Annotated in this window: 59 protein-coding genes, 1 tRNA gene and 6 pseudogenes (2 of these 66 only partly in view); 43 read left to right on the top strand and 23 right to left on the bottom strand. The window is 70.5% G+C overall.

Going from position 1 to position 53,387, the window contains the following annotated elements; genetic code table 11:
• The 8 genes and pseudogenes from KSF81_RS04805 to KSF81_RS04770 form a co-directional block, all read right to left on the bottom strand.
• A protein-coding gene (locus KSF81_RS04805; protein ID WP_217378013.1) for a rhodanese-like domain-containing protein crosses the window boundary here: on the bottom strand, positions 1–568 show its 5' portion. 245 nt of this gene lie to the left of the window's left edge; only the first 568 of its 813 coding nucleotides appear in the window; the start codon lies at positions 566–568; its stop codon lies beyond the left edge, outside the window.
• A 274-nt stretch (positions 569–842) separates the two neighbouring features.
• Positions 843–1,673 carry a serine protease gene (locus KSF81_RS04800; RefSeq protein WP_217378012.1) on the bottom strand — a complete coding sequence of 277 codons (831 nt, stop codon included), beginning with the start codon at positions 1,671–1,673 and terminating at the stop codon, positions 843–845.
• Positions 1,674–1,770: 97 nt separating this feature from the next.
• Positions 1,771–2,613: a RadC family protein gene (gene radC, locus KSF81_RS04795; protein WP_217378011.1), complete on the bottom strand. Its 843-nt coding sequence runs from the start codon at positions 2,611–2,613 to the stop codon at positions 1,771–1,773.
• A 120-nt stretch (positions 2,614–2,733) separates the two neighbouring features.
• Entirely contained in the window at positions 2,734–3,540 is an 807-nt protein-coding gene (gene map, locus KSF81_RS04790) for a type I methionyl aminopeptidase (RefSeq protein WP_217378010.1), read from the bottom strand.
• 101 nt (positions 3,541–3,641) lie between these two features.
• Positions 3,642–4,544, bottom strand: a complete 903-nt coding sequence (locus KSF81_RS04785) for a methyltransferase domain-containing protein (RefSeq protein ID WP_217378009.1) — start codon at positions 4,542–4,544, stop codon at positions 3,642–3,644.
• 34 nt (positions 4,545–4,578) lie between these two features.
• Positions 4,579–5,163 carry a hypothetical protein gene (locus KSF81_RS04780; RefSeq protein ID WP_217378008.1) on the bottom strand — a complete coding sequence of 195 codons (585 nt, stop codon included), beginning with the start codon at positions 5,161–5,163 and terminating at the stop codon, positions 4,579–4,581.
• Positions 5,163–5,840, bottom strand: a complete 678-nt coding sequence (locus KSF81_RS04775; protein WP_217378007.1) for a YjbE family putative metal transport protein — start codon at positions 5,838–5,840, stop codon at positions 5,163–5,165. The genes KSF81_RS04780 and KSF81_RS04775 overlap by 1 nt, the downstream gene beginning before the upstream one ends.
• 364 nt (positions 5,841–6,204) lie before the next feature.
• Positions 6,205–6,801, bottom strand: a pseudogene (locus tag KSF81_RS04770) (TerC family protein); the annotation flags it as partial.
• A gap of 178 nt (positions 6,802–6,979) precedes the next feature.
• Here KSF81_RS04770 and purB point away from each other — a divergent pair.
• The 12 genes from purB (at position 6,980) to KSF81_RS04710 (ending at position 16,107) form a co-directional block, all read left to right on the top strand.
• A complete protein-coding gene (gene purB / locus KSF81_RS04765; RefSeq protein ID WP_217378006.1) occupies positions 6,980–8,317 on the top strand; it encodes an adenylosuccinate lyase in 1,338 nt (445 codons plus the stop codon).
• 86 nt (positions 8,318–8,403) lie between these two features.
• Positions 8,404–8,715: a hypothetical protein gene (locus tag KSF81_RS04760; RefSeq protein WP_217378005.1), complete on the top strand. Its 312-nt coding sequence runs from the start codon at positions 8,404–8,406 to the stop codon at positions 8,713–8,715.
• Positions 8,716–8,851: 136 nt separating this feature from the next.
• Positions 8,852–9,583: an NRDE family protein gene (locus KSF81_RS04755; RefSeq protein ID WP_254453365.1), complete on the top strand. Its 732-nt coding sequence runs from the start codon at positions 8,852–8,854 to the stop codon at positions 9,581–9,583.
• A 275-nt stretch (positions 9,584–9,858) separates the two neighbouring features.
• Positions 9,859–10,623 (top strand): phosphoribosylaminoimidazolesuccinocarboxamide synthase, encoded by a 765-nt coding sequence (gene purC / locus KSF81_RS04750; protein ID WP_217378003.1) that lies wholly within the window; start codon positions 9,859–9,861, stop codon positions 10,621–10,623.
• An 88-nt stretch (positions 10,624–10,711) separates the two neighbouring features.
• Positions 10,712–10,897, top strand: coding sequence for a hypothetical protein (locus KSF81_RS04745; RefSeq protein ID WP_217378002.1), 186 nt, complete (start codon positions 10,712–10,714; stop codon positions 10,895–10,897).
• On the top strand, positions 10,894–11,133 hold the full coding sequence (gene purS, locus KSF81_RS04740; RefSeq protein WP_217378001.1) for a phosphoribosylformylglycinamidine synthase subunit PurS: 240 nt from the start codon (positions 10,894–10,896) through the stop codon (positions 11,131–11,133). Before KSF81_RS04745 ends, purS begins: the two co-directional genes overlap by 4 nt.
• Before the next feature lie 27 nt (positions 11,134–11,160).
• Positions 11,161–11,394: a hypothetical protein gene (locus tag KSF81_RS04735; protein WP_217378000.1), complete on the top strand. Its 234-nt coding sequence runs from the start codon at positions 11,161–11,163 to the stop codon at positions 11,392–11,394.
• A 5-nt stretch (positions 11,395–11,399) separates the two neighbouring features.
• Positions 11,400–12,098: a phosphoribosylformylglycinamidine synthase subunit PurQ gene (gene purQ, locus KSF81_RS04730; protein WP_217377999.1), complete on the top strand. Its 699-nt coding sequence runs from the start codon at positions 11,400–11,402 to the stop codon at positions 12,096–12,098.
• A gap of 8 nt (positions 12,099–12,106) precedes the next feature.
• On the top strand, positions 12,107–14,335 hold the full coding sequence (gene purL / locus KSF81_RS04725; protein ID WP_217377998.1) for a phosphoribosylformylglycinamidine synthase subunit PurL: 2,229 nt from the start codon (positions 12,107–12,109) through the stop codon (positions 14,333–14,335).
• Between the two features lie 6 nt (positions 14,336–14,341).
• Positions 14,342–14,575 (top strand): BolA family protein, encoded by a 234-nt coding sequence (locus KSF81_RS04720; protein ID WP_217377997.1) that lies wholly within the window; start codon positions 14,342–14,344, stop codon positions 14,573–14,575.
• Positions 14,576–14,608: 33 nt separating this feature from the next.
• Complete coding sequence (gene grxD / locus KSF81_RS04715; RefSeq protein ID WP_217377996.1) at positions 14,609–14,947, top strand: Grx4 family monothiol glutaredoxin; 339 nt, start codon at positions 14,609–14,611, stop codon at positions 14,945–14,947.
• Between the two features lie 185 nt (positions 14,948–15,132).
• Complete coding sequence (locus tag KSF81_RS04710) at positions 15,133–16,107, top strand: glycosyltransferase family A protein (protein ID WP_217377995.1); 975 nt, start codon at positions 15,133–15,135, stop codon at positions 16,105–16,107.
• Positions 16,108–16,120: 13 nt separating this feature from the next.
• Here KSF81_RS04710 and KSF81_RS04705 read toward each other — a convergent pair whose 3' ends face one another.
• On the bottom strand, positions 16,121–16,522 hold the full coding sequence (locus KSF81_RS04705; RefSeq protein WP_217377994.1) for a hypothetical protein: 402 nt from the start codon (positions 16,520–16,522) through the stop codon (positions 16,121–16,123).
• 137 nt (positions 16,523–16,659) lie between these two features.
• Here KSF81_RS04705 and KSF81_RS04700 point away from each other — a divergent pair, with 137 nt between their 5' ends.
• The 13 genes and pseudogenes from KSF81_RS04700 to KSF81_RS04645 all read left to right on the top strand — a co-directional run bounded on the left by KSF81_RS04700 (position 16,660) and on the right by KSF81_RS04645 (position 25,631).
• Positions 16,660–17,631: a tripartite tricarboxylate transporter substrate binding protein gene (locus KSF81_RS04700; RefSeq protein WP_217377993.1), complete on the top strand. Its 972-nt coding sequence runs from the start codon at positions 16,660–16,662 to the stop codon at positions 17,629–17,631.
• Positions 17,632–17,642: 11 nt separating this feature from the next.
• On the top strand, positions 17,643–18,116 hold the full coding sequence (locus tag KSF81_RS04695; protein ID WP_217377992.1) for a TauD/TfdA family dioxygenase: 474 nt from the start codon (positions 17,643–17,645) through the stop codon (positions 18,114–18,116).
• On the top strand, positions 18,100–18,528 hold the full coding sequence (locus tag KSF81_RS04690) for a TauD/TfdA family dioxygenase (protein ID WP_217377991.1): 429 nt from the start codon (positions 18,100–18,102) through the stop codon (positions 18,526–18,528). The genes KSF81_RS04695 and KSF81_RS04690 overlap by 17 nt, the downstream gene beginning before the upstream one ends.
• Before the next feature lie 54 nt (positions 18,529–18,582).
• Positions 18,583–19,767: pseudogene (gene coaBC / locus KSF81_RS04685) on the top strand (bifunctional phosphopantothenoylcysteine decarboxylase/phosphopantothenate--cysteine ligase CoaBC); the annotation flags it as partial.
• Positions 19,768–19,779: 12 nt separating this feature from the next.
• Positions 19,780–20,227, top strand: a pseudogene (gene dut / locus KSF81_RS29095) (dUTP diphosphatase).
• Positions 20,228–20,232: 5 nt separating this feature from the next.
• Positions 20,233–21,144, top strand: coding sequence for a ThiF family adenylyltransferase (locus KSF81_RS04680; protein ID WP_375293301.1), 912 nt, complete (start codon positions 20,233–20,235; stop codon positions 21,142–21,144).
• Positions 21,086–21,475, top strand: a complete 390-nt coding sequence (locus KSF81_RS04675) for a DsrE family protein (protein WP_217381566.1) — start codon at positions 21,086–21,088, stop codon at positions 21,473–21,475. The genes KSF81_RS04680 and KSF81_RS04675 overlap by 59 nt, the downstream gene beginning before the upstream one ends.
• Positions 21,476–21,822: 347 nt before the next feature.
• Positions 21,823–22,431: an SH3 domain-containing protein gene (locus KSF81_RS31275; protein WP_217377990.1), complete on the top strand. Its 609-nt coding sequence runs from the start codon at positions 21,823–21,825 to the stop codon at positions 22,429–22,431.
• Positions 22,432–22,529: 98 nt separating this feature from the next.
• Positions 22,530–22,823: an SH3-like domain-containing protein gene (locus KSF81_RS31865; protein WP_217377989.1), complete on the top strand. Its 294-nt coding sequence runs from the start codon at positions 22,530–22,532 to the stop codon at positions 22,821–22,823.
• Positions 22,823–23,128 carry an SH3-like domain-containing protein gene (locus tag KSF81_RS31860; RefSeq protein WP_375293300.1) on the top strand — a complete coding sequence of 102 codons (306 nt, stop codon included), beginning with the start codon at positions 22,823–22,825 and terminating at the stop codon, positions 23,126–23,128. Before KSF81_RS31865 ends, KSF81_RS31860 begins: the two co-directional genes overlap by 1 nt.
• The gene (locus tag KSF81_RS04655; protein ID WP_217377988.1) at positions 23,125–23,724 is read left to right on the top strand and encodes a nitrile hydratase subunit alpha; all 600 of its coding nucleotides are present in this window, start codon (positions 23,125–23,127) and stop codon (positions 23,722–23,724) included. The genes KSF81_RS31860 and KSF81_RS04655 overlap by 4 nt, the downstream gene beginning before the upstream one ends.
• Positions 23,725–23,760: 36 nt before the next feature.
• Entirely contained in the window at positions 23,761–24,207 is a 447-nt protein-coding gene (locus KSF81_RS04650) for a nuclear transport factor 2 family protein (protein WP_217377987.1), read from the top strand.
• Positions 24,208–24,281: 74 nt separating this feature from the next.
• Positions 24,282–25,631 (top strand): MFS transporter, encoded by a 1,350-nt coding sequence (locus KSF81_RS04645; protein ID WP_217377986.1) that lies wholly within the window; start codon positions 24,282–24,284, stop codon positions 25,629–25,631.
• A gap of 281 nt (positions 25,632–25,912) precedes the next feature.
• Here the strand turns inward: KSF81_RS04645 and KSF81_RS04640 are convergent, their stop codons facing one another.
• Positions 25,913–26,191: a hypothetical protein gene (locus KSF81_RS04640; RefSeq protein ID WP_217377985.1), complete on the bottom strand. Its 279-nt coding sequence runs from the start codon at positions 26,189–26,191 to the stop codon at positions 25,913–25,915.
• 36 nt (positions 26,192–26,227) lie between these two features.
• Between KSF81_RS04640 and KSF81_RS04635 the strand changes: the two genes are divergently transcribed.
• From KSF81_RS04635 to KSF81_RS31855, 9 genes are all read left to right on the top strand, one after another.
• On the top strand, positions 26,228–27,589 hold the full coding sequence (locus KSF81_RS04635; RefSeq protein WP_217377984.1) for a cell wall metabolism sensor histidine kinase WalK: 1,362 nt from the start codon (positions 26,228–26,230) through the stop codon (positions 27,587–27,589).
• A complete protein-coding gene (locus KSF81_RS04630) occupies positions 27,561–28,295 on the top strand; it encodes a response regulator transcription factor (RefSeq protein ID WP_217377983.1) in 735 nt (244 codons plus the stop codon). Before KSF81_RS04635 ends, KSF81_RS04630 begins: the two co-directional genes overlap by 29 nt.
• Positions 28,296–28,946: 651 nt before the next feature.
• Positions 28,947–30,554 carry a peroxidase family protein gene (locus KSF81_RS04625; protein ID WP_217377982.1) on the top strand — a complete coding sequence of 536 codons (1,608 nt, stop codon included), beginning with the start codon at positions 28,947–28,949 and terminating at the stop codon, positions 30,552–30,554.
• Positions 30,454–32,061: a peroxidase family protein gene (locus KSF81_RS04620; RefSeq protein WP_256444304.1), complete on the top strand. Its 1,608-nt coding sequence runs from the start codon at positions 30,454–30,456 to the stop codon at positions 32,059–32,061. The genes KSF81_RS04625 and KSF81_RS04620 overlap by 101 nt, the downstream gene beginning before the upstream one ends.
• On the top strand, positions 32,033–32,515 hold the full coding sequence (locus KSF81_RS04615) for a hypothetical protein (protein WP_217377980.1): 483 nt from the start codon (positions 32,033–32,035) through the stop codon (positions 32,513–32,515). Before KSF81_RS04620 ends, KSF81_RS04615 begins: the two co-directional genes overlap by 29 nt.
• The gene (locus KSF81_RS04610; RefSeq protein ID WP_217377979.1) at positions 32,413–33,660 is read left to right on the top strand and encodes a calcium-binding protein; all 1,248 of its coding nucleotides are present in this window, start codon (positions 32,413–32,415) and stop codon (positions 33,658–33,660) included. Before KSF81_RS04615 ends, KSF81_RS04610 begins: the two co-directional genes overlap by 103 nt.
• Positions 33,551–33,868 (top strand): hypothetical protein, encoded by a 318-nt coding sequence (locus KSF81_RS31270; RefSeq protein WP_309139702.1) that lies wholly within the window; start codon positions 33,551–33,553, stop codon positions 33,866–33,868. Before KSF81_RS04610 ends, KSF81_RS31270 begins: the two co-directional genes overlap by 110 nt.
• A gap of 302 nt (positions 33,869–34,170) precedes the next feature.
• The gene (locus tag KSF81_RS04605; RefSeq protein ID WP_217377978.1) at positions 34,171–34,452 is read left to right on the top strand and encodes a hypothetical protein; all 282 of its coding nucleotides are present in this window, start codon (positions 34,171–34,173) and stop codon (positions 34,450–34,452) included.
• Between the two features lie 147 nt (positions 34,453–34,599).
• On the top strand, positions 34,600–34,800 hold the full coding sequence (locus KSF81_RS31855; protein ID WP_375293299.1) for a DUF6538 domain-containing protein: 201 nt from the start codon (positions 34,600–34,602) through the stop codon (positions 34,798–34,800).
• 42 nt (positions 34,801–34,842) lie between these two features.
• Here the strand turns inward: KSF81_RS31855 and KSF81_RS04600 are convergent, their stop codons facing one another.
• Both KSF81_RS04600 and KSF81_RS04595 read right to left on the bottom strand, forming a co-directional pair.
• Positions 34,843–35,322, bottom strand: coding sequence for a hypothetical protein (locus tag KSF81_RS04600; protein ID WP_217377977.1), 480 nt, complete (start codon positions 35,320–35,322; stop codon positions 34,843–34,845).
• 102 nt (positions 35,323–35,424) lie between these two features.
• On the bottom strand, positions 35,425–35,736 hold the full coding sequence (locus tag KSF81_RS04595; protein ID WP_217377976.1) for a PepSY domain-containing protein: 312 nt from the start codon (positions 35,734–35,736) through the stop codon (positions 35,425–35,427).
• Positions 35,737–35,866: 130 nt separating this feature from the next.
• Between KSF81_RS04595 and KSF81_RS04590 the strand changes: the two genes are divergently transcribed.
• Genes KSF81_RS04590 through KSF81_RS04580 form a run of 3 tightly spaced genes read left to right on the top strand, consistent with a single transcriptional unit; the run spans position 35,867 to position 38,303 of the window.
• Entirely contained in the window at positions 35,867–36,220 is a 354-nt protein-coding gene (locus KSF81_RS04590; RefSeq protein WP_217377975.1) for a PepSY domain-containing protein, read from the top strand.
• A 2-nt stretch (positions 36,221–36,222) separates the two neighbouring features.
• Positions 36,223–36,897: a response regulator transcription factor gene (locus KSF81_RS04585; RefSeq protein ID WP_217377974.1), complete on the top strand. Its 675-nt coding sequence runs from the start codon at positions 36,223–36,225 to the stop codon at positions 36,895–36,897.
• Complete coding sequence (locus KSF81_RS04580) at positions 36,897–38,303, top strand: sensor histidine kinase (RefSeq protein WP_217377973.1); 1,407 nt, start codon at positions 36,897–36,899, stop codon at positions 38,301–38,303. The genes KSF81_RS04585 and KSF81_RS04580 overlap by 1 nt, the downstream gene beginning before the upstream one ends.
• On the opposite strand, the gene KSF81_RS04575 is transcribed toward KSF81_RS04580, so the two are convergent.
• From KSF81_RS04575 to KSF81_RS04565, 3 genes are all read right to left on the bottom strand, one after another.
• On the bottom strand, positions 38,278–38,874 hold the full coding sequence (locus tag KSF81_RS04575) for a cytochrome b/b6 domain-containing protein (RefSeq protein WP_309139473.1): 597 nt from the start codon (positions 38,872–38,874) through the stop codon (positions 38,278–38,280). The two genes, KSF81_RS04580 and KSF81_RS04575, sit on opposite strands and share 26 nt — an antisense overlap.
• 15 nt (positions 38,875–38,889) lie before the next feature.
• The gene (locus KSF81_RS04570) at positions 38,890–39,165 is read right to left on the bottom strand and encodes a PepSY domain-containing protein (RefSeq protein WP_217377972.1); all 276 of its coding nucleotides are present in this window, start codon (positions 39,163–39,165) and stop codon (positions 38,890–38,892) included.
• A gap of 153 nt (positions 39,166–39,318) precedes the next feature.
• The gene (locus KSF81_RS04565; RefSeq protein ID WP_217377971.1) at positions 39,319–39,720 is read right to left on the bottom strand and encodes a hypothetical protein; all 402 of its coding nucleotides are present in this window, start codon (positions 39,718–39,720) and stop codon (positions 39,319–39,321) included.
• Between the two features lie 131 nt (positions 39,721–39,851).
• On the opposite strand from KSF81_RS04565, the gene KSF81_RS04560 reads away from it, so the two are divergent.
• The 4 genes and pseudogenes from KSF81_RS04560 to KSF81_RS04545 all read left to right on the top strand — a co-directional run.
• Entirely contained in the window at positions 39,852–41,246 is a 1,395-nt protein-coding gene (locus KSF81_RS04560; protein WP_217377970.1) for a TolC family protein, read from the top strand.
• Entirely contained in the window at positions 41,243–42,496 is a 1,254-nt protein-coding gene (locus KSF81_RS04555) for an efflux RND transporter periplasmic adaptor subunit (protein WP_217377969.1), read from the top strand. The genes KSF81_RS04560 and KSF81_RS04555 overlap by 4 nt, the downstream gene beginning before the upstream one ends.
• A gap of 6 nt (positions 42,497–42,502) precedes the next feature.
• Positions 42,503–45,613: an efflux RND transporter permease subunit gene (locus tag KSF81_RS04550; protein WP_217377968.1), complete on the top strand. Its 3,111-nt coding sequence runs from the start codon at positions 42,503–42,505 to the stop codon at positions 45,611–45,613.
• Positions 45,614–45,883: 270 nt separating this feature from the next.
• Positions 45,884–46,321: pseudogene (locus tag KSF81_RS04545) on the top strand (ISNCY family transposase); the annotation flags it as partial.
• Between the two features lie 95 nt (positions 46,322–46,416).
• On the opposite strand, the gene KSF81_RS29085 reads toward KSF81_RS04545, so the two are convergent.
• The 8 genes and pseudogenes from KSF81_RS29085 to KSF81_RS29075 all read right to left on the bottom strand — a co-directional run bounded on the left by KSF81_RS29085 (position 46,417) and on the right by KSF81_RS29075 (position 51,810).
• On the bottom strand, positions 46,417–47,994 hold the full coding sequence (locus KSF81_RS29085) for a glycoside hydrolase family 15 protein (protein WP_375293365.1): 1,578 nt from the start codon (positions 47,992–47,994) through the stop codon (positions 46,417–46,419).
• Positions 47,995–48,009: 15 nt separating this feature from the next.
• Positions 48,010–48,600 (bottom strand): annotated as a pseudogene (locus KSF81_RS29080) (hypothetical protein); the annotation flags it as partial.
• A 28-nt stretch (positions 48,601–48,628) separates the two neighbouring features.
• Positions 48,629–48,817, bottom strand: a pseudogene (locus KSF81_RS31850) (hypothetical protein); the annotation flags it as partial.
• Positions 48,818–49,175: 358 nt separating this feature from the next.
• The gene (locus KSF81_RS04535) at positions 49,176–49,337 is read right to left on the bottom strand and encodes a hypothetical protein (RefSeq protein WP_217377965.1); all 162 of its coding nucleotides are present in this window, start codon (positions 49,335–49,337) and stop codon (positions 49,176–49,178) included.
• Positions 49,338–49,422: 85 nt separating this feature from the next.
• The gene (gene rnk / locus KSF81_RS04530; RefSeq protein ID WP_217377964.1) at positions 49,423–49,872 is read right to left on the bottom strand and encodes a nucleoside diphosphate kinase regulator; all 450 of its coding nucleotides are present in this window, start codon (positions 49,870–49,872) and stop codon (positions 49,423–49,425) included.
• Positions 49,873–50,181: 309 nt separating this feature from the next.
• A complete protein-coding gene (locus KSF81_RS04525; protein ID WP_217377963.1) occupies positions 50,182–51,228 on the bottom strand; it encodes a DUF6538 domain-containing protein in 1,047 nt (348 codons plus the stop codon).
• A gap of 90 nt (positions 51,229–51,318) precedes the next feature.
• Positions 51,319–51,394: transfer RNA gene (locus tag KSF81_RS04520), tRNA-Glu, on the bottom strand.
• Between the two features lie 140 nt (positions 51,395–51,534).
• Positions 51,535–51,810, bottom strand: a complete 276-nt coding sequence (locus tag KSF81_RS29075) for a DUF6476 family protein (protein ID WP_309139472.1) — start codon at positions 51,808–51,810, stop codon at positions 51,535–51,537.
• On the opposite strand from KSF81_RS29075, the gene KSF81_RS04515 reads away from it, so the two are divergent.
• Together KSF81_RS04515 and rpoH are read left to right on the top strand one after the other, a co-directional pair.
• Complete coding sequence (locus KSF81_RS04515; RefSeq protein ID WP_254453364.1) at positions 51,797–52,840, top strand: RluA family pseudouridine synthase; 1,044 nt, start codon at positions 51,797–51,799, stop codon at positions 52,838–52,840. The genes KSF81_RS29075 and KSF81_RS04515 overlap by 14 nt on opposite strands.
• 233 nt (positions 52,841–53,073) lie before the next feature.
• Positions 53,074–53,387: the beginning of an RNA polymerase sigma factor RpoH gene (rpoH, locus tag KSF81_RS04510; protein WP_217381562.1), read on the top strand. It continues 571 nt past the right edge of the window; the window shows 314 of its 885 coding nt (coding positions 1–314); the start codon lies at positions 53,074–53,076; its stop codon lies beyond the right edge, outside the window.

Below are 53,387 nucleotides of genomic sequence, written 5' to 3'. Positions count from 1 at the left end.
GCGCCAGCTCGCCGATGCGATAGACCAGCTCGCCGCCCGGCACATCGATGGCGCCGGGGATGGACATGCGGCGGAACTCGTCCATCGGCCGGCTGTCCAGGATCACCATGTCCTCGCCGGCCGCGGCCATCGCCTGCAACTCGGCGGGGTCGACGGAGGGGGTGTGGTACTGGTGTTCCACCCACTCCCCGAAGGCCTTGGATGGCACATTGACGCCGGAGAACAGCACATAGCCCGCTGCGGCCCAGGCCGGCGTGCCCCCTGCCAGCACCGAGACATCGGTGCAGCCGATGCCTTGCAGATAGGCCGCGAGCTTCTCCGCCAGCCCGCCCTCGCCGCCATCCACGCAGCAGATGCGCACGGATCGGCGCGGCAGGATGGCGCGGGCGCGCAATCCGACGCGGGAGAGGGCGCAGGGATTGGCCCAGAACAGATGGGATTTGCCGAACTCGCCATCCTCCCGCGCATCGAGGATCGCCAGTTCCTGCCCGTCGCCGATCCAGCCCTTGAGTGTCGGCGCATCGATCCGCCGCGGCTGGTGCGCGGTCTCGGGCATGGTGGCATTCATGGCGGGGTTCCTCCTGCGGGCCGGAGCCTAGGCGGGCCGGGTGGGAGCGTCGAGGGGGCGGCCACCCGGTGGTCCGATCCTGACGCCTGGTTTCCGGGCGCCAGGTGAATCGACCCACCAAACCAAAGCTGGTGGTGCAAGACCGACGGTTCCTTCCGTCGGGTTTGCACCACTACAGCGCATTGCAGTCCGGTTGGGACTGCAATGCGCTGTAGCCTATTGTTTTTCGAGCAGATTCACGCCTTCTGGCGTCTCCGCCCTCCGGCGATCTGCTCTACCGCATGCAGCGCAGGAACAGCGTGGAGGGATGCGCCACCTCCCCCACCTCCGCGGCGCTGCGGGGCGGGCCGGCGGTGGCGGCCAGCAGCGGCCGCACCCCGTTGCTCTGCAGGAATTCGATCGCCTCCGTCCCCTTCACCGCGAAATTCACGTTCTGCGGGATGTCGCCGGTGCTCTGGGCCACGCGCTGGGCGTTCAGCTTGGAGACCACCACGCCCACCACATGGCCGCCATGGTCGAGCAGCGGCCCGCCGGAATCCCCGGCTGCACCGGCGCGCTGATCTGGAATTGCCGGGGATTGTCGCGCAGCCCGGCCAGGGCCGAGATCTCGCCCGTGGTCAGGGTGGGCCCGGAGGAAAGCAGCCCGGCCAGGGGGGAAGCCATAGGTCACCACCCCCTCGCCCCGGCGCACCTCCGGCCCGCTGCGGAAGGTGAGCGCCGGCCCAAGGCCGCCCTGCCCGGCATCGCCCCGCACCGCCAGCAGCGCCAGGTCGCGTTCGGCATCCGTGGCGGTGACGGTGGCCACGAGCTCGGTGCCGCCGGCGCTGCGCGCCCGCATCTCGGTGCAGCCATTGGCGACGTGGTGGTTGGTCAGCAGCCGCCCTGGCGCCACCACGAATCCCGTGCCGGAGGCGGTCGCGCGGCGCCCGCCCTCCCCGAAAGGCCCGCCCCCCGGTGGCAGGGGCGGCGGCTTGCTGCCCGGCCCGGATGCCGCCCGGCCGGGTCGGGCCGGCGCCCCGGCCGGCGGCGGCTTGGGTGGCAGGGTGCCAGGCTCCACCCCGAGCGGCGGCGGCTTCGGCTGGGCCAGCACCGGGCCGGGCAGCAAGCCGGCCGCCAGCAACGCGCAACCGAGGGCGAGCGGCGGCAGAGGGGGAGGCGCATGCGCCGAGCCTGCCGCCCGGCGGGGGCCGCGGTCAACAATGTCACAGCAGCCCCTCCCGCCGCAGCGAGACCTGGCGGCCATTGCCGATGATGAGATGGTCGTGCAGCAGGATGCCGAAGACCCCGGCCGCCGCCTTCACCTCCGCCGTCATCTCGATATCGGCGCGCGAGGGCGTCGGGTCGCCGCTCGGGTGGTTGTGCACCAGGATCATGGCGGTGGCCTGCAGTTCCAGGGCGCGCTTCACCACCTCGCGCGGATAGACCGGGGTATGGTTCACCGTGCCGCGGGCCTGGGCCTCATCGGCTATCAGTCGGTTGCGGGTATCGAGGTAGAGCACATGCAGGTGCTCCACCCTTTCCCGCGACAGGCTGGCGGCGAGATAGGCGGAGAGCCGGTCCCAGGAATCCAGCAGGTCCCTGCCATGCAGTTCGGCTCCGGCGAGGCGCAGCGCCGCCGCCTGCACGGTCTTCAGCGCCGCGGCCCCGGCCTCGCCCAGCCCCTCCACCTGCAGCAACTCCGGCAGGGGCGCGGCGATGGCGCCGGCGAAGCCGCCGAACCGGGCCAGCAACGCGCGGGCGATCGGCTTGGTGTCCCGCCGCGGCAGCGCCACGAAGAGCATCATCTCCAGCAATTCATGGTCGAGCAGGGCCGTGGGGCCGGCGGTGAGCAGCCGCTGCCGCATCCGGGCGCGATGGCCGAGATGGCCGGGCGGCGCCTCCGGCACCGGGCCAGGCAGGGGCCTTGCCGTTCCGGCCGGGGGCCAGGCCGCAGTGCCAAGCGGCGATTCGAAGGACAGGCCGGGCTGGAGCAGGCCGGCATCGGAGAGGCCCTTCCTGGGCAAGCCCTTGTCAGGCAGGCCCTTGCGGCCGCTGGCTTCGCCCATGGCAGGTCCCGGTCGGAGGAGGGAACATTCTGGAGCAGCCAGCGCGCAAAACCAAGGGTTGTTCTGGGCCCGGCAAACGCGCCTGGCCCGCGCTGCGTCCCGAAGGGCGCCCGCTTGGTCTTAGCCGTGGTAGGGCGGTCGGTGCAGCCCCGCGGGGGAGAGGGTGAAGACCTCCAGCCCGGTTTCCGTCACGCCCACCATATGCTCGAACTGGGCGGAGAGGCTGCGGTCGCGCGTCACCGCGGTCCAGCCATCGTCGAGGATCTTCACCTCGGGGCGGCCGGCATTCACCATCGGCTCGATGGTGAAGAACATGCCGGGCTTCAGCACCGGGCCCTCGCCGGGGCGGCCGAAATGCAGCACGTTCGGCGGCTCGTGGAAGCGCCGGCCGATGCCGTGGCCGCAGAAGTCCCGCACCACGGAGAAGCGGTGCCGCTCCACGAAGGCCTGGATGGCATGGCCGATATCGCCCAGCGTGGCGCCCGGCTTGGCCGCCGCGACGCCCAGCATCAGCGATTCATAGGTCACGTCCAGCAGCAGCCGCGCCTTGGTGGAGGGCTGGCCCGCCACATACATGCGGCTGGTATCGCCGTGCCAGCCATCCAGGATGACGGTGACGTCGATATTGATGATGTCGCCCTCGGCCAGCACGCGCTCGCCCGGGATGCCGTGGCAGACCACATGGTTGATCGAGGTGCAGATCGACTTCGGATAGCCCCGGTAGCCGAGCGGCGCCGGCACCGCGCCATGCGCCTGGATGTAGTTGTGGCAGAGCCGGTCCAGCTCGGCGGTGGTGACGCCGGGGCGGACATGCGGGGCGATCATGTCCAGCGTCTCGGCCGCCAGGCGGCCGGCGCTGCGCATTCCGGCGAAATCCTCGGCGGAATGAAGGACGATGCGGCGTGAATCGCCGCCCTGCTGCTCCATGGTTCCTGGCTATCTCTGGCGTTCGGCAATGGGCCCAAGATGCGCGCGGGGGGGGCGCCGGTGCAAGCGGGGGGGCAGGGCGCAAGCGTGTTTTTGGCGCTTTACCCGCCGCCCGGCTTCTCTCCCGCGCTCCGCTCCTCGGTGCCGAGAGCATCCGCCAGCCGGGCATTGGCGCTGCCCGGCCGGGCGGGCTTCGATTGGCTCTCATGCGGCGCCCAGCCCGTCATCATCAGCAGCCGCAGCGTCACCGGCACCGCCCCGCCTTCCTCCGCCAACCTTCCCGCCGCCATCGGCAGGAGCGCCCGCGGCGGAATCCGCGCATCCCGCGCCAGCACCGCATTGCCCTCCCCCGCCGCCCGCAGGTCCCGGAACAGCGCCATCGGCGTCCGGTAGGCCAGCGGCAGCGCCTCGCCATCCGCCACCGGCAGGGCGAAGCCGGCCCTTTGCAGCAGCCCAGCCAGGTCGCGCAGTTCTGGGAAGGGCGAGATCCGGGGCGAGAGGCCGCCGCGCAGCTCGGTCTCGGCCGAGGCCAGCGCCTCCCGCAGCTCCTGCAGGGTGCCAAGCCCCGGCAGCGAAGCCAGGAACAGCCCGTCCGGCCTGAGCGCCCGCCTGATCTGCACCAGCGCGCCGGGCAGGTCGTTCACCCAATGCAGCGACAGGCTGGCCACCACAAGATCAAAACTTTCCGGCGCGAAGGGCAGCCATTCCTCGTCCCCCGCCAGGGCCGGCATGCCGGAAAGCGCGGCCATGCGGGCCGAGAGGTCCATGGAGACCACGAAGGGAATGCCGCGCGCCCGCAGCAGCGGCGCCACCACCCCGCGCCCGCCGATATCCAGCGCCCGGGTGAAGCGGCGGGTGAGGTCGTCCAGCCGGTCCAGCAGCCGCTCCGCCGCCACCTCCAGCACCGGGGCCACCTGGCCGACGGTGGCGGCGGCGCGGTCGCGGCGGAGGCGATGCAGGTGGCGGTCGAAGACCCGCATCGGGTCGGAAGGGGGCGTGCTCATGCCGCCCGGCAGGTGGGGTGCCGGCCCGGCGATGTCACGGGCCGCGCAGTGCCGCGACAATGGCCGTGGCGAAGGCCCGCGGGTCGGCGGCCAGCGCATGGCGCTCCGGCATGGTGACGCGCAGCCGCAGCAGCCCGCCGCCGATGCCCCCGGCGCAGAGCAGGCCCTGCACCGGCTCCCGCCCGTAGCTGCCCTCGGTTTCGGCGCAGCGGAGCGCCGGCGGGCCGGCAGCGGGCAGCACCAGCCGGGCGCTTTCCCTGAGCCGCCGATGCGGCTGCGGCCGCAGCGCATCCCGCAGCAACTGCTCGAAAGCCTCGGCGGCGGCGGGGGAGTCCGGCCCCTCCGGCACCGGGCCACCCTCCGGCCGGTAGAGCTCCACCGTGGCGCCGGCGGCGATGCGGCCGCGGGTGGCATAGGCCACTTCCCGCCCTGCCTCGCCCCGCGCCAGGGGCAGTGCCTGGCCGCGCTGGAAACCGGCGGCATCGGGCGGCAGCCGGGCGGCGAGTTCCGCCGGCGCCCGGTTCCGCACAGCCGCCTGCCGCGCCGCCTCGGGCGCCGGCGCCACGCAGGCGGCGAGCGGCAGCAGCGCCAGCACCGCGCGGCGGAGCGCCGGCGGCATCAGCCGGTCCGCACCCCGCCGGCGGGCAGGTAGAGCTGCCCCACCGTGGCATGCTCGGGCGCGACGAAGCGCTCATACAGGTGGTGCGTGTCCTCCCAGATCATCTTGAGGCCGATCCAGACGATGAGCACGACGCCGAGATAGGCGATCCACCGGAAGCGCTCCAGCAGCCGCGAGATCAGCGTCGCGGCGATGCCCATGATGAGGATCGAGATGATGAGGCCGAGGATCAGCATCGGCATGTTGTTGCGCGCGGCGCCCGCCACCGCGAGGACGTTGTCGAGGCTCATCGACACGTCGGCGATGACGATCTGCCGCAGCGCGACCGCCATGGTCTTGACCTGCACGGGTTCCGCGTGCGGGCCTTCCTCCTCAGCCTTGTCCTCGGCCCGCAGCTCCTTGAAGAAGGTCCAGGCGATCCAGATCAGCAGCAGGCCGCCGATCAGCAGCAGCCCGGGGATCGCCAGCAGATAGACCGCGGCCAAGCTGAGGATGATCCGGAGGATTACCGCCAGGATCATGCCGAACATGATGGCGCGGCCGCGCTGCTTCTCCGGCAGCCCCGCCGCGGCGAGCGCGATCAGCACCGCGTTGTCGCCGGACAGGATGAGGTTGACGCCCATGATTTCGGTAAGCGTGACCCAGCTCCAACTGGCCCAAAGGGCGTCAAGGCTCATGTGAGGGCGTCTCCCGGATGGCAAAAGGCGGCCGACCGGGACGGGGTATCCCCCGTCCCGGCCGCCCAGATCGCCAAACCGTAATCTAGCCCGCCCCGCGCGTGAAGCCCGGGCCGGCGGCGGGCTATTCCGCCGCCAGCGGTGGCGCCCTCGGCGCAACAGGCGCCGCCTGGTGTTGCGTCGCCATCTGCGCCCGCAGGGGCCGGTCGCGGATCAGCCCGGTCACTGCCGCCGCGATGGCCGAGAAGACCGCCACCTGCGCCACCGTGGCCGCCGCCCAGATCCAGGCCGGGAAGACATGCGGCAGCGCCAGGTAGCCGAGCGGCAGCATCAGGTAGGCATAGGCGCCGGGCACCTCGCCCGCGACCTGGTAGGTGCCCTCCCAGATCATGTCGGCCGCGACATAGAGGATCACCAGCAGGCCGACCCAGGCGATCCAGCGGTGCCGGTGGAGCAGGTTGGCGATCAGCGTCGCCGCCACGCCCATCAGCACCACCGAGATGCCGAGCCCCACCACCAGCACCAGGGTATGGTCCTTGGCCGCGCCGGCCACCGCCAGGACATTGTCGAGGCTCATGGAAATATCGGCCACCAGGATCTGGGTGATGGCCTGGGGCAGCGTCTTGCCCGGCGCGGTGCCCGTCGCGTGGGCGGCCGCCGCATCCTCGGCCGGGCCTTCCTGGTGCCCGCCGTGCCGAAGCTCGCGGAACATCTTCCAGCAGACCCAGAGCAGCAGCACGCCGCCCGCCAGGGTGATGCCGACGATGGCCAGCAACTGGGTGGTGATGGCGGCGAAGCCGATGCGCATCACGGTGGCGGCGATGATGCCCCAGAAGATCGCCTTGCGTCGCTGCTCGGCCGGCAGGCCGGCGGCCGCCATGCCGACCACGATGGCATTGTCCCCGGCCAGGACGAGGTCGATGAACAGGACCTGGGCAAGCGGGACGAGCCATTCAGGCATGGACGAGGCTTCCTTGGTGGGCGGTCTGGCGGGTCAGATAAAGATCCAGTAATCTTTTCGCAACCCCGCTCCGCTGAAGTTTCCGGCCGCCGCGCCCCGCCCTTGCCAAGGGCCGGCCCGCCGGGCCAAACCCACCCGCGCCGATGCCCTGGCAAACCCCAGCAGATCGAGGCCCCGGATGGTCCCCCGCTACACCCGCCCGCAAATGGCCGCGATCTGGTCGCCCGAGGAGCGCTACCGGATCTGGTTCGAGATCGAGGCGCTGGCCGCCGAGGCCATGGCCGGGATCGGCGTGATCCCGGCGGAAGCCGCCCGCGCCATCCGCGAGAAGGGCGCCCCCCGCGCCGCCGCCATCTCCGCCGCGGATGTCGAGCGGATCGACGAGATCGAACGCGTCACGCGCCATGATGTCATCGCCTTCCTCACCTGGATGGGCGAGGGAATCGGCCCCGAGGCCCGCTTCATGCACCAGGGCATGACCAGTTCCGACGTGCTCGATACCTGCCTCGCCGTGCAATTGACCCGCGCCGCGGACCTGCTGATCGCCGATCTCGATGCCCTGCTCGCGGCGTTGAAGGCGCGGGCGATGGAGCATAAATTCACCCCTACCATCGGCCGCAGCCACGGCATCCATGCCGAGCCCACCACCTTCGGCCTGAAGCTCGCGGGATATTACACCGAGTTCACCCGCAACCGGGCCCGGCTGGTCGCCGCCCGGGCGGAGATTGCCACCTGCGCCATCAGCGGCCCGGTCGGGACCTTCGCCTCGACCGATCCCCGGGTGGAGGAATTCGTCGCCGCCCGGCTCGGCCTGGCGGTGGAGCCGGCCTCCACCCAGGTGATCCCGCGCGACCGCCACGCCGCCTTCTTCGCGGCGCTGGCGGTGGTGGCCTCCGGCATCGAGAGGCTGGCGACCGAGGTGCGGCACCTGCAGCGGAGCGAGGTGCGGGAGGCGGAGGAGTTCTTCCACCCCGGCCAGAAGGGCTCCTCCTCCATGCCGCACAAGCGGAACCCGGTGCTGAGCGAGAACCTCAGCGGCCTGGCCCGGCTGGTGCGGGGCTATGCGGTGCCGGCGCTGGAGAACGTAGCGCTCTGGCATGAGCGCGACATCAGCCATTCCAGCGTCGAGCGGGTGATCGCGCCGGATGCCACCATCGCGCTGGATTTCGCCCTGTCGCGCCTGACGGGCATGATGGAGAAGCTCACCATCTATCCGGCCCGGATGCAGGCCAATCTGGAGAGCCTCGGCGGCGTCGTGCATAGCCAGAAGGTGCTGCTGGCCCTGACCCAGGCGGGAATGAGCCGGGAGGATGCCTATGCCGCGGTGCAATCCGCCGCCATGGCCACCTGGACCGCGCTCGGCACCCCGGGCGCCCGGAATTTCCGGGAGAACCTGCTGGCCGATCCCGGCGTGCGCGCCCGGATGGACGCGGCGGCGCTCGATGCCGCCATGGACCCGCAGCGGGACTTCCTGCATGTGGAGACGATCTTCGCCCGCGTTTTCACGGGGGCGTGACAGGCGCGCCCTGACCCGGCCCCTTGGGCGCCGCGATTCCGCCCCAAGCGCCGCCTATATGAAGGATACCAAGGAGGTCGGGTCGAATGCGCGCCCTTTGTACAGTTCTTCTGGCCGCCGCGGTTGGTCTGACCGGGCTGGCCCTGACACCGGAAACCGCCCAGGCCCGTGGCGGTTGGGAGGGCCATCGTGGCCACGGCTATTACGGCCCGCCGCGCGGCCATTACTACCGGCCGCCGCCGCCGGTCTACTATCGGCCGCCACCGCCGGTCTATTACCGGCCGCCACCGGTCTATTATGCCCCGCCGCCGGCCTACTACCCGCCGCCCGCCTATTATGCTCCGCCGCCCCGCTATTACGGGCCGCCGGGTGTGGGGTTCGGCGTCTACATCCGCTGACCGGCAGCCGCCGGGGGATTGCCGGGTCCGCGGCTCCGGGACCATGCTCCCGGCCCCTTCGAACCGATGCGCCCGGCCAGGCTGACGGCCGGCGGCGCGGCAACCCCGGCAGGACCGAACTCCAGGCGTGTGCACCATGATCCTGCTGCGCCGGCCGGGCCATCCCTGGCCGGCCCTGATGGCCGCGAATCGGGACGAAAGGCTCGACCGTGCCTGGGACCCACCCGGCCCCTGGTGGCCGGACCGGCCCGGCGTGATAGCCGGCCGCGACCGCTCGGGCGGCGGCACCTGGATGGCGGCAAGCGGGGCCGGGCTGGTCGCCGCCGTGCTGAACCGGCCGGGCAGCCTCGGCCCGGCGCCGGGCAAGCGATCCCGCGGGGAATTGCCGCTGCTGGCGCTGGAGGCGGGCTCGGCCGCCGCCGCCGCCGAGGCCATCGCCGCCCTGCCGGCCAGCGAGTGGCGCCCCTACAACCTGGTCCTGGCGGACCACCGGGATGCCTTCTACCTGCGCGGCCTGGGCGAGGGCCGGGCCGAGGTGGTGCCCTTGCCGGAGGGCATCAGCATGGTCACGGCGCATGACCCGAACGACCTGGCGAGCCCCCGCACCGCCCGCCACCTGCCCCGCTTCCGAGCCGCCCCGCCACCGGCGCCGGAGCGCGGGGACTGGACGGCCTGGGAGGCGCTGCTGGCCGATTCCGGCCATGCCGCCGGCATTGCGGAGGCGCTCTGCGTGCCGCCCACCGGCGGCTTCGGCACCGTCTGCTCCAGCCTGCTGGCGCTCGGCGCGGCGGGCGAGGTGATCTGGCGCTTCGCTGCCGGTCCGCCGGGCAAGGCGCCGTTCCGCCCGGTGCCGCTCGGCGGGGCCTAGTGGTCCGATCCTGACGCCTGGTTCCCGGGCGTCAGGTGAATCGGCCCACCAAACCAAGGCCGGCGGGGGGGAATGTAACGCCCCCGCGCCTGGCGCGGGGCAGCCCTTGCCCCGCCCCGTGGCGGTTCGGCCCGGCCCTTGCTATACCCCCGGCGCCGGGGCCGGACCCGTTCCGCGCCGGTCGGCGTCTGGGTTGCCACGGTTTGGGGTTCCCTGGGCGGTGTTTCCTGGATGGTGACCCCTGGGGCCCGGCGGACAGAAGGATATCCGAGATCATGGCGCGACGTCGGCAGCTCTATGAGGGCAAGGCCAAGATCCTCTTCGAGGGGCCGGAGCCCGGCACGCTGGTGCAGTATTTCAAGGATGACGCCACCGCCTTCAATGCCCAGAAGAAGGGCACCATCACCGGCAAGGGCGTGCTCAACAACCGCATCAGCGAATACCTGATGACCCGGCTGGGCGAGATCGGCGTGCCCACCCATTTCATCCGCCGCCTGAACATGCGCGAGCAACTGATCCGCGAGGTGGAGATCATCCCGCTCGAGATCGTGGTGCGCAACGTGGCGGCCGGCAGCCTTTCCACGCGGCTCGGCATCGCCGAGGGCACCCGGCTGCCGCGCTCGATCATCGAATACTACTACAAGAACGATGCGCTGGGCGATCCGCTGGTCTGTGAGGAGCACATCACCGCCTTCGGCTGGGCCTCGACCCAGGATCTCGACGATGTCGTGGCGCTGACCTTGCGGGTGAACGACTTCCTCACCGGGCTGCTGCTCGGCGTCGGCATCACGCTCGTGGATTTCAAGCTGGAATTCGGCCGCCTCTACGACAACGAGGAGATGCGGATCGTGCTGGCCGATGAGATCAGCCCCGACAATTGCCGGCTCTGGGACGCCAAGACCGGCGAGAAGATGGACAAGGACCGCTTCCGCCGCGACCTCGGCAAGGTCGAGGAGGGCTACCAGGAAGTGGCGCGGCGCCTCGGCATCCTGCCCGAAGCCGGCGTGCGCGACATGAAGGGGCCGGAGTTGATGCAGTGACCCCGGCCGATGACCGGAGGGCCCAAGGGGCCCGCAGGTCTGAATCGGCCGGGCAGGCGATCCCGGCCGCTGGCTGGAGGGCCTTCCCATGATCGGCGGCGCTGTCGAGGCGGTGGTGGTGTTCTGCGCGATCATCGGCTTCTTCGCGCTGATGTCGGTGTTTGGCCTGTTTCCACAGGAGACGGTGCCGCTGCTGCTGGCGGTGCTGGGCTCCTTCGGCTGCTATCTCTATGGCCGGCACGGGCGCCGGTGGTTCGGGAGTGGTTCGGTATGAAGGCGCGCGTGACGGTCATGCCCAAATCGGGCGTCCTCGACCCCCAGGGCAAGGCGATCGGCCATGCGCTGGAGGGGCTGGGCTTCGCCGGGATCGGCGAGGTGCGGGCCGGCAAGGTGATCGAGCTGGAACTGGCCGAGACCGACCCCGCCCGCGCGAAGCAACTCGCCGAGGAGATGGCGCGGCGGCTGCTGGCCAATACGGTGATCGAGAGCTTCCGGGTGGATATCGCCTAGCGTGATCGCCATGTGGACAGCGCGCCGATGATAAAGGCCTCCCTCGTCGTCATGGTGGTGCTGACGGTGCTGATCGGCACCGGCCTGCGCTGGCGGGAGGAGCGGGTGGCGGTGCTGCGGCCGGCCAAGGGGCCGCGCCGCGGCTGGGTCGCGGCGCAGAAGCACAAGGTGAATCGCTGGATCACCGCGGCGGCCCTGGCGGCGGTGACGACGCTTCTGGTTCTCGGCGGGCTGCACTGGCTTCGCGTGTGGCAAGGATAGGCATGATGCGCGCAGGAATAATCCTCTTTCCCGGCACCAACCGCGAGCGCGACATGGCGCTGGCGCTGGCCCGCGCCGCCGGCCGCAAGCCCGCCATGCTCTGGCATGGCGAGGCCGACCTGCCGGCCGGGCTCGACCTGGTGGTGCTGGCCGGCGGCTTTTCCTATGGCGATTATCTCCGCTGCGGCGCCATGGCGGCGCAATCGCCGGTCATGCGCGCGGTGCGCGAATTCGCCGGGCGGGGCGGCCATGTGCTCGGCGTCTGCAACGGCTTCCAGATCCTCTGCGAGGCCGGGATGCTGCCGGGCGCGCTGCTGCAGAACGCGCCGCTGCGCTTCCTTTCCATGGATTGCCACATGCGGGTGGAGCGCAGCGACACGCCCTTCACCAACCGCTTCCAGCGCGGCCAGGTCTTCCGCTCCACCATGGCGCATGGCGATGGCAACTACTTCGCCGATGCGGCGACGCTCGACCGGCTGGAGGGCGAGAACCTCGTCGCGCTCCGCTACACGACCCCGGAAGGCGAGGTGACGGAGGCCGCCAACCGCAACGGCAGCGCCCGCAGCATCGCCGGCATCCTGTCGCCCAATCTCCGCGTGCTCGGCCTGATGCCCCATCCCGAGAATCAGGTGGACCCGGCGATCGACGGCACCAGCGGCCTGCCGCTCTTCGAGAGCCTGGCCGCCAGCTTCGCCACGGCGTGAACGAACCCATGACCGACAGCCCCACCCCGCTTGACCCCAGCCGCGCGAAGCGGCTTGCCGCCGAATACGGGCTGAAGCCCGAGGAATACGACCGCGTACTGGCCATCCTCGGCCGCACGCCCAGCCTGACCGAACTCGGGCTGTTCAGCGTGATGTGGTCGGAGCACTGCTCCTACAAGTCCAGCCGCGTCTGGCTGCGCGAATTGCCGACCAAGGCGCCCTGGGTCATCCAGGGGCCGGGCGAGAATGCGGGCGTCATCGATATCGGCGAGGGGCTGGCCGCCGTCTTCAAGATGGAGAGCCACAACCACCCGAGCTTCATCGAGCCCTATCAGGGCGCGGCCACCGGCGTCGGCGGCATTCTCCGGGACGTCTTCACCATGGGGGCGCGGCCCATCGCCAACCTGAACGCGCTGCGCTTCGGCATGCCGGACGCGCCGCGCATGAAGCAGGTCATCGATGGCGTGGTGCGCGGCATCGGCGGCTATGGCAATTGCGTCGGCGTGCCGACCGTGGGCGGCGAGGTGGATTTCCACCCGGCCTATAATGGCAACCCGCTGGTCAATGCCATGACCGTCGGCATCGCCCGCGCCGACCGCATCTTCTACGCCAAAGCGACCGGCACCGGGAATCCGGTGGTCTATGTCGGCAGCAAGACCGGCCGCGACGGCATCCATGGCGCCACCATGGCCTCCGCCGAATTCTCCGCGGATTCCGAGGAGAAGCGCCCGACGGTGCAGATCGGTGACCCCTTCGCCGAGAAGCTGCTGATCGAAGCCTGCATGGAGTTGATGGCGACGGATGCCATCGTCGCCATCCAGGACATGGGCGCCGCCGGCCTCACCAGTTCCAGCGTCGAGATGGCCGGCAAGGGCGGCATGGGCATCGAGCTGGTGCTGGATGACGTGCCACAGCGCGAAGCCGGCATGAGTGCCTATGAGATGATGCTCTCCGAATCCCAGGAGCGCATGCTGATGGTGCTGAAGCCCGGCCGCGAGGCCGAGGCCGAGCGCATCTTCCGCAAATGGGAGCTGGATTTCGCCGTCATCGGCCACCTGACCGATACCGGCCGCATCGTGGTGCGCCACAAGGGCGCCATCGAGGCCGATATCCCGCTGGCGCCGCTGGAATCCGAAGCGCCGCTCTATCGCCGCCCGACGGCCGAGACGCCGAAGCAGCCGGTGCTGGAGGCCAACGCCATCCCCGATCCGCTGGGGATCGAGGCGGCGCTGCTGCGGCTGGTGGCCTGCCCCGATCTCTGCTCCCGCCGCTGGATCTGGGACCAGTATGACAGCATGGTCGGCGGCCAGACCGCCAAGCGCCCGGGCGCAGCGGATGCCGCCGTGGTGCGGATCGAGGAATCCCAGGAGAAGGGCGGCGCCCGCGCCCTGGCCCTGACCACCGACTGCACCCCGCGCTACTGCCTGGCCGACCCGGAGGAGGGCGGCAGGCAGGCGGTGGCGGAAGCCTGGCGCAACATCACCGCGGTGGGCGGGCAGCCGCTCGCCATCACCGACAACATGAATTTCGGCAATCCCGAGAAGCCGGAGATCATGGGGCAATTCGCCAGCGCCGTGCGCGGCATGGCCGCAGCCTGCCTGGCGCTCGACTTCCCGGTCGTGTCGGGCAATGTCTCGCTCTACAACGAAACGGAAGGCCGGGCGATCCTGCCCACCCCCGCCATCGGCGGCGTCGGCGTGCTGGAGGATGTGGGCCAGGCGGTGGGGCTGGCGCTGCCGCCGGGCGCGGAACTGGTGCTGATCGGCGAGACGCGGGGCTGGCTCGGCCAGTCCCTCTGGCTGCGCGAGATTGCGGGGCGGGAGGAAGGGGCGCCGCCGCCGGTCGATCTCGCCGCCGAGCGCCGCAACGGCGATTTCGTCCGGGCGCAGATCCTGGCCGGTGCCGTCCGCGCCTGCCACGACGCCTCGGATGGCGGGCTGCTGGTGACGGTGGCGGAGATGGCCATGGCCTCGGGCGTCGGCGCCAGCCTGCTGCCGCCGCCCGGGGGCATCCCCGCCCATGCCTTCTGGTTCGGCGAGGACCAGTCCCGCTACCTGCTGGCCCTGGCCGATGCCGCGCCGCTGCTGGAGGCGGCCCGCGCCGCCGGCGTGCCGGCCATGCGGCTTGGCAAGGCAGCCGGCGGGGACTTGGTTCTGCCCGGCGGCCGGTCCATATCGGTGTCGAGCCTGCGGGCGGCGCATGAAGCCACCCTGCCGGCCCTGATGGAGGGGAGGTAGCCCGGAATGGCGATGCAGCCGGCGGAGATCGAGGCGCTGATCAGGGAAGCCCTGCCCGATGCCCGCGTCACCATCGAGGACCTGGCGGGGGATGGCGACCACTATGCCGCCACCGTCGTCTCCGAAGCCTTCCGCGGCAAGAGCCGCGTGCAGCAGCACCAGCTGGTCTATGCCGCGCTGCGCGGCCGGATGGGTGGTGAACTGCACGCCCTCGCGCTGCAGACCTCGGCCCCCGAATAGCACCCCCGCGCCGACCGAAAGGAGAGTATCCCGATGACCAACCCGGCCTTCGAACGCATCGAAAGCGACATCAAGTCGAACCCGGTCGTGCTCTACATGAAGGGCACCCCGGTCTTCCCGCAATGCGGCTTCAGCGCCCGCGTGGTGCAGATCCTCAGCCACATCGGCGTGCCCTTCAAGGGCGTGAATGTGCTGGAGGACATGGAGATCCGCGAGGGGATCAAGGCCTATGCCAATTGGCCGACCATCCCGCAGCTTTACGTGAATGGCGAGTTCGTCGGCGGCTGCGACATCATCATGGAGATGTTCCAGGCCGGCGAGTTGCAATCCATGCTGAAGGACAAGGGCATCCCGGTCTCCGCCGAGGCGTGACGCCAGGCGCCGGGGCTGCCCGGTGGCGCCCGCTTCGGGCGCTGCCGGGGTTCCCCGGCGATGCCGCGGCGCTGGCGGGGGCGGTCGCCTTCGGCCATCCCAGCCGGTCCCCACTGACTACACATCTGCGCGCGGCCGCGCGGGTGTGACCACCACGGCGCCCCGCTTCATGGCACGGAGCGCCCGTGCACCGTGACCTCGCCACTCCCGCCCCCGCCATCTCCATCCTGATTCCGGCCTTCGATGTCGCCCGCTTCATCGGCACGGCGCTCGACAGCGTGCTGGCGCAGGATTTCCCGGACTGGGAAGCGGTGGTGGTGGATGACGGCTCCCGCGACGGCACCGCGAAGGTGGTCGCCGCCCGCCCGGACCCGCGCATCCGGCTGCTGCGCCAGCCGAATGCCGGCGTTTCCGCTGCCCGCAGCCTGGCCATGGCCGAGGCGCGGGGCGATTGCATCCTGTTCCTCGATGCCGATGACTGGCTGGCGCCCGATGCGCTGTCCCGCCTCGCTGCCGCGCTCGATGCGGCGCCGGGGGCGGTCGGCGCCTATGGCCCCTATGCCTTCATGGCGGAGGATGCAGGGCCGGGCGACCCGCCGCTCCGGCTGAAGTCCGGCCCCTTCCCGGCCGGTGACATCCTGCGGCACCTGCTGGTGCAGAACCTCTTTGCCAATGGCGGCCACCTGCTGCTGCGGCGGGAGGCGGTGCTGCGCGCCGGCCCCTTCCTGGCGCATCTCCGCTACGGCGAGGACTGGGAATACTGGATCCGCCTGGCCCTGCAGGGTCCCTTCGTGACCGTGCCGGGGCAGGAGCCGCTGCTCTTCGTCCGCCAGCGCAGCGGCAGCGCCTATCACCGCATGGCCCATGACCCCGCGGCCTTCGCCCCGGCGATGCGGGCGATCTTCGGCAACCCGCTCCTGGCCGAGCGCCTTGGCGTCAGCCGCCTGCGGGCGCTGCGGCGCCGCTCGGAGGCGGAGAATGCCTGGATCATCGGCCGCGAACTGATCCGGCATGGCGAGCGGGAGGCGGGGCTGGCCAGGCTGCGCGCCTCGCTCCTCGCCGCGCCCTCGCCGAAGCGGGCGCTGCTGCTGGCCGCGGCGCATGCCCTGCCGGTGCTGCCGCGGCCGCTGCATGGACCCTTCACGGCCTATCCCGGCTGACGCCGCCGGCGCCTCAGGCGCCGAAGCTGGAGCGGAACTGCGCCGCCCAGCGCCCCTCCAGCAGTGCCATCACCCAGAGCGCGCGGAAGCTGGTGATGCGCAAGCCATCGGCGCGCAGCCGCGTCCATTGCACATCCAGATGCACCTTGTCCGGGGCGGCGGCGACCGGGCGGCGGAAGTCGCAGACCGAGCGGTGCCACTCGGCACCGAGGCGGTTGCGGGATTGCGCCATGTAGCCGGCGATATCCTGCCAGACCGTCACCCGGCCGCCGGCCAGCCGGTAATGCGGGAAATGCAGCGTCTCCGCCAGGGCCGCGGCATCGCCGGCATTGAGCGCCGCGAGGAAGCGGTCGAGCGTGGCGATGGCCTCGGCCACCGCGGCGGGATGCGCGGCGGGATCGAAGGGGTCGGTCATGCGGGGCGTTTCCTTGTTGCGGGGCCGGATTGCGGGGCCGGGCCGGGGCTGCCCAGGCTGGCGCCCCGGCGGTTCCGGGTCTAGCCTTTCCGTCCCGGCGGAGACCGGGACAGGAAACGGATCAGGGGAGACCAGGCTTGGCCAGTCGCCGCGCCCTGCTCGGTGGCCTCGCCACCGCCGCCATTGCGCCCGGCCTGCGGGCGCAGACCGGCGAATGGCCGCAGGACCGGGTCACGATCGTCACCTCGCTGCCGGCGGGATCCTCGGTGGACATCACCAGCCGGCTCTTCGCCGACAAGCTGGCGCAGCTCTGGGGCAAGCCGGTGGTCATCGACAACCGGGGCGGCGGCAATGGCGTGCTGGCCTGCCAGATGGTGGCGCGGGCGAAGCCGGATGGGCTGACGCTGCTGGCGACCTCGGCCATGACCCATGCCGCCAACCCGGCGCTCTATGAGCGGCTGACCTACGACCCGGTCGGCGATTTCGCCGCGGTGACGCGCTTCGGCAATTCGCCCTTCGTGGTGATGGCGCATAAGGGGCTCGGCACCACCAGCCTCGGCGCGCTGATCGAGCGGCTGCGGGCGGAACCAGGGCGGCACAATTACGGCGAGGGCAGCGTGCCCTCCCGCGTCGCCTCCGAGTTGTTCCGCATGCTGACGGGGGTGGAGTTCACCCATGTCGGCTATCGCGGCAACCAGGCGGGTTTCCCGGACCTGCTGAATGGCCGCATCTCCATGATGTCCGTGGATATCGTCGGCGCCAAGCCGCTGGTGGACCGGGGCGAGGTGCATGCGCTGGCGGTCTCCTACCCCGAGCGCCACCCCGCCGTGCCGGAGGTGCCGAGTTGCCTGGAGGCGGGGCTGCCCGGGCTGCAATTCACCACCTGGTCCGGCCTCTATGCGCCGCGCGCCACGCCGCCGGCGGTGGTGGCGAAGATCCAACGCGATATCCTGGCCGCCTTCCGGATGCCCGATGTGCGGGCGCGGCTGGACCAGATGGGCGGCTCGCGCGAGCCGCCGGCGACACCGGAGGAATTCCAGGCCTTCACCATCAGCGAGATCGCAAGCTGGGGCCGCATCATCCGCGATGCCGGCCTCCGGCTGGAATAGGGAGCAAAGCCATGAACACCATCCCGCATCCGCGCTGGACCGGCCCGCGCTACAAGCACGCGGCGGACGAGGCCGCGCCCTATGAGACCATCACCATCGACAAGCTGACGCCGATCATCGGCGCCGAGATCGGCGGCGTGGACCTGGCCCGCCCCTCCAACCAGCAGATGGACGAGATCCACCGGGCGCTCGCCGAGAACCTGGTGATCTTCTTCCGCGACCAGCACCTGACGCAGGAGCAGCACCTGGATTTCGGCCGGCATTTCGGCGAGCTCCACATCCACCCCGCGGCACCCTCCGAGCCCGGCCACCCCGCGCTGATGATCATCAAGGCCGACAAGGACAGCCCGCGCGCCAATGGCGAGGGCTGGCATTCCGACGTCTCCTGCGACGAGGAGCCGCCGATGGGCAGCATCCTCTATATCCGGCAATGCCCCCCCGCGCGGCGGCGACACGCTGTTTGCCAGCATGTATGCCGCCTATGATGCGCTGTCGGACCGCATGAAAGCCTATCTCGAAGGGCTGACCGCGCTGCATGACGGCGAGGAGAATTACCGCGGCACCTATGCGAATTTCGGCGTGAAGGACAAGCCGGCCTATCCGCGCGCGGTGCATCCGGTGATCCGCACCCATCCGGTGACGGGCAAGAAGGCGCTCTACGTCAACAAGGGCTTCACCCGCCGCATCCTCGACCTGCCGGTGGATGAGAGCACGGGGGTGCTGAACTACCTCTTCGAGCACATGGCCAACCCGCTGTTCCAGTGCCGCTTCCGCTGGCGCGAGAATTCCATCGCCTTCTGGGACAACCGCTGCGCCCAGCACCGCGCCATGTGGGACTACTGGCCGCATACCCGCTACGGCAACCGGGTCACGGTGAAGGGCGACCGGCCGGTCTGAACCCCGGCTTGCGGGGGCGCGACAGCCGCCCCGCTTCCGTCTAGGCTTGCACCCATGCTCATGGGCAAGCGCATCCTCCTGGTCATCGCGGGCAGCGTCGCCGCCTACAAGGCGCTGGAACTGACCCGCCTGCTGCGGCGCGAGGGTGCCGCCGTCACCGGCATCCTCACCGCCGGCGGCGCGCGTTTCGTGACGCGGGAGGCGCTGGCGGGCATCACCGGCCAGCGCGTGCATGACGACCTCTGGGCGGCGGAGGCCGAGATCGGCCATATCCGCTTGGCCCGGCTGCCTGACCTGGTGGTGGTGGCCCCGGCCTCGGCCGATCTCCTGGCGAAGATGGCGGCGGGACTGGCGGATGACCTGGCCAGCACCGTGCTGCTGGCGACCCGCGCGCCGGTGCTGGTGGCGCCGGCGATGAACCCGGCGATGTGGGAACACCCCGCCACGTCAGCCAATATGGCGGCGCTGGTGGCGCGTGGCGTGGGCGTGGTCGGCCCAGGCGTGGGCGAGATGGCGGAGCCGGAAAGCGGCCCCGGGCGGCTGGCCGAACCCGCCGAGATCCTGGCGGCGGTCCAGGCCCGGCTCGCCCCCGCCGGCCTGCCGCTCGCCGGGCGGCATGCCCTCGTCACCTCCGGCCCGACGCATGAGCCGATCGACCCGGTGCGCTACATCGCCAACCGCAGCAGCGGCAAGCAGGGCCATGCCATCGCCGCGGCGTTGGCGGCGCTGGGCGCGCGGGTTACGCTGGTTTCCGGCCCGGTCATGGTGCCGGACCCGCCGGGCGTGACGGTGCGGCGCATCGAATCCGCGCGCGAGATGCTGGCCGCCTGCGAGGCGGCGCTGCCCGCCGATATCGCCGTCATGGCCGCCGCGGTCGCCGATTGGCGGGTGGCGCGGGAATCCGGCCAGAAGCTGAAGAAGGAGCCGGGCGGGGCGGCGCCGACCCTCGCCATGGCACTGAACCCGGACATCCTGGCAACCCTCTCCGCCCATGCGCGGCGGCCCGGCCTGGTGGTGGGTTTCGCCGCGGAGACCGAGCGGGTGGTGGAGCACGCCATGGCGAAGCGCGCCCGCAAGGGCTGCGACTGGATCGTGGCCAACGACGTCTCCGGCGATGTCATGGGCGGCGAGGCGAACCGGGTGCATCTCATCACCGCCATGGGCGTGGAGGACTGGCCGGAAATGCCGAAAGCGGCGGTGGCGGAACGCCTGGCGCAGCGGATCGCGGAGACGATCGCGGAGCCGGGGGGCATGAATGAGATCGCGGTGCTGCGCCTGCCGCATGCCGAGGGCCTGCCGCTGCCCGCCTATGCCACCGAGGGTGCGGCGGGAATGGACCTGCTGGCGGCGGTGACGGAGCCGCTGCTGGTGCCGCCGGGTGGCCGCGCCCTGGTGCCGACCGGGCTCCGCATCGCCCTGCCGGAGGGGCATGAATTGCAGATCCGGCCGCGCTCTGGCCTGGCGCTGAAGCACGGCGTCCTGGTGCCGAACAGCCCCGGCACGATCGACGAGGACTACCGGGGGGGAATTGCAGGTCATCCTCCTGAATGCCGGCACGGAACCCTTCACCGTGGAGCGCGGCATGCGCATCGCCCAGGCCGTGCTGGCCCCGGTGACGCGTGCCGCCTGGCGGGAGGTGGCGGCGCTGCCCGACAGCACCCGTGGCACCGGCGGCTTCGGCAGCACGGGAACGCGCTAGCGCCGATGCCCGCGCCGCCCCATATCGCCGCCATGGACCTCGATTTCACCGATGCCGAATTGCACCGCTACTCCCGCCACATCCTGCTGCAGGAGGTGGGCGCCGAGGGCCAGGCCCGCCTCCGTGCCGCGCGGGTGCTGGTGGTGGGGGCGGGCGGGCTCGGCTCGCCGCTGGCGCTCTATCTCGCAGCGGCGGGGGTGGGCACCATCGGGCTGATCGACCACGACCGGCTGGAACTCTCCAACCTGCAACGCCAGGTGGCGCATACCACCGCCCGCATCGGCCGCAACAAGGCGGAAAGCGCGGCGGAGACGCTGGCTGCGCTCAACCCGGAGACGCGGGTGGAAACCCATGCGGTCCGGCTGGACGCGGAGAGCGCGCAGGAGCTGATCCCGCGCTACGACCTGGTCTGCGACGGCACCGACAATTTCGCCACCCGCTTCCTGCTGGGCGATGCCTGCCACCTGCTCGGCCGGCCGCTGGTCTCGGCGGCGGTGCTGCGCTTCGAGGGGCAGCTTTCGGTCTTCCGCTCGCATCTCGGCCCGCCACATCCCTGCCACCGCTGCCTGCACCCGGAGATCCCGCCGGAGGGGCTGGTGCCGAGCTGCTCGGAAGCCGGCGTGCTCGGCGCCGTCACCGGCGTGATGGGCACCTTGCAGGCGACCGAGGTGCTGAAGCTGATCCTCGGCATCGGCGAGACATTGTCCGGCCGGCTGCTGCTCTGGGACGCGCTGGATGCACGGTTCCGCACGGTGCGGCTGCGGCGCGACCCGGAATGCGCGCTCTGCGGGGAGGATGCCTCGATCGCGACCTCTCCCGGCACCGCAACCCCGCGCCGGCGGTCTGCGCCGCGTGAGCATGGCGGCAGGGCCGCCGGCCAGGACCCTCGGCATCCTGCTGCTCTCGGGCGGGCATGAGCGGGCGCATTATGCGCTGGTGCTGGCCGCCGGCGCCGCGGCGCTGGGGCGGGAGGTGGTGCTTTTCGCCACCAATGCCGGCTGCCGGCTGTTCCTCGACCCCTCGCCGCTGCTGGCGGACCCGCGCGAGGCGGCGCTGGAGGCGCGCGGCGTCGCCGGCATCGCCACCTTGCTGCCGGCGGCGGTGGAACTCGGCATCCGGCGCATCGCCTGCGAGGCCGGGCTGCGGGCCGAGGACCTTACCGGCGCGGCGCTGGCGCCGGGGGTGGAAGTGGCGGGGGTGGCAACCTTCCTTGCGGCACTGGGGGATGGCCAGAGTGTTTCCCTATGACCCGCGCGTGACCAACCATAACTTGACCAGTCGGGGCCAGGCTTGGCATGCGGGGGGGTGTGAACCACCGCCTCCTGCCCGCACTGCTGCTGCCCTGGATGTTGCTCGCCTCCCCGGCGGGAGCGCAATCGAGCCTCGGCCGCCAGACCACGATGCCGCCGCCGCAGCCCCCGGGGGCAGCCGAATCGGCGCCGCAACCGGCACCCTCCCGGCCGGCCGCCCAGCCCTCACGGCCAGCGCAGGGCGCCACCGCCCCGGCACGGCCGCAGGCCGCGGCGCCAACCCCGCCGCGCCCGCCCGCAGCCCCCGCCACGTCCAGGCCCCGCACACCCTCCGCCCCGCCGGTCGTGCAGCCACGCCCCGGCAGCACCAGCGCGCAGCGCCCGGCCGCCGGCCAGGCACCCGTCGGCCAGGGCCGCCGCGCCGCCGGAGCCGCCGCGGGTGCCGCCGCCGGGGCTGCCGCCACCGCCGGCGTTGTCCGGCCGCCGGAACCCGTGGCGCCACCCACCCCGCCCCGGCCGAGCGTTGGCGACGTCACCGGCCTGCCGCTGCCGCGCTTCGCCGCCCTTGGCTCCAGCCAAGTGAACATGCGGATCGGGCCGGATCTGCGTTATCGCGTGGAATGGACCTATCAGCGCCGCGACCTGCCGGTGCAGATCGTGGGGGAACACCAGATCTGGCGCCGCATCCGCGACCCCGAGGGGACCGAGGGCTGGGTCCAGCGCCCGCTGCTCAGCGCCCGCCGCACCTTCCTGGTGCAGGGCGGGGAGCGGTTGCTGCGCCGCCGGCCGGAGGAAGGCGCCCCCGCCGTCGCCCGCCTACAGCCAGGGGTCATCGGCACGCTCCGGCAATGCGAGGCCGGCAGCCCCTGGTGCGAGGTGCGGGTGGCCGATCATCGCGGTTACATCAAGCGGTCCGAGATCTGGGGCGTGACGCCGGACGAGGCGATCAACTAGCGGCCCGATCCTGACGCCTGGTTTCCGGGCGGCAGGTGAATCGGCCCACCAAATCAGGCCGCTGGACGGCCGCCGCCCGATCGCCCTAGCCTCTCCCCATGAGCGACCCCGACCGCACCCCCGCCACCCATGACATGGGCGGCGTCCCCCGCTTCCGCTGCACGCCGGTGGAACGGGACGAGGAACCGCCGGATGCCTTCGGCAAGCGCGTTGATGCGCTGCGCCAGCTTCTGGCCCAGAAGAAGCTGATGACGGTGGACGAGCTGCGCCGCGGCATCGAATCCATCCCCGAGGAGGAATACCTCGCGCTCACCTATTACGAGCGCTGGCTGCGTTCCATCACCACGCTGATGCTGGAGAAGGGCGTGGTGCAGGCGGAGGAGTTGCGCTGATGGCCGAACTCGCCCCCGGCACCCGCGTGCGCGTCAAGGACGACTGGCCGGAGCGCCGCGGCCCCTGCCACATCCGCACGCCGCACTACCTGCGCGGCCGCAGCGGCACGGTGCAGCGCGTGCTCGGCCGCTTCGCCAATCCCGAGGACCTGGCCTTCGCCCGCCCGGCGCCAAAGCGCGTGCTGTATCATGTGCTGTTCGACCAGCCGCCGATCTTCCAGGAAGGCCGCCCCGGCGACGAGGTGCTGGTCGAGATCTTCGAACATTGGCTGGAGCCGGAAAACCCGGCGCAGGAGGCCGCATGAGCCCGCCCGCCCGCCGCGAATCCCTGGCGCAATTGGAAGCGCTGATCGCCGCCCTGAAGGCCAAGGGCATCGTCTCCGAGGAGGAACTCGCCGCCCGCCAGGCCAGCACCGACCGCGCCAGCCCGGAAACCGGCGCCCGCATGGTGGCCCGCGCCTGGCTCGACCCGGAATACCGTGCGCTGCTGCTGCGCGACGGCGCCCAGGCCGCGGAGCGAATGGGGGTTTCCATGGCCGGCGCCCCGCCGCTCGGCGTGCTGGAGGATACGGCGGCGCGCCATCACCTGGTGGTCTGCACCCTGTGCAGTTGCTACCCGCGCGCCGTGCTCGGCTACCCGCCGCATTGGTACAAATCCTTCGCCTACCGCTCCCGCGCCGTGCGCGACCCGCGCGGCGTGCTGGCGGAATGGGGCACCGTCCTGCCGGAGGGCATGGAGATCCGCGTGGTGGACAGCACCGCGGATTACCGCTGGATGGTGCTGCCCATGCGCCCCGCCGGCACCGAGGGCTGGAGCGAGGACCAGCTCGCCGCCATCGTCACCCGCGATGCGCTGGTGGGCGTGGCGCTGCCGCAACAGCCGGCCGCGGCTGCCGCCTGAAAGCCCTGGCGCGGCGGAACCGGAAGGACCAAGCCGATGAACGACTTCGCCGCCGTCTTCGCGCTGACCCAGAGGAGCCTGGCCGAGCAGTCCCGGCTCTACGACGAATACGGCCGCGGCAACCGTGCCGCGGTGCTGGATGCACTGGCGGAGGATGTGGTCTGGACCTCGGTGGCGGGGCCGGAGATCCCCTGGGGCGGCACCCGTCGCGGCCGCGCCGGGGTGGAGGACTACTTCGCCCGACTGGACGCGGTGCTGCGGATCACCGGCTATGCGGTCGAGCAGGTGATCCCGGAGGGCGAATGGGTCACCATCATGGCCCGCGGCCGTGCCCGCTTCCTGGCGACGGGGGCCGAGCTTGAGCTCCCCAAGGTCGATATCATGCGCATCCGCGACGGGCGCATCCTGGAATTCCGTGAATACTACGATACCGCCGCGGTGCTCGCCGCGCTCCACCCGCCCGCTCCCGGTGGCGGCAGCTAACTTCCCATCGCAGAATCCCGGCCGGCGGTAGCACGCGGGGCCTTGGCAGAAAGCACCAGGCGCTCCAGCCGCGCATGACCCAGCACGACCCTTCGGACGGATTGCCGACGCCGCGCCGCTATGCCGCGATCCTCGCCATCCTGCTCTCCATCGCCATGACGGTGCTGGATGGCACCATGCTGGGCGTGGCGCTGCCGGGCATCGCGCGCGACCTCGGCGTCTCCCCGGCGCGCGCCACCTCGCTGCTCAATGCCTATCAGTTGACAGTCGTGACCACCCTGCTGCCGCTGGCCTCGCTGGGGGAGACGCTGGGCTTCCGCCGGGTCTTCCTGACGGGGTTCGGGATCTTCGGCCTGGCCTCGCTCGGCGCCAGCCAGGCCCCGGATTTCGAGGCGCTGCTGGCCTGCCGGGTGATGCAGGGGCTCGGCTCCTCCGCGGTGATGAGCCTGACCGGCGGGCTGATCCGGTATACCTACCCGGCCAGCCAGCTCGGCCGGGCGATCGGCTTCAATGCCATGGTGGTGGCGGTCTCCAGCGCCTCGGCGCCCTCCCTTGCCGCGGCGATCCTGGCGCTGGCGCCCTGGCACTGGCTGTTCCTGGTGAATGTGCCGGTGGCGTTGGTGGGGCTGGCGATCGGCATCCGGGCGCTGCCGGACCCGCGCGGCAGCGGGCGGCGCTTCGACCTGCCCGGGACGGTGCTGAACATCCTGGCCTTCGGCCTGTTCTTCCTCGGCCTCAACCTGCTGCTGACGGCAACCGCAACGGCGCTGCCGCTGATGGCGGCGGGGCTGGGGGCCGGCTTCTGGCTGGTGCGGCGGCAACGCACCCAGCCCGCGCCGCTGCTGCCCTTGGACCTGCTGCGCATCCGCGAGGTGGCCTTCGCCGTCGGCGCCTCGGTCTGCGGCTTCGCCGCCTGGTATGCGAGCTACCTGGCGCTGCCCTTCCTGTTGCAGGCGGCCGGGCGCAGCCAGGTGGAAACCGGGCTGCTGATGACGCCCTGGCCGCTCGCCATCGCCATCGCGGCACCCTTGGCCGGGCACCTGTCGGACCGGGTGCCGAGCGCGCTGATCTGCGCCGCGGGCATGGGGCTGATGGCGACCGGGCTGGCGCTGCTGGCGGTGCTGCCGGCCGCCGGGGAAACCCTGCTGCTCGGCAGCGTGGTGGCGCTCTGCGGCACCGGATTCGGCGCCTTCCAGACGCCCAACAACCGCACCATGCTCTCGGCCCCGCCGAAATCGCGCAGCGGCGGCGCGGGGGGCATGCAGGCGACGGCGCGGCTGCTCGGCACCACGCTTGGCACCACCACCCTGGCGCTGGCCTTCCAGATCGCGGGACCGGGCGGGCCGCGTCTGGCGCTTGGCGCCGGCGTCGGCTTCGCCCTGGCGGCGGCGGGGCTCAGCCTTTCGCGACGGCGGCGGCGCTGAACGCATGGGCTGGCAGCCTGGGTTGCAGGATCGGGCTGCGGCGCGGCGCCGACACCATTGGTAGAAAATTAGCCCGCAATATACTACGATGGTGGCGAAACAAGCCGCAGGCGCGGCGTGATGGCCGTACCCGCCGAAGGCCAGGTCAGGACAGACCCGCATGACGTTCCGCCCTGGCAGCCGCAATCCCCGATGGGCCAGCAACGCGGCGCTGGTGCGGGCCGTGCCTACTGGTTCAGGCTTTGCCGCGGCTCCCGGCCCGGTTGCCACGGCCCCCTCCATCATCGGTGCCGCCCGGTGGTGATGCGCCTGGGACTGTGGCGTGGCGTGAGCATCCGGGCGCGCATCGCTGCGCTGCAGACCTTGGTTGTGCTCGCCGTCCTGCTGATGGCGGGCGAGGCGGCGTTGCTCATCTCCATGACGGACTGGCATTCCAGGCGGGTCCGGCTGGCCCGGCTGCAATCGCGGCGACGGCCGAGGTCACCGGCAATGCCCATCGCTATTCCGAGCAGCTTGGGGAGCTTCTGCTGCTCGGGAGCGCGCAGCTCCAGGAACTGCACGATGCCCGCGCCGATCTGGAGCGCGGCTTCGCCGACTTGGAGCGGGTCACGGCGGCAGGGGTCGAATTCTTCGTGGCCGGCGGCGAGGATCTGGAACAGGAACTGCGGGAGCAGCGGCGGCTGGAAGTGGTCTGGAGACTCTATCGCCAGGTGGACCGTGCGGCCGAGCGGGTGCTCGCCCTGCGGTCCGAGGGGCGGCAGGAACAGGCCGTGGCGCTGTTCCGCGACGAGATCGAGGAACGCCTGGATGCCGAGCTGGACCGCCTGCTCGCGGAGGCCCTGGCGGAGGTGCGCAGCGAGGTGGCCGAAGCCGAGGCCATGGCGACCTGGCGGCGCCACCAGATGGCCTGGACCACCGGCCTGGTTTCATTGCTCGCGCTCGGCGCCACGCTGCTGGCGGGCTGGCAATTGCGCCGTTCGCTGATGCAGCCGATCGCCGCGCTGGCCGAGGCGGCGGCGGCGATCGGCGCCGGCGACCTCGGCCGCCGGGTCGCGGGCGAGGTCAGGAACGGGGGAGAGCTGAGTGCGCTCGCCCTGCGCTTCGATGCCATGGCGATGGAGCTCGGCACGCAGCGCGAGGCGCTGCTCCGGGCCCGCCATGGGCTCGAGGAGGAAGTGCGGCGGCGCACCCTGGAGCTGGAGGAAGCGAATCTCCGGCTGCGGCAGGTGGACCATACGCGGGCGCGGTTCCTGGCGGATCTGAGCCACGAGTTGCGCACGCCGCTGACGGTGCTGCGCGGCGAGGCCGAGCTTGCGCTGCGTGGCCGCGCCCCGCCCGGCATGGTGGAGCGCGCGCTCGAGATGGTGGTGCGGCAGGCAACCCTGATGGACCGCCTGGTCGGCGACCTGCTGTTCCTGGCACGCTCCGAGGCGGAGATCACCGCCTTCGCGCCCGAGCCCGTCGCGTTGCAGGATGTGGTGGCGGAGGCGGTGGAGGAGGGCGCGGCACTGACAGGCCGCAGGCCCGAGGATTTCCTCGACGGCGAATGGCCGGAGGAGCCGATCCCGGTCGATGCCGATCCCCAGCGCCTGAAGCAGGCGGTCCTGATCGCGGTGGAGAATGCGCTGAAATACGGCGATGCGGCGGCGCCGGTGCAGGTCCGCGTCACGGTGGCCGAGCCCGGCTGGGCGGAGGTGGCGATCGCCAATACGGGGCCGGGGCTCGCCCCCGAGGAACTCGACCGGGCTTTCGAAAGGTTCTTCCGCGGCCGCAACGCGCGGTCCTGCCGGGCCGATGGCAGCGGCCTCGGCCTGTCGATCGCGAAGTGGATCATCGAGCGGCACGGCGGCGGCATCTCACTGCGCAGCGCGCCGCAAGGGCCGACCGAGGTCCGGCTGCGCCTGCCCATAATGGCGGATGGTCTGGGGAATGGCGAGGATACTGCTGGTCGAGGATGATCCGCGGATCGCGGATTTCGTGCAGCGCGGCCTGGAGGCCGAGGGCCATCTCGTGGAGGTCGCCAGCGACGTTCCGGATGGATTGGCGCGCGCGCTTGCGGCCGATCACGACCTGCTCGTGCTCGACCGCATGCTGCCCTCGGGCGACGGGCTCGGGCTCTGCCGGGCGCTGCGCGGGCGGGGCCTGACCACGCCGGTGCTGCTGCTGACGGCGAGGAACGCGCTCAGCGACAAGATCGAGGGGCTGCGCGGCGGGGGCGCCGACGACTACCTCACCAAGCCCTTCGCCTTCGACGAGCTGGTCGCCCGCGTGGAGGCCCTCGTGCGGCGGGGGCGCATCGCGGCGGGCCCGGGTCCGGAGCCGGCGCTCCGCGTCGGCGACCTGGAATTGGACCCGAGGACACGCCGCGCCAGGCGGGGCGGGCGGGAGATCGAGCTGACCGCGAAGGAATTCGCGCTGCTCGAATTCCTCATGCTGAGCAAGGGCCAGGCCGTAAGCCGCTCCCGGTTGCTGGCCAATGTCTGGGGCTACGGCTTCGATCCCGGCACGAAGGTCGTGGATGTCTATATCCGCTACCTCCGCCAGAAGCTGGACGAGGGCGAGGCGATGCCCCTGATCCATACGATGCGGGGCTTCGGCTACCGGCTCGCCGCCGAGCCAGCGGCGAGGGCCACTGCCGCGCAACCCTCCGGATCCGAGCGATAGGCCAGCCCTCCCGTATCGCCGGGCCCTGCGGTTGGCGGTACGCGCAGCGTAGGGTTGTGGTGTGGCCGTGCGGGGTCTGGGCGAGTGGCGCCAGGCGGTTGCAGGACTCTCTCCAAGTTCTAACCATTTCCTTACCGTTCTATCGGAAATCACCAACTCCTGGATGATCCAGGTTGGGACTCCCGGCCCGCCAAGGCTCTTGCCTGGCAAGATTGCCCCTTTCGGTAGAGTCTCTGCGCAGGAAATCACCCGTTAAGGTTGCATAGCGGCTCGGAATCTTCCGATGCCGATCCATCCGGCGCAATTTGGTCAACTTCTGATCTATGTCGAAAATTTAATGCCAATGTCGTGAATCACAAAAATCCACCGCCCCCCGTATCAATCGGCAGGCAATCGGCGACGGAAATGAAGGTCAACCCTCACGGGTAGAAGCACCAGCAAGCATGGAGTGCGGGGTAACCGCCGAAATTCGGAACGATTTACAAAACAGGCCGAGTATGAAGGTCTGAATGTTCTGTCTTTTTGCGGAGCCCTTTGGCCAGTTTGGCCAATCCCTCCATCGCTGCTCAGGTTCTTGCCTTCCCAACCATCCGCCCGAGGCAAGCAATAGCCATTGCTTCATTGGCAATGCGCCGGGAGAGGACAGAGACAATGGTGAACATCGTCAAGCACGACCTCCAATTTATCTTGCAGCAGATCAAAATTGCGGAGGCACATGCGGCCGGTGGCGACCTGGCCTCCTTGGTCGGCGACCCGCTTCTGCCCTATGGGCTGCGCACCGTGGATGGCAGCTACAACAACCTGATCCCCGGCCGCGAAGATTGGGGCGCCGCCGACCAGCCGTTCAAGGAACTGCTCACCCCGGCCTATCGGAACGAGGGCGACGACAGCATCGCGTTCGGCCCGGGCAGCGTGCTGACCAACAACGACTACGGCGCATCTGCGCCCACCCGGGACGTGGCTGATGCCGACCCCCGGATCATCTCCAACCTCATCGTCGACCAGACCGCCGCCAATCCTGCGGCGCTCGCTGCCATGAGCGGTGACGCCTTCAGGATCGACCACGACGGCAATCCCGACACGCCGGACCTGGTGTTCCTTCCGAACGTCTCGCCCGATGAGGGGCTCTCCTCCCCCTTCAACGGCTGGATGACGCTGTTCGGCCAGTTCTTCGACCACGGCCTCGACCTCGTCACCAAAGGCGGAAACGGCACGGTCTATATCCCGCTGCAGCCCGACGACCCGCTCTATGTGCCCGGCGGCCATACCAATTTCATGGTGCTGACGCGCGCGTCGGAAGACCCGGTCAACAGGACGACGCCCTGGATCGACCAGAACCAGACCTATGGTTCGCATGCCTCGAAGCAGGTCTTCATGCGCGAATACATCTTGGGGCCGGAGGGCAAGCCCATCGCCACGGGCAATTTGCTCGAAGGCAGCAAGGGTGGCCTCGCCACCTGGGCGGACATCAAGGAGCAGGCCCGGGAAGTCCTCGGCATCGAGCTGACCGACCTCGATATCGGCAACATCCCGCTGATCGTCGCCGATGCCTATGGCAACTTCATCCCCGGCGCCAATGGCTACCCGCAGCTTGTCACCGGCCTCGGCCCGGACAACCTGTTCGGGACCGCGGATGACGTGCTGACCGAGGGCAATCCCTCCAGCCCGGTGGATCCGAGCGCGCTCGGCGCCTTCCGCACCGGCCATGCCTTCCTCGACGATATCGCGCACAACGCGGTGCCGGTCACCAAGGGCGATGGCACACTGGCCGCCGATGCCGACAGCGAAGCCGGCAATGCGGGCCTTCCGACCGACCTCTTCGGCAACAAGCTCGCCTACGACAACGAGCTGCTCGACGCGCACTACATCACCGGTGACGGCCGCGGCAACGAGAATATCGGCCTCACGGCGGTCCACCATGTCTTCCATTCCGAGCATAACCGCCTCGTCGAGGAGACCAAGAAGCTCGCCCTGGAATCGGGCGATCTCGACTTCCTCAACGAGTGGCTGCTCGTCGACGTGGCTACGATCCCGGAGACGGAGGCAGACAGGGCGGCGCTGGTTTGGGACGGCGAGCGCCTGTTCCAGGCCGGCCGCTTCGTCAATGAGATGGAGTACCAGCACCTCGTCTTCGAGGAATTCGCCCGCAAGATGCAGCCTGACATCGACGCGTTCGTGTTCGAGCCGTCGGTCGATATCGATCCCGCCATCACCGCGGAATCGCGCATGTCGTCTATCGCTTCGGGCACTCGATGCTGAACGAGGACGTGGCGCGGATCAGGATGGTGGACGGCAAGCCCGTCGAGGACGACATCGGGCTGATCCAGGCCTTCCTCAACCCCCTCGAATCGACAATGCCGGGACGGCGGACCAGGCGGCCGGAGCGATCATCCGCGGCATGAGCCGGCAGGTCGGCAACGAGATCGACGAGTTCGTCACGCCCGCGCTCCGCAGCAACCTCCTTGGCCTGCCGCTTGACCTCGCCGCGATCAACATCGCCCGCGGCCGCGATGCCGGCATGCCTTCGCTCAACGCGGCGCGTGAGACGTTCTTCGAGGCGACCAACGATACGCAGCTCAAGCCTTATGAGAGCTGGGTCGACTTCGCGATGAACCTCAAGAACCCGGCCTCGATCATCAACTTCATCGCGGCCTACGGCACCCATGCCACGATCGCCGGCGCGACGACCCTCGATGGCAAGCGTGCGGCAGCCACCAACCTGGTCCTGGGCGGCACCGGAGCGCCATCGGACCGGGTCGATTACCTGAACAGCACCGGCGCCTGGGCCGGCAAGGAAACCGGGCTCGACCTCATCGATTTCTGGATCGGCGGCCTGGCCGAGAAGAAGATGTCCTTCGGCGGCATGCTCGGCTCGACCTTCAGCTTCGTCTTCCAGATGACGCTGGAAAGCCTGCAGGACGCCGACCGGTTCTACTACCTGTCACGCGCCCAGGGCCTCAACCTGCTCAACGAGCTGGAGGGCAACTCCTTCGCCAAGCTCGCGATGCGCAACACCGACCTCGGCGACGACGGCGCAACGGCCCTGCCCGCAGACCTGTTTGCCGCGGTGAGCATCATCCTCGAGATGGACAAGTCGAAGCAACTCGGCGAGGACCCGACGCGGACCCCGGCGAATCCGGTGCTCGACGCGCTTGCGCCGCTCGTGGTCCGCAAGGACCTCGACGGCGACGGCAACACGGATTTCATTGCATACAACGGCCTCGATCACGTCGTCATCGGCGGCACGGAGGAGAATGACACCATTATCTCCGGCGGTGGCGACGATGCGGTCTGGGGACGTGGCGGCGATGACTACCTCGAGGCCGGCTACGGCGTGGACAAGGTCCATGGCGGCGACGGCGACGATATCATCGTCAATGCCGGCACCGATATCGGCTTCACCGACATGCTGCATGGCGAAGCCGGAAACGATGTCATCCATGGTGGCAGCGGCCTCGCCCTGGTCTTCGGCAATGAGGGATCGGATTTCCTCGTCGCCGGTCCGGATGGCAAGCAGGTCTTCGGCGGTACCGAGGGTGACTTCATCCTGGGCGGCAGCGGCGGTGACTTCCTCCTCGGCAACGAGGGCGATGACTGGATCGAGGGCGGCGACCGCTTCGATACCTTGGCGGGCGACAATTCCCGAACTGTTCTTCAACAGCACCATCATCGGCCACGACGTCCTCAACGGACAGAGCGGCGACACCGACTACGACGCCGAATCGGGCGACGACATCATGTTCCAGGGCGAGGGCATCCAGCGTAACAACGGCATGGCCGGCTTCGACTGGGCGATCCACAAAGGCAACAACCAGGCTGCCAACTCCGACCTTGGCATCCCCATCTTCGTCAACCAGGAGCAGTTCATCCTGCGTGACCGCTTCGACCTGGTGGAGGGCCTGTCGGGCTGGGTGCATGACGACACCCTGATCGGCAGGGCCTTCGTCACCGGCGCCATCGGAGAGGCGGGGGGGGTGGTGCGGCCATCCCCGGGCCGAATGCACCGCTTGCCTCCTACTCGAACGCGCTCCTGGAATCGGGCGTGGCCCGGATTGCGGGCCTGCGCGAGCTGGTCAGCCATCTGGATTGGGATGAAAGCAATCCGGATGCCATTGTCATGGACACCAGCGATGCCTCGGACATCCTGCTGGGCGGCGCCGGCAACGACACGATCGAGGGCAAGGCCGGCAACGACATCATCGATGGCGATGCCTGGCTGAATGTGCGGATCAGCGTGCGGGACAGGAACGACCCCGACAAGGAGATCGCGTCTGCCGACAGCCTTTCCGAGCTTCAGGCAAGGATCTTCTCAAGGGAGATCAACCCGGGCCAGCTTGTCATCGTCCGGGAGATCCTGGATGGCGGCGAGGAGGGTGACATCGACACGGCCGTGTTCTCCGATCTCCGCGTGAACTACGATGTGATCAAGAACTCCGACGGCTCGGTCACCATCGTGCATGCCCGCGGCACGCAGGCCGATGGCACGGATACGCTGCGGAACATCGAGATGATGCGCTTCGCCGACGGCGACTTCGTGCTGAACCGGCCGGTGTCGGGCTCCGCATCCATCGATATCGCGGCACCCACGAAAGGCCAGGCGCTGACGGCCCTGACCGCCGGGATCATCGACCTCGACGGCCTTGTGGATGTTGCCTTCACCTACCAGTGGCAGGCCTTCGACAATGCAGCCTGGGTGGATATCGCGGGGGCAACGGGCGCATCCTTCATGCCCGGCCAGGCGCAGATCGGCCAGCAGCTCCGGGTCGCCATCACCTTCGTCGACAATGGCGGCATGACGGAGCGGGTCATCTCGGCACCGACGGGAACGGTCGGCGACCGGTTCGTCGGCCTCGGCAACACGGCCGACAACGTCACACTGACCGGCTTCAACGACATTGCCTTCGGCAACAACGGCAATGACACGCTGAATGGCGGCGATGGCAACGACACGCTCTATGGCGGCAATGCGCAGGACCTGCTGAATGGCGGTGCCGGCGCGGATTGGATGGAGGGCGGCCTCGGCAACGACACCTACATCGTCGATGATCTGGGCGATGTCGTGATCGAGCGTGCCGGTGAAGGCAGCACGGACAGGGTCGAGACCACGCTGTCGAGCTATACCATAGGCAGCAATGTCGAATACCTCGTCTACTCCGGGTCCGGGAATTTCACCGGCTTCGGCAATGCCGATGCCAACCGGATCTGGGGCGGCACGGGCGACGACACCCTGGACGGGGGGCGATGGCGCGGATACGCTGATCGGCGGGGCCGGCAACGACCGCTACATCGGCGGCGCCGGCAACGACCTGCTCACCGGCGGGGCCGGCAACGACATCTTCGTCTTCGGGGCAGGCTTCGGGCATGACCAGGTCACGGCCTTCGACTCCAACCCCGCCGGCGGCCAGGATCTGCTCGACATCTCGGCGCTCGGCATCACCGAGGCCACCTTCGCAGGGGTGTCGGTTGTCCAGGCCGGAGCCGATACGCTGATCACCATCGCCGGCAACTCGATCACGCTCGTCGGCGTGGGCGCGAGCACCATCACCGCGAGCGACTTCATCCTCGCGGCCTGAAGCGGCCAGACGGCTTCCGGGCCGCCAGGCTCGGAAGCCGCATCGACTGGCCAGCACGGCAAGCCCAGCCGATGCGGCACCTGCCGCGGGATGGCCCGTCCGTTCGGACCGTCCCGCGGCGTATGGGCCGAGACCACCGGGCAGCGCAAAAGCCTGGCAGCCGCCCTCCTGGCGACGGCACATGAAGAGAAAGGGAACCTGCAATGTCACTCAGTCGGGCTTTCCGCAGCACTGTGCGGGACCGTGCCGACCGCGACCCCACCTTCCGGGCAGCGCTCTATCAGGAGGCCGTGCGGGCAATCATGGAAGGCGACCTGCCAACTGCGAAGGCGCAGCTACGCGACTACATCAACGCGACTGTCGGCTTTGCCCATCTTGGGCAGGCGCTGGGCATCCCGGTGAAATCGCTGATGCGGATGTACGGTCCGAGCGGCAATCCGCGTGCCGACAACCTTCTTGCGGCGCTCGCCAGGCTCAAGGCGGATACGGGGCTGGCGGTGCGGGTGGATGCCATCGCCGTGCCTTGGCAGACACAGCCCGGCAAGCCCATCCGTGATTGGCAGCGGGAATGCCGGAAAAACTGAGGCCGATGCCCGACTCTGCGGCCTTGCGGTTTGATGCGGGGGCCGGGTAGGCCGCTGCCGATGAGGCGGCAACGCTGGGGCCCGGTGCTCCGAAATGGCTTGCACGGCTGTGAAGACTGGAGCGGCATGAGGGGGAGAACGTGAGGGGTGGCGAAGATCGCGGGTTATATCGTGCAGCGGCGCCAAGGCTTCTACGCTTCGCTTGATGTTCCGCCCCTACTGCGGGCGGCGGTCGGGCGGAACCGCCTGGTTAAGACGTTGGGGACGCGCGACAAGCACGTTGCTCAGGCTCGCTTGCCGAAGGTGCTGCTGGAGCTTCACGCTCGCATAGCCGGAAGAACCACTTAGAGCGCCGCACGGGCAAGAGGGGCGATGCGCCCGTGCTTCCGGTCAGTGGCCAAGCGGGACCCAGCCCGGATGGTCGAAGGCCTCGCCATAGGCGTTGAGCGCCTGGACGACCGCCGCCGCACCCGCCGTGCGGTCGCCCTCACCCTTCATGACATCGATCCCGTCGAGGATCTGCGCCAGGACGAGATGGAGTTGGGCATCGGCCGCCTCGGGCAGCTTGCAGTTCTCAGCCACGTAATCGACCTGCGCCTGCGCCTGATCGGCCAGGGTGGCGAACCCGGCCGCCGGCAGCCGGTTGGCGTGGATGGCGGGCAGTGCCGCGGCCATGGCGCCCCGGAGCCGCGTCATGCCTTGGCGCAGCGCCGCATCGCTTGGCCATTGCCGGCCGTGGTCGAGCGTGATGGTCGCGGCCGCCTCGCCCGCATGGGCGTGCGGCTCCGCGGCCAAGGCGCCTCCGGCCAAGCCCAGGGCGAGGCCGAGGCCCAGCACGGCCGGGGTGATCATCAACATGTTGCCGAACATGGGGTGGTTCTCCTCGGGGGCGTCATTGCGCCCCGCATGCGTTGCAAGGGGTGCCGCCCCGGGCGGTCCGGTCCGGGGCGGCGGGCATTGCGCCGCGCGCTGTCACGACCTGAGCCTGGCGCGGACGAGATCGCCGGTAACGGGGTGGTAGCGGACCTCGATGGGGATGCCGCTGTCGTTCATCGCCCGGGCCTCGTAGCAACCATCGTCCATCTTGACCCGGTCCACCCGGTAGCCGAGGTCCTCGAGGGTTTTCCCGATCGCCTCGGCCGGCAGCCGGGCCGCACCCGGAGCGGTCCGGCAATGGTCGCCGGTGGCGGTCCTCCCTTCGTCGGCGAGGGCCGGGGCAATCGCCAGGGCGACCACAGCGGCGGTGCCGAGGGCCAGGGTGGTGGTCAGTAGGGACTTGCGCATCTTCGGTCTCCGTTCCTCGGGTCAGGAGCGATTCCGGACCCGATGCGGCAACCCTGGCGGAGGGATGCTGACCGCCCGCTGTTGATCCATGTCAGCGACCTGTCAGCTACGCCCGGCCAGGATGCACGCCATGACGACACCTGCCTCTACCCGCCGCCGGAGCCTGGTCCTTCTCGCCGGCGGCCTCTGCGCGGCGACGGCCGGCGGGATCCTCGCGCCGGCTGCCGCGCGCGCCGGCGATTCCCGCCGCGAGCGCGACCACGAGCGTGCCCGTGCGGCGCTGGAACGCGGCGAGGCGCTGCCGCTCGCCGATATCCTCGCACGTGTGCGATCGGATCTCGGTGGGGAGGTGGTGGGCGTGGACTTCGAGCAAGACGATGGCCGATGGATCTACGAATTCAAGGTGGTTGGCCCTGCTGGCCGGCTGGCCAAGGTGCATGTGGACGCGGCCACGGCGCGGGTGCTGAGGCGGGAGGCGGAGTAGCGATGCGGATCCTGCTCATCGAGGACGACGCGCGGATCGCGCGCGGTGTGCGATCGGCCCTTGAGGGCGCGGGCTATGCGGTGGATCTGGCCCGTGACGGCGAGGAGGCCTGGTTCCAGGGCGACACGGAGGACTACGACGCCGCCGTGCTCGATCTCGGCCTGCCGAAGATGGATGGACTCGCGGTGCTGAAGAAGTGGCGGGCGGGCGGGCGTGGCTTCCCGGTGCTGATCCTGACCGCGCGCGGCGCCTGGGCAGAGCGCGTCGAGGGGATCGATGCCGGGGCCGACGACTACCTGCCCAAGCCTTTCGCCATGGAGGAACTGCTGGCCCGCGTCCGCGCCCTGCTGCGCCGTGCCGCAGGTCGCGCCTCGGCGGTCGTGACGATCGGCCCGGTGGCGCTCGACACGCGGCAGATGCGGGTCACGGTGGAGGGCGCCCCGGTGCCGCTCTCTCCCTTGGAGTACCGCTGCCTGAGCTACCTGATGCATCACGCCGGGCGGGTGGTGCCGCCCACCGAGCTCATGGAACACCTCTATGACCACGACCACGACCGCGACCCGAATGCGGTCGAGGTGCTGATGGGCCGCCTGCGGCGCAAGCTCGGGGTGGAACTGATCGAGACGCGGCGCGGCTTCGGCTATGTCGTGCCCGAACCCGCCCCCCTCGCCAGGTGATGCGCGGCTCGCTCCGGCTGCGGCTGCTCGCCGCGGGGGCCGCTTCCATCCTGCTCGCGCTTGCCCTGGCGGGCTTCGGCCTCGTGCTGCTGTTCGAGCGGCATGTCGAGCGCCGGATGGCACTCGAACTCGAGGCGCATCTCCGCCAGCTCATCGACGGCCTCGGGCGTGCGCCGGACGGCTCGCTGGACCTGCTCCGGCCGCCGGCCGAGCCGCGCTTCCTGGAGCCGCTCAGCGGGCTTTACTGGCAGATCCGGGAGGAGCCACCGGCCGAGGGCGGGGCCGTGCTGCGCTCGCGCTCGCTCTGGGACACGATCCTGCGGCTGCCGCCCGACCTGCTGCGGGACGGGGAAGTGCACCAGCACAGCATCCCTGGCCCTGGTGGCGCCTCGCTCCTCGCGGTGGAGCGGCATGTCACGCTGCCCGCGAGCCTCGGTGGTGGTGGCGTGCGCGCCGTGGCCGCGGTGGATCGGGCGGAGCTCCACGCCGCGGGGCGCGCCTTTGCGCTCGACCTGGCGCCCTCCCTGGCCCTGCTCGCCGCCATCCTGATCGCCGCCGCCTGGGTGCAGGTGACGGTCGGGCTGCGGCCACTCGGCCTGCTCCGGCACCGCCTCGCCGCGGTCCGCGCCGGGCGGGAGGTACGGCTGGGGGCGGCAGGGTTCCCGGATGAGGTGCGGCCGCTCGCCGCCGAGCTGGACCACCTGCTGGATGCGCAGGGCAAGGCGCTGGAGCGGGCGCGGGCACGGGCCGCCGATCTGGCGCATGGCCTGAAGACGCCGCTCACCATCCTGGCCGCCGATGCGGCGCAGTTGCGGGAACGCGGCGAGGGCGAGCTGGCGGAGGAGATCGAAACCGTCACCGAAGTCATGCGGCGGCATGTCGAGCGCGAACTGGCCCGGGCGCGGGCCGCGCAGGCCGGGGGCGGCGCCGCCCGACAGGCCGCGCCCGCCCCGGTGGCGCAGCGGGTGGTGGATGTCCTGCGCCGCGTGCCGCGGGGGCAGGACCTCGCCTGGGACATCGACATCCCGGCAGAGCTGATCGTGGATGCCGACGCGCAGGACCTGGCCGAGATGCTGGGCAACCTCGCCGAGAACGCGATGAAATGGGCGCGGGGCCGGGTCCGCCTCGCCGGCCGGCGGGAGGCGGCCGGTGGCGCGGTCCTGCTCTCGGTCGAGGATGACGGCCCCGGCATCCCGGAGACGGAGGCGGCGACCGCGCTCGCCCGCGGCGGTCGGCTCGATGCGACGAAGCCGGGGGCCGGGCTGGGCCTCGCCATCGTCGGCGATCTGGCGGAGGCTTATGGTGGCTCGCTCGGCCTTGGCCGCTCGGCGGAGCTCGGCGGGTTGCGGGCGGAGATTCGATTGCCGTGCCGTGACGGCCTCAGCGGGTCCGCTTCCGCCCGGTGAACATCGCCCGGATCAGGTTCTCGCCATGCTCGAAGCTGGCGAAGAGGACGCCCGCCACGTGCAGGGCGATGAGGACCAGCATCATGTTGACCAGCCCCTCATGCAGGTCTTCGACCCATTGCGCACCCCAGAAGGCATCCGTCGTCATCATGAAGCCGGTCGCGGCGACGCCGGCGAGCAGCGCGAGCAGGGCCGCGACCATCGCACCACCGGCCGGGTTGTGCCCGAGATGGCGGGGCGCCCGCAGCCGGGCGGCATTGCGGAGATAGGCGAACACCTCTCGCGGCGACCTGATGAAGTCGGTGAAGCGGGCATGTTGCGGCCCGACGAAACCCCAGGCGACCCGGAGCAGGACGAGGGCCGCGATGGCGTAGCCGGCTGCGAGGTGCAGCCACTCGACCTCGTCCCCCGTGACGAAGGCGAGGGCAAACAGGCCGACCAGGCTCCAGTGGAAGGCCCGCACGAAGGGATCCCAGACCCGCACCATCGGCGTGGTCGTGCCCCGAGGGCCAGTGGTCATCGCCGGCGGCATCACGCCGCCGGCTTCGACCGCATCGCTGCGGATGGTCACGTCATCTCTCCCTGCTCACTGGCTTCCGACGATCTGGCCCGAGGTCGGATCGAGGAACAGCTCGACCCGCGCGCCATTGCGGTCCAGCGCGTAGATCTCGCCGCAGGCGGCCTTCAGCTTGGCCTTCTGGACCCGATACCCCGCGGCTTCCGCCTTGGCCTTCAGCGCGTCGAGCGGGAGCCACTGGGCCTCCGGAGCCGAGGTGCAGGGCCGGCCGAGGCTTCCGGCCTGGGCCGCCGCGACCGTACCCAGCGAGGCGAGGGCGGCGGCGAGGATGGCGAGCTTGCGCATGAGTCTTTCTCCTTTGGCTGCTCGCCCTGCACGATGCGGGGCGATACGTGGGAGACTGGTGCAGTGCCGCTGACGGCGGGCTGACCCGGGATGTCAGCGATCCGGCAGGAACGGCGCTGCGCACCAGCGCCGCAGCGCCCGTCCCGAACAGGTTCAGCTCCGGAAACCGCCATCCGCGCGCGCGAGCTCCGCAATCGCCGGCCTTACCGGCTGGCGGTAGACGACCACGGCGTCGTTGCCGCCCCCGAGCATCTCGGCCACGAGGCCACGCTGCGCATGGGTATCTGCCGTGGCGCCGTAGGTGATCACCTCATTCTCTCCGCCGCCGCTCAGGCCGACGGCACCGCCGCCCACGGGCTGCCGCAGGCTGGTGCCGGAGACGACCTCCAGGCTGCCGCCCTGATTGGCGAGCCAGGGACCGGGATCCTGCGCATGGGCAGCACCACCGGCGGCGACGGCGAGGAGTGAGGCGAAGAGGGCATGGCGGAGCACCGTGCCGGCTTTCCGTCCGATGGATGGCGGCCGGTCGGTTGAGGGGTTCGTCGCGATCTGCATCTCTGGTCTCCGTTGCGCGGGCCCGGACCATTTCCTGACCCGATGCTAGAGACCCTAGGCAGGGCGTACTGACCGCCTGCTGTTGATCCATGTCAGCGACCTGTCAGCCGTGCCCGGCCAGAATGCGGGCCATGACCACACAAGCCGCCGTCCGGCAGGACCTGGCTCCCGGCCTCGGCGCCGCCGGGATCCCTGCCGCCACTGCCCTGCTGACCAATGCGCCGAGAGCCGGCATGGGCCGGCGGTGCCGGCCGCTCGGCCTGGCCGTCGAGCGGACCGGCACCGGGCGCGTCAACCCGACGATGCCATCTCGGCGGCGCTGGCGGATTCTCGGCGCCGCGCTCGCGCTCGGCTGGCTGGCCACGCCTGTTCTGTCCGCTGTTTCGCACGCCGCGACGCTGGCCGAGGCGGTGGAAGCGGCCTGGCAGCGCAGCCCCGAGGCAAGGCCGCTCGCCGCCCAGCGGGCGGTGCAGGAGGCACGTCGGGATGCGGCGGGGCGGCTGTTCCCGCCCTCTCCCTTCGTGCAGGGCGATGCCACCTCGGACCGCTTCCTCTCGAACCAGGGCTTCGCCTCCCTTGGCCTGGAGATCGGCACGCCGGTCTGGCTGCCCGGCGAAGGGCGCGCCACGGTTCGGCAGGCAGAGGCCGGCATCGGGGAACTGGAGGCGCGTCTCGGCGAGTTGCGCCTTGCCGTCGCCGGGCTGGTGCGCGACGCCGCCGGGCAGGTGGAGGAAGCCACGCTGGCCGGGCCGCCGCTGGAGCGCCGGGCCGCGGCGGCAGGCCAGCTTGCCGCGATCACCGAACAGCGCGCCCAGCGCGGCGAGAGCCCGAGCGCCGATGCGCTGCTGGCCCGCGGCGAGGCACTGACCGCCGAATCCGCCCTGCGCGACCAGCGCGCCCTGCTCGCCCAGGCACAGACGCGCTTCGCCGTCATCACCGGCCTCGCCACCGCGCCCAGCCTGGCTGAGGACCGGAGCCCGCCGCCCCGCCCGGTGCCGGAGCATCCGCGCCTGCTGGCGGCCCGCCGCGCGGTGGGGACGGCACAGGCCGCCCTGCGGCTGGTGGAGGCGACTCCGCGCGACAGCCCCACCATCGCCCTGCAAGGCAGGCACGAGCAGTCCACCTATCCCGAACGCTTCGACACGCGGGTCGGAGTGGTCGTGCGCCTGCCGCTGGCGACCGAGGCCCGCAACCGCCCCCGCCTCGCCGCGGCCCAGGCGGAGGTGAGCCGTGCCGAGGCGCAGCTTGCGCTGCTGCAACGCGAACTGGAAATCGAGAGCCGTCAGGCGCGCCTCGGTTTCGAGGCGGCGCAGGCGCAATTGCGGCTGGCCGAGGCCGGCTTCCGCACCCTGGAGCAGCGCCGCCGGCAACTCGAACAGGCCTATGCCGTGGGGGAGATGCCGCTGGTCGAGGTGATCCGCGCCCGCACCGCCGCCTTCGACTCCGACCTCACCCGCGCCCGTGCGCGGGCCAACCAGGACCGCGCCCGCGCCCGGCTGAACCAGGCCCTTGGGGTGATGCCATGACCCGCCGCCGGACCTTGCTGCTGCTCGCCGGCGTGGGGAGCGCCGCGGCGACGGGCGGCTTCCTCGCCGGAAGGTGGCTGGCCCCGCCGGCACCGGAGGCGCCCGCCGCCGCCGTGCCGCAGGAGGTCCTGCCGACCGAGGTCGAGCTGTCGCCCGAGGCGGCGCGCAATTTCGGCTTGCAGACCGCTCCGGTGGAGCGGCGGCCGCTGGTCCGCACCATCCGCGTCACCGGCATGGTCGGGTTCAACGAGTTGCGCCTCGCCCACATCAACCCCCTGGCCCGCGGCCGGGTGCAGTCCATCGAGGTGGCGATCGGCCAGCGCGTGCGCCGGGGCCAGCGCCTGGCGGTCCTCGATGCGCTCGATCTGGCGGAGGCGCGGCACCAATTCGCCAGCGCCCAGGCCGCACTGCGCCAGGCCGAGGCCGAGACGACGACCGCGCGCGCCGCCCTGCAGCGTGCCCAGAACCTGGTGCGGAGCGGCGCCATGGCGCAGAGCGAGGTGGAGCGGCGCCAGGCCGAGCTGGCCCGGGCAGAGGCAGCGGTGCAGACCCACAGGGTGGAGTCCGAGCATTGGCGCGAGATGCTGTCGCGCTACAGCCCCGCGGCCATGGGCGGCCAGCAGGAGCCGGAGACGGTGAGCCTGGCCGGCGCCACGCCGGAGGATGCCCGCGGCGCCATCCTCGCGCCCTTCGACGGCGCCGTGCTCGCCATCGGCGCCACGCCGGGGGAACTGGTGGATACCGGCCGGGAGATCTTCGCCCTGGCCGACCTTTCGACGGTGTGGGTCCAGGCCGACCTGCCGGAGCGGGACCTGGGCGCGGTGCGCCCGGGCGCCGCCGTCAGCATCGCCGTCGAGGCCTATCCGGGGCAGCGCTTCCCCGGACACGCCGCCTATATCGCCGACCAGCTCGATCCCCGGACCGGCACCGCCAGGGTACGGTGCGAGATCCCGAACGCGGATGGGGCGCTGAAGGTCAACATGTTCGCCGTCGTGGAGATCGAGGCGCCGCTCGGCCGCGAGGGGCTGGTGGTGCCCGATGCGGCGCTGCAAAGGATGGACGACCAGCCGGTGGTCTTCGTGCAGTTGGCGGAGAACCGCTTCGCTCGCCGCGACATCCGTCCCGGGCTGCGCCAGGGCGGGCTGACGGAGGTGGCGGATGGGCTGGAGCCCGGTGAGGTGGTGGCGACCCAGGGCAGCTTCCGCCTGAAGGCCCTGCTGCTGCACAGCCGCTTCGGGGCGGAGGACTGAGCGCCGATGATCGCCCGCCTCGTCGATGCCGCGCTGGCGAACCGGGCCGTGGTGCTGGTGCTGGTCGGCATCCTGGTCGCCATGGGGCTGTATGACCTGCGGCGGCTGCCGATCGATGCGCAGCCGGACATCTCGCCGCGCCAGGTGCTGGTCATCACCCAGTCCCCCGGCCTCGGCCCGCTGGAGGTGGAGCGGTTCATCACCTTCCCGGTGGAGTTGGCGCTGCAGGGCCTGCCGCATATGGAGAACCTGCGCTCGGTCTCGCGCTACGGGCTCTCGGTGGTCTATGTCCGCTTCAGCGACGACACGGACATCTACGCGGCGCGCAACCTGGTCTTCTCCCGCCTGCCCTCGGTGCGGATCCCACCCGAATTCGGCACGCCGGAGATGGGGCCGGTCTCCACCGGCCTGGGTGAGATCTTCCAGTTCGAGGTGCGCGGCGCCGGCCATTCGCTGATGGAGCTGCGCACCATCCTGGACTGGCAGATCGCGCCCCGGCTGCGGCAGGTGCCGGGCGTCATCGACGTCAACGCCAATGGCGGCGAGCTCAAGACCTATGAGGTGCAGGTCGCGGCCGACGCGCTGACCCGCTACGGCCTGTCCCTGGCCGAGGTTTTCGAGGCCATCAGCCGCAACAACGGCGCCCGCGGCGGCGCGACGCTGGAGCGCAACGGCGAGCAGGCGGTGATCCGTGGCGAGGGGCTGATCCAGGACCCCGCCGATATCGGCCGCATCGTGCTGCGCACCGGCGAGGGCGGCGTGCCGCTCTATGTCCGCGACATCGCCCGGGTGGTGGAGGCGCCCCGTCCGCGCCTCGGCGCCGTGACCCGTGACGGGCGGGGCGAGGCGGTGGTCGGCGTCGCCCTGATGCTGCTTGGCGAGAACACGCGGGAGGTCGGACAGCGGGTGAAGGCGGCGGTCGAGGCGATCGGCCCGAGCCTGCCGCCGGGCGTCGAGATTGCCCCCTATTACGACCGCGCCGACCTGATCGCGCGCACCATCCAGACCGTGGCGAAGAACCTGGCCGAGGGCGCGGCGCTGGTGGTGGTGGTCCTGCTGGTGCTGCTGGGCAATATCCGCGCCGGGCTGGTGGTGGCGCTCGCCATCCCGCTCTCCATGCTCGCCGCCGCGACGGCGATGGTTCATGCCGGCATCTCGGGCAATCTGATGAGCCTCGGCGCCATCGACTTCGGCCTGATCGTGGATGGCGCGGTGGTGATGATCGAGAATGTGGTGCGCCGCCGGGCGGAAGCGCCGAAGCGCCCGATCGAGCAGGTGGTGCGGGAGGCGGCGCATGAGGTGGGACGGCCGATCCTCTTCGCGGTGACCATCATCACCGTGGTCTACCTGCCGATCCTCAGCCTGCAGGGCGTCGAGGGCAAGATGTTCCGGCCCATGGCGCTGACGGTGATCTTCGCCCTGGTCGCCTCCCTGGTCCTGACCCTGGTGCTGATGCCGGTGCTGGCGACCTACGCGTTGCGACGGCCTGTGGCGGAGGGCGACAGCCGCGTCATCGCCTGGATCCGCCGCTACTACGCGCCGCTGCTGGCGCGGACCGAGCGGCATCCGGTGCCGACCATCGGCCTGGCGCTGGCGCTGCTGGTGGCGAGCGGCGTGATCGGCACGCGGCTCGGCGCCGAATTCATCCCCCGGCTGGATGAGGGGGCGCTGGCCGTCACCATCACCAAGCTGCCGAGCATCGGCCTTGGCACCGCGGTCGAGACCACCACGCTGATCGAGCGCACGCTGCGCCGCTTCCCGGAGGTGGAGACGGTGGTCAGCCTCTCCGGCAGCTCCGAGATCCCGACCGACCCTATGGGAGTGGAGCAGAGCGACAGCTTCATCATCCTCAAGCCACGTGCCGAATGGACCACGGCGCCGGACCGCGAGGGGCTCATCAGGGCCTTCTCCACCGCGCTGGACCGGGAGGTGCCGGGGCTGCAGCTCTCCTGGTCGCAGCCGATCGAGATGCGCATGCAGGACATGCTGCAGGGCGTGCGCTCGGATGTCGCGGTGGTGATCTATGGCGACGATCCGGCGGCACTGCGCGCCCAGGCGGAGGCGACCGTGCAGGCACTGTCCCAGGTGCCGGGCGCAGCCGATGTGAAGGCCGAGCAGACGGCGGGCCAGCCCTACCTGCGCATCATCATCGACCGCGAGGCGGTGGCACGCTACGGGCTGAACGCCTCCCAGGTGCTGGACGTGGTGGAGGCGCTGGGCGGCCGCACCGTGGGAACGCTGGTGGAGGGCAATGCCCGTTTCGACATCCGCGTTCGCCTGCGGCCGCGGGACCGGAGCGACCCCGACGGCATCCGCCAGCTCCGTATCGCCGACGCCACCGGCCGGGCAGTGCCGCTGGTCCAGCTGGCGGAGGTGCGGATCGAGGACGGGCCGGCGCAGATCAGCCGCGAGAAGGGCCGCCGCCGCATCACCGTGGAGGCGAATATCCGTGGCCGCGACATCGCCAGCTTCGTGGCCGAGGCGCAGGGTGTGGTGGGGCGGCAGGTGCATCTGCCGCCGGGCTACAGCATGGAATGGGGCGGCCAGTTCCAGAACCTGCAGGAGGCGACGGCGCGGCTGACCATCGTGGTGCCGGCGGCGCTGGCGCTGATCTTCGCGCTGCTGTTCATCATGTTCCGCAGCGTCAGGCTTTCGGCGCTGATCTTCGTCAACGTGCCCTTCGCCGCCACCGGGGGCGTGCTGGCGCTGTGGCTGCGCGGGCTGCCCTTCAGCATTTCGGCCGCGGTGGGCTTCATCGCCCTGTTCGGCATCGCCGTGCTGAACGGCGTGGTGCTGGTGAGCACCATCGTCGAGCAGCGGCTGGAAGGGAAGGACCCGATGACTGCGGCGCGGGAGGCGGCGATGCTCCGCCTGCGCCCGGTGCTGATGACGGCGGCGGTGGCGAGCCTCGGCTTCCTGCCGATGGCCGTCTCGACCAGCGCCGGGGCGGAGGTGCAGCGGCCGCTCGCCACGGTGGTGATCGGCGGCCTGGTCACGGCGACGATGCTGACCCTGCTTGTACTGCCGACGCTGTATCCCTGGGTCGCCGGGCGAGCCGCCCGCAAGGAGGCGGAGGAGGAGCCCGCCGACAAGGTCTCGCTGCGCGCCGCGGAGTAGGGTCATGACGATGATCCGCACGAAAACCCAAGCAGAGGCCGCGGAGTGGGTTGTAGCGACGCGACAGGGGCCGGGATAGGCCGGACCCGAGTGCAGTTCCGCCTGCGCTAAAAGGCTAGGGTGGCAAAGCTGGCTGCCATGATGCGTTGAGGAGGCAGTCTTCGAGGTTTCCTGGAGGCGCAGGATGGCCAGGGTATCGGCGCGAGCACGGCCGGAGCGGGAGCGGGTGCTGGCCCCGTGCGGAGGGGCCGCCCAGGCTGCGGCGGGCACCTGCGATTGCGCTACGAGAACCGCCGCAATCTGGTGACCCTGTCCGGCCCGGTGTGGCTGCGTCTGCGCATCCGCCGCTGCGAGCGGGAGGGCTGTCCGCGCTTCCACATCCCCTACCGGCCGGAGGCGGAGGGCGCCCTGGCGCTGCCGCAGCACGAGTTTGGCCTGGACGTGATCGCCCTGGTCGGGCTGTTGCGCCACCGTGACCACCGCAGCGTGCCGGAGATCCACGCGGCCCTGCGCGGGCGCGGGGTGGAGATCGCCGAGCGCAGCGTGACCAACCTGCTCGACCGCTACGACGAGCTCCTGGCCACGGCTCTGACCAACCCGCGGCGGCTGCGGCGGGTGCTGAAGGCCCAGGGCGGGGTCATCCTGGCGCTGGACGGGCTGCAGCCCGGTCTCCGCCCGGCGGTATCATCAAGTCTCATCTTGGTCCGAAACCCACATTCAGACCGGTCGAGACTTCGGCGGAGATGGCCCTGGAATCAAGCTCAGTTGCATGGCCACCAAGACAATCCGGACATCAGAGTATTTCAATCGAGCATGGATACGCGGTAATCCTCGCCTTCCCAGAGACCTGTTCCCGTCCAGCGGAAGGTGAATATGACCTCCTCGGTTGCAGCCGCTGCCCGAAGGTCGGCGACATGCGTTCCGAAGCCGCTGTCGTGGGTTGGCGTGTTTTGTAAGCTGTGCCAGCCGTCGTCGCTCCAGTGCACCGTCGCAGGCGCGGGCAATTCGACGCGCAGCGGCAGGTCGCCGCGGGCAGCGCGGCACTTGTTGTTCGGCCGCCAGGTGCCGCCGAGCCGGGGTCGCACCTTGTCCACCAGATAGCGCTGGACCGACTGCGACGGCGTGTCAAACACGCGCCCGTCGCGCAGCGAGCGCAGCAGTTTCACATGCTCCGCATGCGCCCACACCAGTGGCATCGCCGATCCCGAGGGATGACCGCGAAACAGTTTGCGCGCGGGTACATCCTCCGCATCCCAGACCTGCTCGGGCAGCAGCCCCTCGTCGCTGGCGAAACCCTCCATCGCGACGAGCAGTCGCTCGGCGCCGGCGCTGTCGCCAGCCGCGAGCGCGTAGTGGGCGCGCTCGCCCGTCAGCAGCGGCCAGGCGCGGCCAGTCCCGACCCCGTCAAACGAAGCGCCATCCGCGTGCTCACCATAGCCGTCGCCGTTGTAGCGGCGCCAGCATGGGCCGGCCGGCAGTTCGACGCGGAGCAGCGCGTCGATCACCTTGAGCGTGTCGAGGATCCGGGGATCGTCGGGCGCGCGCAGTCCGAAGCGCACGAGCGCGAGCACGTCCGGGCTCACCACCGCCGCGGCCGGCTGCCGCGTGCCGTCGCCCGGCGCCCGGTTCTTGATCGGTACGAAGCCGGTAAGTGGCGAGGCGGCATCCGCGGTCTGCGGTGGCGTGACGCGCACGTAGTAACCCGCGACGCCGAACTCACGCACGAGCGGGGTATCCGTTACGTAGATCCAGCGCTCGATCAGATCGTTCCAGAGATCGGCGGTATCGCGAAGATAGGCGGCCTCCTCCGCTCCCTCGGCGAGGTCCGCGGCGATGAGCAGCGCGGCGATCTCCGCGGCCAGGGTAAAGGGCGTGTAGCCGCCATCCTCTTCCCAACGGTCCTGCCCTGTCACAGGGCCGTTGCGCGCGATGAAGCCGGCCGCGCGCCGCACCATGGGCCAGAAGCGCCGGACCTCCACCGCCGAGAGGCAGCCCTCGCGCAGCGCGAGGCCGACGAGCAGGATGGGCAGCGCGCACTCGTCCATTTGCGTGCCGTTCCAGTAGGGCGTGCCGTCGAGCCAGCAATTCTGCGGCCAATGGCCGTCCGCCTCCTGGGTCGCGGCGAGGTAGTGCAGGACACGTACCGCGTCGGCCGTCGCCCCGGCGGCGAACAGCCCGCCAGCGGCCTCCACGAGGTCGCGCGGCCAGACCAGGTGATAGCCGCCAAGGTCGCCATCGCCCTTCGAGGCGCCCCAGGGCACGGAGAGGCTGGCGATCAGACCGCCGGGGAAGGAGTTGGCCTCATGCGTGCGCAACACCGCGGTACTGATACGGTAGGGGCGGCGGCCGGGCGGCGCGGCGCGGCCATCGAGGGGCAGCAGGCCCGCTTGCCACTCTCGCCACTCCGCGACGAAACCGGCAAGCGCCGTCTCAACCCCGGCCGACAGGCTCGCGCGCGCGCGGTGCGCCGCCTCGGCCGCGTCCCGGCCGAAACCGAGTGCAAGGTCGAACGTCCCGTGACAGGCGTTGAGGTCCACCTCGCCGGTCAGTGCCACGTTGCCGTTGCGAGCGTGGTCGTAGGTCCAATGCAGTTCGCGGTGGCGCACCAGGTCCTGCCAGCCATCGGAGATGCCCACGAAACCCGCCGCGCGGGCAAGGAACGGGACCGAGCAGGCAATCGCAAGCGCTGTTCCCATCCCCTCGGCGAAGAGCATCGGCACGCCCTTCCACTCATCCACCCAGCCCGTGTTGCCCGCGCCTTTGTTGACGAGATGCGGCGCGAGCAGGACATATAGCCGGTAGTCGGTCAGCGCACCGTGGAGCGGCCGGAAGTGCACGCGCTGTAGCAGCACATCGCGTTCCGGGTCGCAGAGCACCGTCTTCTCGATACGGAAGCGCCCTTGCCGGCAGGCATTCTCCAACAGGATGGCGGGCACGCCATCCTCCACCGTACCGGCCGTGCTCGCCGTGTCGCGCTTTTCCTCGGCAAAGAACCCGTCGCGGGGGGGCGGTGACGATCAACCCGCAATCGCGGGTACAAGCGTGGTCGAGGCGCGGATGGTAGACCTCGTTCAGGATGCCATGGCTGATCGTGAACCAGACGCGGCTGCGGCCAGAGAGGGCGGTGCCGACTGCGCTCTTCGCGCTCGAGGTCCACCGGGCAGGGATGCCTGGCCAGCCTGGCGCGGGACTCACGAAGGGCATGCATCCTCTCCAGTCGCACCGCCGGGGACCGAGGCGAGCCTACCGGCGCCACCAGTTCCCGGGGCTTGCCGCCTCCGCCGTGGTCACGCGAATGCCCGCCCCAAATCGCCACGCAGGCGCCGCGACTATCACGCCATGCGCTTCGCCTCGTGTCCATAATGCAATAGCTTAGGGCGTCAGTATAGATGCGCTCGGCCGATGGCTGCGCGGTAACTGCTCAACCCGGAGCGAGGACGGAGTGGCTCTGTAGGGTTGCGCGAATGGCGCGGTAGGCATCGATGCCGTGCCGCGCAGCGGTGCCGCTTCCCGATGAAGCACATGGATGTGCTGGAGTAGGTGACCAAGTATCGGGTGCCGCTCAACTTCTTCGAGCCTGGCGAAGTTCAATGGCGGCATTCTCGCCGACCGGACGCGGGGTAAGCTGACCGCCTTCTGCGACCGCGAGGCCACCAACATCCTCGCTCTCAACCTGGCGCGCGACATCATCCGCCGGGATCGCATGTTGTTTGCGCCGCGGCATACGATAGCTCCTTCAGCAGCTTCGTACGGTCCCAAGCACGGAATTTCCGACAGTCCCGCGCACAGTACGATGTCTGCACCCCCGGTCAGGCGAGGACCGTGGAGCGGGACGCTGCTGCCGCACGCATCTCGGCTGCCTCGACGCGGAGTACGGTGAGGCGCCGCAGTCGGCCATCCTGGGCCGGCCGGTCGATGGACTGGCCCTCAGACAGTCCCATCAGGCCGGCTCCCACCAGCGATAGCACCGAGATGCGCCCATCAGCGATATCGGCCTTGCTTGGCAGTACTACCAGCCGCACCCAGCGCGCCTCGCCCGTTACCGCGTCGCGGAACTCCACCCGCGACCCTACCGCGACGGCGCCGGCAGGCAGCCGCTCCGCCGGCACCACCTCCGCGCGGCCCGCTTCTTCGATCAGCAGCTGCGCCACCAGCGGGCTACGCCGCAGCATCACGCTTGCCAGCGCGACCAACCGGGTGTGGTCCTCGACCGACAGCACCACCGGCGGGCGTGGGGCCTCCCCCATCCTCGTCGGCACCCTCGAATCCTCCTCGCTATCATGCCGTCGTGGGCGGCAAATCGGCGACCTCATTTGCTCCTGTGCCGAGCGCTCCTCAGCCTTCAGGCGGCCTGTTTCCGATGAGGGATATGATGTGCATCGAAGCGCCACCAAACAGCACGACAGGCATCGAGCTTGTCGGGACACGGGTGGCGGGTCAGATCATCAGTAGTGGCGGATACGATTTGGCTCAGCCTTCCAGGGCTTGCAGCCTCTTCCTGTCGCAACCGGCCCTCGGCCAAGGCCGCCCTGAGTGCCCGGTTCCCGGCCTCCAGGGCAGCGACCCTTTCAGCCACGGCCTTGCTCGTCACCTTGGCCCGGCAGCATGGCATTCTGCGCGATGCTGGGCGAGGGGATCGATCGCAGGGCCGCTCCAGTTGGTCTTGGATCCTGTCTCATCCCGGCCCGACGTCGATCCCGAGCTGGACGCGCAGCCGCCGGAAGGCGGGAACGAGGCCGGTCACGCGCGCCGGACCCGGGGCTTGGAAGCATCGCCTGCTTGAACCGCCCGACTGAGGCCTTTCCGATCGTGCGGACCATCCGGTCCTTCCCACAGACCTCCTCAAAGCGGACGGCGATACCCTTCAGTTCATCGAACACCTTCGGCTTGAGGCGACGTTCCTCATGATAGCGCGCCAGCAGTTCGTTGAACGTGACATCCGGCTGCCGCTCCTCATCACCCGCTCCTGGTCGGGTGGGTGCTATTGTCGGCTGGCTGGGCAGCAGGGCCGAGGTCGCCGTCAAAGGCGGAACGAGCGGCGGCCATTCGCCCTGCAACCGGGCGATCTCTACGTCGAAGATCTGGACCAGGGCCCGCACCAGCGCATGGTGCAGCAGCGCCAGTTCTTCTGGAGAAGGCTGCGGCCGGCCTTCCTGCACCACCAGGTCTGACGCGAGACCTCCAACGCCCCGCCAATCGCGCTCGCGCAGTGCGTCCAGCCAGAGTTCCCGGTTGTCGCGGCACGATTGGAGCAATTCGGCAGCCTCCGCCGCCCGAGTCGCGTGGATGGTCTGCAGGCTGCGGGACAGCTGATCCCGCGCGTAGCGGCCCGCGATCCCCTCCGCACCGGCGGCAGTGAGGGCGGGCGGAGGCTTAAGCGACCTTAGAGAACTCGCGGTGACCGTGCCGCCGGGCAGGCGGAGGGCCGAGAAGCGCTCCTCGGCACGGTGCGCGACCGGGCCAAGGCGCCGCTTGGCCTCTTGGGGATTTTTGGTTCCAAGCGATTCGAGAAGCTCTCGGCGTCCCGCGGCCTGCCGCAACTCGGGTGGCGCGGAACGGCGGACCCAGTAGACCCCAGTCTTGGGATGGCGATGCAGACAGGTCACGAGCGTCACAGCGTTTGTAGCACCCCGTTGTATCACCGGGCACCGCTAAAGCTGCCGATTTCCTGACTTTCCTTGCGCCTCGGCCACTTGGATTGTGGCTGGCGTCCCCTAGGGGATTCGAACCCCTGTTACCGCCGTGAGAGGGCGGTGTCCTAGGCCTCTAGACGAAGGGGACCCGGTGGCGAGGCGGCTATCTACAGCCGGATGTGCCCGGGATCAAGCGCCTCCGGACGCATCCTGCCGCTTTCGTCGCGCGGCCGGATGCCACCCCTCGCGGCAGGTCCGGTTTCCGATGCGCCGTGGCCGCCCCACGCCCTATCGGCCCAGCCGGACCTCGCCGGTCACCCGCCCGCTGCGTGGCTCCACCAGCAGCACCCGGTCGCCATCCGGCCGCGCCACCCATATCCCGAGCCCGCCCTCGGCCGCGGCGATGCCGGCGATCCGGGTCCCCTCCGGCTGGTCCAGCGCCATCTCCCAGCGCCCGGACCCGGCGGCACCGCCAACCCGCTGGACGATCAGCAGCACCAGCGTCAGGGTGCCCCCCACGATCAGCAGCCCCATCACAACGACCAGAATCTTGAGCCCCCGCACCGACCTTCCCCCCGCCTTATCCACCGCCGCCGCCGAAACCTTCGTGGTCACGGCCGGCCCGGAAGCCGCCGGCTTCCGCGCCGACCGCTTCCTGGCGGAGGCGATAGGTTCGCTCTCGCGCTCCCGCGTCAAGGCGCTGATCGCCGAAGGCCGGGCCAGCCGCGACGACCGGCCACTGGTCAACCCCTCGGAGGCGATCCGCCCGGGCAGCCGCTACGCGCTGCATGTGCCGGCGGCCGTCTCCGCCCTGCCGCTGCCGCAGGACATCCCGCTGGCCATCCTGCATGAGGATGCCGACCTCATCGTGCTGGACAAGCCGGCCGGCCTGGTCGTCCATCCGGCCCCCGGCAACCTGGACGGCACGCTGGTCAATGCGCTGCTCGCCCATGCCGGGGAGGATCTGCCGGGAATCGGCGGCGAGAAGCGGCCAGGCATCGTGCACCGGCTGGACAAGGACACCTCCGGCGTCATGGTCGTGGCCAAGACCGAACGCGCCCACCGTGCCCTGTCGGAAGCCTTCGCCGCCCGCGACCTCGACCGTGACTACCTCGCCCTGGTCTGGGGCCTGCCGGAACCGCCCGCCGGCGAGATCGATGGGGTGATCGGCCGCCACCCCACCGACCGCAAGCGGATGGCGGTGCTGGCCGGGCGGGATGCCGAGCGGCGCGGCAAGCCGGCGCTGACCCGCTATGCGACGGAACGCGCCTGGGGCGCCGCCTGCGCCCTGCTGCGCTGCCGCCTGGCCACCGGGCGCACGCATCAGATCCGGGTGCACCTGTCCCAGGCCGGGCACCCCCTGGTGGGCGACCCCGTCTATCTGCGCCGCACCCCCGGCGCCGCCCGGCTGCTGCCGGTGCCGCAGCGGGAGGCTTTGCTCGCCTTCCCGCGCCAGGCGCTGCATGCGGCGACGCTCGGCTTTCGCCATCCGGTAACCGGCCAGGCGCTAAGCTTCTCCACGCCGCTGCCGCCCGATATGGCCGCGCTGCTTGCCCTGCTGGAAGGAAACGGCATGGAAAGTAACGGCGAGTAACCGACCTGGGAAGTCGGTTTTTCTTGCCCGGCGGCCGCAAAAAGGCTACAAGAGCGGTGGCAGCGCAATACGGGTGCCGCTTGAAGCCTGGCCAGCAACAATCGCTCGCCCCGTCGTGACCGGGGCATGTTCCGCCAGGTGGGCCCGTATGGCGTTCGAACTGCCAGGATCGTCACCGGAGAAGGCCCCGCCGTCACGGGGTGGCCTATCCGGCCAGGAGGCAGATGTCCCCGATGGCTTCCACTTCGGTCATTCCCATTGCCCCCGAGGGCAACCTCTCCCGCTATCTGCAGGAGATCCGCAAGTTTCCCATGCTCTCCCCGGAGGAGGAGCTGCAGCTCGCCAAGCGCTGGAAAGAGCATGGCGACGAGCCGGCGGCGCATAAGCTGGTCACGTCCCACCTGCGCCTGGTGGCCAAGATCGCCATGGGCTATCGCGGCTACGGCCTGCCGGTGGGCGAGCTGATCAGCGAAGGCAACGTCGGCATGATGCAGGCGGTGAAGCGGTTCGACCCGGACCGCGGCTTCCGCCTGGCCACCTACGCGAT

Source organism: Siccirubricoccus sp. G192, from assembly GCF_019084075.1.
Taxonomy (GTDB): domain Bacteria; phylum Pseudomonadota; class Alphaproteobacteria; order Acetobacterales; family Acetobacteraceae; genus G192.
The sequence above is the reverse complement of the archived record's forward strand: the minus strand, read 5'-3'. Positions and strand labels throughout refer to the sequence as shown.

What these genes read in the sequence shown, in the direction of transcription:
- radC (WP_217378011.1), bottom strand. Translation starts at nt 2,613, where the DNA reads ATGGGCGAAGCCAGCGGCCGCAAGGGCCTGCCTGACAAGGGCTTGCCC.
- map (WP_217378010.1), bottom strand. Translation starts at nt 3,540, where the DNA reads ATGGAGCAGCAGGGCGGCGATTCACGCCGCATCGTCCTTCATTCCGCC.
- KSF81_RS04785 (WP_217378009.1), bottom strand. Translation starts at nt 4,544, where the DNA reads ATGAGCACGCCCCCTTCCGACCCGATGCGGGTCTTCGACCGCCACCTG.
- KSF81_RS04780 (WP_217378008.1), bottom strand. Translation starts at nt 5,163, where the DNA reads ATGCCGCCGGCGCTCCGCCGCGCGGTGCTGGCGCTGCTGCCGCTCGCC.
- KSF81_RS04775 (WP_217378007.1), bottom strand. Translation starts at nt 5,840, where the DNA reads ATGAGCCTTGACGCCCTTTGGGCCAGTTGGAGCTGGGTCACGCTTACC.
- purB (WP_217378006.1), top strand. Translation starts at nt 6,980, where the DNA reads ATGGTCCCCCGCTACACCCGCCCGCAAATGGCCGCGATCTGGTCGCCC.
- KSF81_RS04760 (WP_217378005.1), top strand. Translation starts at nt 8,404, where the DNA reads ATGCGCGCCCTTTGTACAGTTCTTCTGGCCGCCGCGGTTGGTCTGACC.
- KSF81_RS04755 (WP_254453365.1), top strand. Translation starts at nt 8,852, where the DNA reads ATGATCCTGCTGCGCCGGCCGGGCCATCCCTGGCCGGCCCTGATGGCC.
- purC (WP_217378003.1), top strand. Translation starts at nt 9,859, where the DNA reads ATGGCGCGACGTCGGCAGCTCTATGAGGGCAAGGCCAAGATCCTCTTC.
- KSF81_RS04745 (WP_217378002.1), top strand. Translation starts at nt 10,712, where the DNA reads ATGATCGGCGGCGCTGTCGAGGCGGTGGTGGTGTTCTGCGCGATCATC.
- purS (WP_217378001.1), top strand. Translation starts at nt 10,894, where the DNA reads ATGAAGGCGCGCGTGACGGTCATGCCCAAATCGGGCGTCCTCGACCCC.
- KSF81_RS04735 (WP_217378000.1), top strand. Translation starts at nt 11,161, where the DNA reads ATGATAAAGGCCTCCCTCGTCGTCATGGTGGTGCTGACGGTGCTGATC.
- purQ (WP_217377999.1), top strand. Translation starts at nt 11,400, where the DNA reads ATGCGCGCAGGAATAATCCTCTTTCCCGGCACCAACCGCGAGCGCGAC.
- purL (WP_217377998.1), top strand. Translation starts at nt 12,107, where the DNA reads ATGACCGACAGCCCCACCCCGCTTGACCCCAGCCGCGCGAAGCGGCTT.
- KSF81_RS04720 (WP_217377997.1), top strand. Translation starts at nt 14,342, where the DNA reads ATGGCGATGCAGCCGGCGGAGATCGAGGCGCTGATCAGGGAAGCCCTG.
- grxD (WP_217377996.1), top strand. Translation starts at nt 14,609, where the DNA reads ATGACCAACCCGGCCTTCGAACGCATCGAAAGCGACATCAAGTCGAAC.
- KSF81_RS04705 (WP_217377994.1), bottom strand. Translation starts at nt 16,522, where the DNA reads ATGACCGACCCCTTCGATCCCGCCGCGCATCCCGCCGCGGTGGCCGAG.
- KSF81_RS04695 (WP_217377992.1), top strand. Translation starts at nt 17,643, where the DNA reads ATGAACACCATCCCGCATCCGCGCTGGACCGGCCCGCGCTACAAGCAC.
- KSF81_RS04690 (WP_217377991.1), top strand. Translation starts at nt 18,100, where the DNA reads ATGTATGCCGCCTATGATGCGCTGTCGGACCGCATGAAAGCCTATCTC.
- KSF81_RS04680 (WP_375293301.1), top strand. Translation starts at nt 20,233, where the DNA reads ATGCCCGCGCCGCCCCATATCGCCGCCATGGACCTCGATTTCACCGAT.
- KSF81_RS04675 (WP_217381566.1), top strand. Translation starts at nt 21,086, where the DNA reads ATGGCGGCAGGGCCGCCGGCCAGGACCCTCGGCATCCTGCTGCTCTCG.
- KSF81_RS31865 (WP_217377989.1), top strand. Translation starts at nt 22,530, where the DNA reads ATGAGCGACCCCGACCGCACCCCCGCCACCCATGACATGGGCGGCGTC.
- KSF81_RS31860 (WP_375293300.1), top strand. Translation starts at nt 22,823, where the DNA reads ATGGCCGAACTCGCCCCCGGCACCCGCGTGCGCGTCAAGGACGACTGG.
- KSF81_RS04655 (WP_217377988.1), top strand. Translation starts at nt 23,125, where the DNA reads ATGAGCCCGCCCGCCCGCCGCGAATCCCTGGCGCAATTGGAAGCGCTG.
- KSF81_RS04650 (WP_217377987.1), top strand. Translation starts at nt 23,761, where the DNA reads ATGAACGACTTCGCCGCCGTCTTCGCGCTGACCCAGAGGAGCCTGGCC.
- KSF81_RS04645 (WP_217377986.1), top strand. Translation starts at nt 24,282, where the DNA reads ATGACCCAGCACGACCCTTCGGACGGATTGCCGACGCCGCGCCGCTAT.
- KSF81_RS04630 (WP_217377983.1), top strand. Translation starts at nt 27,561, where the DNA reads ATGGCGAGGATACTGCTGGTCGAGGATGATCCGCGGATCGCGGATTTC.
- KSF81_RS04625 (WP_217377982.1), top strand. Translation starts at nt 28,947, where the DNA reads ATGGTGAACATCGTCAAGCACGACCTCCAATTTATCTTGCAGCAGATC.
- KSF81_RS04615 (WP_217377980.1), top strand. Translation starts at nt 32,033, where the DNA reads ATGTTCCAGGGCGAGGGCATCCAGCGTAACAACGGCATGGCCGGCTTC.
- KSF81_RS04610 (WP_217377979.1), top strand. Translation starts at nt 32,413, where the DNA reads ATGGACACCAGCGATGCCTCGGACATCCTGCTGGGCGGCGCCGGCAAC.
- KSF81_RS04605 (WP_217377978.1), top strand. Translation starts at nt 34,171, where the DNA reads ATGGAAGGCGACCTGCCAACTGCGAAGGCGCAGCTACGCGACTACATC.
- KSF81_RS04600 (WP_217377977.1), bottom strand. Translation starts at nt 35,322, where the DNA reads ATGTTCGGCAACATGTTGATGATCACCCCGGCCGTGCTGGGCCTCGGC.
- KSF81_RS04595 (WP_217377976.1), bottom strand. Translation starts at nt 35,736, where the DNA reads ATGCGCAAGTCCCTACTGACCACCACCCTGGCCCTCGGCACCGCCGCT.
- KSF81_RS04590 (WP_217377975.1), top strand. Translation starts at nt 35,867, where the DNA reads ATGACGACACCTGCCTCTACCCGCCGCCGGAGCCTGGTCCTTCTCGCC.
- KSF81_RS04585 (WP_217377974.1), top strand. Translation starts at nt 36,223, where the DNA reads ATGCGGATCCTGCTCATCGAGGACGACGCGCGGATCGCGCGCGGTGTG.
- KSF81_RS04580 (WP_217377973.1), top strand. Translation starts at nt 36,897, where the DNA reads ATGCGCGGCTCGCTCCGGCTGCGGCTGCTCGCCGCGGGGGCCGCTTCC.
- KSF81_RS04570 (WP_217377972.1), bottom strand. Translation starts at nt 39,165, where the DNA reads ATGCGCAAGCTCGCCATCCTCGCCGCCGCCCTCGCCTCGCTGGGTACG.
- KSF81_RS04565 (WP_217377971.1), bottom strand. Translation starts at nt 39,720, where the DNA reads ATGCAGATCGCGACGAACCCCTCAACCGACCGGCCGCCATCCATCGGA.
- KSF81_RS04560 (WP_217377970.1), top strand. Translation starts at nt 39,852, where the DNA reads ATGACCACACAAGCCGCCGTCCGGCAGGACCTGGCTCCCGGCCTCGGC.
- KSF81_RS04555 (WP_217377969.1), top strand. Translation starts at nt 41,243, where the DNA reads ATGACCCGCCGCCGGACCTTGCTGCTGCTCGCCGGCGTGGGGAGCGCC.
- KSF81_RS04550 (WP_217377968.1), top strand. Translation starts at nt 42,503, where the DNA reads ATGATCGCCCGCCTCGTCGATGCCGCGCTGGCGAACCGGGCCGTGGTG.
- KSF81_RS04535 (WP_217377965.1), bottom strand. Translation starts at nt 49,337, where the DNA reads ATGCCGCGGCGCAAACAACATGCGATCCCGGCGGATGATGTCGCGCGC.